Origin of the sequence: Paenibacillus sp. FSL P4-0081 (assembly GCF_000758565.1) — a bacterium.
Taxonomy (GTDB): Bacteria; Bacillota; Bacilli; order Paenibacillales; family Paenibacillaceae; genus Paenibacillus_AQ; species Paenibacillus_AQ phytohabitans.
The window spans coordinates 7924619-7982289 of record NZ_CP009280.1; the positions used below are offsets into that span (position 1 = coordinate 7924619).

A 57671-nucleotide genomic window follows, 5' to 3' on the forward strand; every position below is an offset into this window, starting at 1 on the left:
AATACGGTATCTCCGAAATGCAGTGAATACAGCGGGTCAAGCGGCTTCAAGGACACATAATCATGCACGGAACGTCCTGCCAGGGCGAACAGCTCCTCCAGCAGATGCGGCATCATCAAAAAGGTAGCCCCCCGGTCAAAACGGTAGCTGCCCAGCTTGAGCTCTCCCGATCTTCCGCCAACTGTATCCTGCTTCTCATAGAGATCCACTGCGTAGCCTTCGGCGGCCAGCAGCATAGCTGCGGCCAGTCCGCCTGGTCCAGCGCCTATAATTGCAACTTTCGCGGTACGTTTGGGTCCAGTCAAGCGCCTTCCTCCTTATAGCTGTCTGTCTTGAGGCAGATAACTCTTTTCAAACATTATACAAAAACTATACAAGTATGATACAAATATCATACATACTTTGCCGCGCCATGTAAATATCAGCAATCCGACTTCCAATAATTAGAGTTCCCAGCCTGTAAAAGCAAAAAAGAACCGGCCGGCCCTCAAGGGGTACCGATCGGTTCTAAAAGCTACATTCTATGCTTCATTCGGGCAAACTCCCGGTCAAACCAGGCTTGCCACTGCTCCGGAGGCTCATCCAGCTTATAGGTCGCCCTGGTGGCCTCAGGACCGGCCGTTTCATATCCTTTGCCGCCGACAATAAATTGCAGGTCCGGATGCATGCTGCCGAGCCGTCCAAGCAAATCTTCACAGTACGGTACAAGCTCTTCATCCGTAACGGACAGACAGACTGCCCCGATCCGGCCTTGCTTCTCCAGCATATCCATAACACCTTCCTCCGGCGTATTGGCCCCCAGGTAAATGACCTCAACCCCGTTCTTACGCAGGAAAAGCGAGAACAGCAGCAGCCCTATCTGATGATGCTCTCCCGCCGGACAAAAGGCGAGCACCTTCGGCAAATGCGCATAAACGGGAAACACATGAAAAAACTGGGACAGCCGGTTAGAGATCATATGCGTCATATAATGCTCCTGGGCTACCGTTGCCGTCCCTTCTTCCCAGGCATCGCCAACCTTGACCAGCACCGGCACAAGCACCTGATATACCATAGCCTCATAGCCGTACAATGAGAACCCGAAATCAATTAATGCATCCGCCCGTTCGCCCTGGATTTCGTGCAGGGCTGTATAGATCTGCTGCTTCATTTTGTCAATGGCATCTCTGGGGTCGCCGCCCGCCGCGTTCAGACGTTCATCCAGATGTTTCTGCTTACGCATCTTCAGCATCCGCACGGCATGGGAAATACTGATGCCCTGCTTGTCCGTCTGTTCCTTCAACCAGCGAAGGTCCTCGATATTCTCCTGGCTGTACAGCCTGTAGCCCGATTCGGTACGTTCCGGAATAACAGCCTGGTACCTGTTCTCCCATGCCCGCAGAGTGACCGAAGGAATATCGAGCATTTCGACGACCTGTTTGATGGAATACACGATGTATCTCACACTCTTTTCCTATTTACACTGAATACTTCTGAAGATTCAAACCTTATACAAATTATTTACACTCATTATACATTTGCTTCTGCTGTATGTCATTAGAACTGTATAACCCTGCTTTACAGGAATGATACGGTATAAATCCGGTGATTTTAGCAAAAATAGATCTTTCAGATGATTTTGCAGTCAACTGCTTCACTTCTCCTCAGCGGGCGTTAATAGGTAGTTACAATGCCGGCGCCAAGACCTACGGACTCTGGCTCCGCAGCACCCAGGAGGATCATCCCATGAATCAAGGCAGCCGCTCCATTACGCCCGAACAGTCGCAGCTAATTATAGCTTCCGGTGCGGTTACGTCACCCCGCAAGCGGAAACCGCAGTTTATTCTGCACCGCCGCTCCAAGATACTGATTGCCGTCATCCTTCTTTTGGTATGGCTAGCCGGGGTAATGATCTACCAGACCCATAAACCGCTGCCTCCCGGGCTTTCCGTGGAGAGTCCTGCGTATAAGGTGGAGAATGTAGCCTTCTGGCACGACTTGACCTATCAGGACAGCAGCGGGGCCGAATCAAGAGAAGAACAGATTCTCCCGAGAATTCTGCAGATTATTGGAGAAGCCAGAGAATTCCTTGTAATCGACCTGTTCCTGTTCAATGACTATACCCACACCGACCAGCAGTTCCCTGCAGTCAGCCAGGAGCTTACTGATAAGCTTATCGCACAGAAAGCAGCCTATCCCGGGATGGAGATCGCCTTCATTACTGATGAGGTGAATACGAATTACAGCTCTGCGCCCAATCATCTGCTGGAAGAGATGAAAGCCGCCGGAATCAAGGTTATTATGACGGATGTGGATACACTGCGTGACTCGACCCCGGCCTACTCCGCTGTATGGCGGACCTTCATTCAGTGGTTCGGACAATCCGGCAAGGGCTGGATTCCCAATCTTATGGCCAGCGGAGGGCCTGATATCACTGCGCGTTCGTATCTGAAGCTGCTCAATGTCAAAGCCAATCACCGCAAAGTGGTGCTCAGTGAGAACACCGCGCTGATCTCTTCGGGGAATGTGCATGACGCCAGCGCCTATCACTCTAACATTGCCCTGGAGGTGCAGGGTCCGATTCTGGCTGACATTCTGCAGAGTGAGCAGGCTGCCGCGAACCTCTCGGAAGCGGGCCCTTTGCTGAGCAGGACACCGGACTTCAAGCAGCAAGCCCTCCCCGCCGGGGAGCCGCAGCTCGAGGTCCGCTATTTAACCGAAGGCAAGGTGTACAAGTACGCTCTGGATGATATCAAGGCAACAGGGCAGGGGGATGTCATCTGGATGGGTATGTTCTATCTGGCGGACGACGGAATTATTGATGCCCTGCTGGCGGCTGACGCTCGCGGCGCTGAAGTAAGGCTCCTGCTGGATCCCAATCAGAATGCCTTCGGACGGGACAAAATCGGTATCCCGAACCGCCCGGTTGCGATGGAGTTGAACCGGAAGTCTAAGGGGAATATCGCAATCCGCTGGTACAATACGGGCAAGGAGCAGTATCACAGCAAGCTGTTGTTCATCGCCAAGGCAGCCGGCAACTCCATCGTTCTGGGCGGATCAACGAATTTCACGGCCCGTAATCTGGACGACTACAATCTGGAGAATAACCTTTGGGTATCCGTGCCGCAGGGGCAGCCGCTATATGCTGAAATGGAGAGCTACTTCAACCGTTTGTGGAATAACGAGGGAGCCGAGTACAGCCTGCCGCTGAAGGAATATCAGAGTGAAATTACATGGATTAAGTATCTCCTCTACCGGATGCAGACCCGCCTCGGGCTCACTACCTTCTGAATATGCCCAAGCAGAAACCTGTAAATTCTTCTATTGGGACAAATAAATATCACCCTAATGGTGAATCAGCTGGAGCTTATGCGGTGTGCGCGGCCTGTGCAGCTAATGTAGATTTAAGGCCAACTCTTATTGCTCTATTCGGGCGACTTCTGGGGTAGCCCCTGTAAATTCAGGTGCACTAATGCTCCTCATTTGCTCCTTTGGGCCGCATCTGCGGGAATTAGAGGGATTTTTCCCTTTGATTTTCCTAAATCGCCCTCTTTTGGTGGAATTAGAAGGATTTTTCCCTTTAATTTACCCATATCGCCCACTTTCGGCAGAATTAGAGGGATTTTTCCCTTTAATTTACCCATATCGCCCACTTTCGGCAGAATTAGAGGGATTTTTCCCTTTAATTTACCCATATCGCCCACTTTCGGCGGATTCAGAGTGATTACTGGAATATCATAAGTCCCTAAATAAGAACAAAAGACCGCCGGAGAGCAGCAGCTCCATCCGGTGGTCTTTTTTAGATTCCCTTACTACAGCAGCGGAGACATCAGGCGGGCTGCCGATTCCAGCAGCCGCTCCAGCAGCCTTTTATCCATGAAGGTCTCATGGACAATCTGCCGCGTGGACAGCAGGTCACGCTCGAAGTCTGCGACAATACGCGAGACACTCTCGGTCTGCAGCAGCAGCGCATTCACCTCGAAGTTCAGGTGGAAGCTGCGCATATCCATGTTGGCTGTGCCGATGGTAGCAATCTCCCCATCCGCAATCAGCAGCTTCGAGTGGATGAAGCCCTTCTCATATTCATAGATCTTCACCCCGGATTCCAGCAGTGCCGGGAAGTAGGAATGCGAAGCCAGGAACGGAATCCACTTATCCGGCTTGGCCGGGAACAGCAGACGGACATCCAGACCCGACATCGCCGCCACACGCAGCGCGGTCAGGATATCCTCATCGGGGATGAAGTAGGGGCTGGCGATCCAGACTGACTTTTCCGCCGAGGCAATCATGGAGAAAAAGATATTCTTGAGTGCACGCCGCTCGTTATCCGGTCCGCTGGCAATAATCTGGACCGCTCCGTCGCCGGTCGTGAAGCGCAGCTGCGGGGAGAGGTAATCCTGCTCTAATATTTTCTCACCGGTGGTGTGCATCCAGTCCTGCAGGAAGATAATCTGCATCGTCCGCACCGCTTCACCTCTCAGCAGCATATGCGTATCCCGCCAGAAGCCGTAAGTCTTACTCCGGCTCAAATATTCATCGCCAACATTAAGTCCGCCCATGAATCCCACATCGCCGTCGATGACAACAATTTTGCGGTGATTCCGGTAATTCACCCGGCTGGAGAAAAAGGAGGTTGAGTTGCCATAGGCAGCCACCTGAACGCCGGCATCACTGAGCTCCTTAAGGAAGGCCTTGGACAGCTGAATACTTCCGACCGCATCATACATAAACCGGACAGCTACGCCCGCCCGGGCTTTCTCGATCAGAATCTGCTGTATGCGTGTCCCAATATGATCCGCCCGGAAAATATAGTATTCCATATGGATATGATGCTGGGCCTGACGCAGCTCGAGCAGCAGGGTCCCGAAGGTTTCTTCACCGTTGGTCAGGATACGCGTCTCTGAATTGAAGGAAATCGGCGTACGTCCCAGTCTCTGCGACAATCCCAGCAGCTTTTGGCGCCCGGGACTGAACACTGACCAATCCTGGTGCATGCGCAGCGCGTCATTCTCAATCCGTTCATAGGCCATCAGGTCGCGCTGGGCCTTCTTATCGTATTTGCGCCGTTTGAACACATTCTGTCCGAACAGAAAATAGAAAACGAGTCCCAGCACCGGAATCAAGGCCAGCAGCAGAATCCAGGACATTGTGGTAGAAGGGTTACGGTTCTCCATGAAGATACCCAGCCCGATAGAGATAACCGTCAATGTGGAGAAAATACTGATGATCGTTCCGGCCGTACTGCCAAAAATACCAAATCCAAAGTAATAAAAAGCCAGCATAGCCCCTATGATGACTAAAGCCTGCAGTCCTCTTCTCATATGCAACCTACCTTCTCGTTCTACCGTTCATCACTAAACTGACACATTTATATATTACATGAAGACACCGTTTCTTCCTACTGGAATCCTATACGAAACTTGAATTGCAACAATACTGTAACCTCTTCGCAGGAAGCTGAACCTGCCGCAGCAACAAATAAGGCGCCCTTCCACTTCGGAAGGACGCCTTGATTATTCAGCTGTTTAGACCATTGCCGCCGCACTGCTCTCCAGCGAAGCCTTCCAGGCACGCAGCATATGCAGATCCTGCGGCAGGAATTCCTCCAGCATGTGGCTGAGTCCAAGATATAGCGGGCTGTCAGTCGCTGCGTTCAGCCGTTCACAGAACTGCGGTGTCCATTTCAGCAGATGCTCTTCGAGGAAGTTCTCCTGGATCTCCAGAAGCTCCATTGCACTGCGGATGGAGAAGCTGTTGTACAGCATCCGTTCATGCAGGACTGCCATGAATTCCAGTTCAATGGCGATATGGTCGTCAGCTTCCCCGCTGCATTTCTTGAACACAATGCCTGCCGAAGCATACACATCGGAAAGTACGTTACAGAATTCTTCTTCACGGCCGAGCTGGGCTGCTTCCCGGGCCACAAAAGTACTGGCAGCACGCTCATTCATCAGCCGCTTATATTCGAGCTTCTCTTTCTCACAGATGGCCGGCAGCATTGCTGGCTCCTGGCTGCACAGGTAACGCTTCAGTTCACGTCCGCCTTCGGTCATTTCTGCAGCAATACTCATCTCACGGTTGCGGCTCCACTGGGCGACCAGTGAGAGCGATGGTTTTCTTCCGTAGAAATCAACCAGAAGCTGATATATTAATCCCCGACTCTCCAGCCAGCGGCTACAAACCTCCGGCACGACAAGTGATGGAACTGTAGGTATAGTCATTTTGCAAATCCTCCCTATTGGTTTGCCGGACGCCGGGGCTTCCTTAAGGTCGCCGCCTGAACTTTCCGGTATCATAGCTGTGTTCTTCGCAAAAGTGAAAGGTTATAAAGTTTGAATCTTCCGCACCTAAATTATATCGAAATTGTTAAGCGCTTTCGGTGAGCATTCTATGACCATTCCCTGAAATTGTCGTACTTTTGTCAAAATTAGGCTGCGTCTTTCATCTTTCGTCACATATTATTTAGGTTGTCCGTTTCTTATGCTGTATGCATTCCCTCCTCTTCCATAATTGCGGATTGGGCCAGCTGAAGCCGTACACATTGACGCAGAGGAATGAAGTCTTTAAAATTTAAAATAAAACTCAACAGGTGAAGGAGTAGTGCCATGGAGCCGCTGACCGATCCTTTTGGACGGATACATGATTACATTCGCATTTCGGTTACAGACCGCTGCAACCTGCGCTGTATTTATTGTATGCCTGCGGAAGGAATGCAATTCCAGCCGCAGGACGAGATTATGAGTTATGAGGAAATTACCGCTGTAGTGGAAGCACTTGCGCCGCTGGGTCTGCGGAAGGTCCGGCTGACCGGCGGAGAACCGCTGGTCCGTAAGGATCTGGAGAAGCTGGTATCCATGATCTCCGCTATACCCGGTATTGAAGATATATCGTTAACTACGAATGGTCTGATGCTTCCGGCCAAAGCCGCAGCCCTGAAGCAGGCGGGCTTGTCACGGGTGAACATCAGCCTGGACTCCCTTCGGCAGGAACGGTTCTCCATGATCACCCGCGGCGGCGATGTCGCCAAAGTGCTGAAGGGGATTGAAGCCGCCGAAGCGGCCGGCCTGTCGCCGATCAAGCTGAATGTCGTGCTGATGAAGGGTATTAATGATGATGAGATCAAGGACTTCATCGCCCTGACGCTGAACAGCCCGCTGAATGTACGTTTCATCGAATATATGCCCATCGGCAGCGCAAGCGATGCCTGGCGGCAGACCTATCTCCCGCTAGAAACGGTAGTGGAAGCCTGCAATGAAGCAGGCTGGACTACCGAGGAAGCCGATATGCCTTCCGGGAATGGCCCCTCCCAGAACCGGCGTGTCACCGGGGCAAAAGGAACCTTCGGACTGATCCATCCGGTAAGCGAGCACTTCTGCGATAACTGCAACCGGCTGCGCCTCACCGCCGACGGCAACATCAAAGCCTGCCTTTACTGGGAGGATGAATATAATGTGCGGCCACTGATAAGTGATCCTGCTGCGGTGCAGGCTCTTTTCCGCCAGGCGCTCGGCAACAAGCCGCATAATCATGAAATGGCGCTGGCCCTGGAGCGTAAAGCGCAGAGCCATACGCCTACCGCCCGCCGCATGTCACAGATCGGCGGCTAACCGCAGGGCGGCATTACCGGTTGAACAAATAAACGGCTGAGATTCCCCGGAGGGGTTCTCAGCCGTTTTGCATGAATATTCAAAGGGAATGCTTTTCCTCAATCCTCAGCCGAGTTTAGTGATATCCGAAATCGATATCTCAAAATCCACGGATAAGGTTCCCCGGATCACATTACGCTCACAGTCTATTTTGGCGGATAGGTCCACACCCTGCATGGTCACGTCATCGCCTTTATAACGTCTGCGGGCCAGATAATAGGTTGCCAGCTCGCGGCGGAACTGGGCATGGCTATCTTTCAGCATCAATATATTGCGTTCACCAAAGACGCTGGAATATTTGCGGTAAGGGATATAATTGGCGAATCTCAGCAGAATATGATCGACATCCCACTTATAACGATTGGCCGATTCAATAATTTTGAATAGTGCCGTAAAGATCTCATTTTCCCGGGTAGAAATGTACTCTACGTACTCATCCAGCACTTCGATTTGTCCGTCCAACAAGCGATAGAGATAAGTATTGGCCGTTCCCCATTCCTTAAATTGAGCCGAGATCCGTCTCGCTTCTTCAGTATCTTCCCGAATCCAGCTATGATCCATATACAGGGGTACCATATCCAATGCAGTTTTATAGTTCCCACACTCCTCTTGAGCACAGGATTGAAGAAGTTGAGCGTATAAAATATAAGTGTATAAAGGTCTCTTGTATGCCTGTTCATAAGTACGTCCTGATTCTCTATGAAGCTCATATAGATTAGTAGCAATCCTCACCATTTCATCCGCTAATTCCATTACCTTTTGCCATTCATGTAATGAGAAATACGTATTAGCCAACTGATGTAAAGCATCTAATTGATTGACCTCGTCCAGTCTGCCCACATAACCTTCACATAAAGTAGCTGCAATTAAATTTTTGTGTTGATCATCGCTGAGACCTATTAAGAACAACCGATATTGGCAGAGCGCCAGACGCTCGGAATGCTGGTATTTCTCGCTGGCTCCCACATTTTCATAGATTAATGCTGCCGCCTGCCAGCTCTTTTGCTCAAATAATTCCTCGGCGACCTCAAACAGCAGCGGTACATAGAGAAGATTATCCAGCAAATTCTGTACAATCCGCTCAATACAGTCCAGACGTGACAGCGCCGCACATTGCAGCAGGAACGGCCTCAGCCGCCGCCAGGTTGGTGCCGAATCATACAGACATTCATCCACATACTTACTGTAAAAGTAGTCCTCGGGAAGTCCCATCCCGCGTGTAACACGGATCAGATGATTCATCGCCAAGGCCTGCTGACCCTTCATCACCCGGCTGAGTGTACCGGAATGTATGCCGCTGATGATAGCAAATTGATTAATGGACAGGTTATGCCTGAAGAGATACGCTGCTATTTCGTCCCGGATTTTGACTGTATGCTCCACAGTATTTATCACCCTTTTCACACGCTTATCCATAGAATATTAGATCTAACTACTCTGTTGTTTCACTTCATCTGTTCAGTTACTGCTAAGCAGGCGGCCTTTTCTTCATCCGGTAGGTATTATCATAAGAATTAAGCAGTTCATCCAGCACTACGGATTGCCGTATTACCTTAGGATGACCAAAACCGCCATATTGGACTTGCAACTTATGTAGCTTGCTTCTAGCTCTCTCAATACGAATTCTGACACTTGCCGGACTATACATGGAAATCCCGCCTCCTTATGCAATATTATAGATATTTATGTAAAATAATAAAATGTTAGTCTGAACGCATTACCTGTTAACGTGGTTATATGGGTGATTATATTTAATCCTTCCACAGTTATCCAAAAAAAGACGATCCTATATGGCAGGACCGTCTTTGGGGAATATTCAATTATCGGTGGAATGCATTCTTTATTCCGGAAATACAACTTTCGTTATTCAACCTCCACCGCCACCATGTCCCATGGGCTGAACCATTTGTTGTATCGGTTTGTCTACAATGCTTTCTACAGGCACGATAATCAATAAGGCCAAACTACACGAGGCTAGCAATATTAAAATTTTTCTTTTCATTCGCATCCTGCACCTCTCTAATTATAAGTTTGTATTGTTTCTGTTCTTCTTCTTCCGCTATATGACGGTATTGCTCAAATAGATCAACGCATTTGAAGACAATACTTTCACTATTTATTTTAGAAGATGATTCCAAGCTTTTTAATATATACCCAATTCCTTCGTTTCGCTTATTCTGCAAGTAGTATACTCCAAGCTCTGCAAGAAATCTGGCGTGTTGATCCGCTATAACCTGCTGATTGTACTCTCCAAACTCTGTCGGATGTATTCTAAAAGGCGTATAATCAGAAAATTGTTCTAATATATGGTCTACATTCCAATTATACTTATTTGCAGATTTAATGATATTATATAACGCTGTAAAAATCTCACCTTCCCGAGCAGAAACATATTCCACATAGTCATCCAACACTTCTGCTTGTCCACCCAATAAGCGATATAGATAAGTATTGGCCTTACCCCACTCCTGAAATTGGGCTACGGTTCGTTTCGAATCTTCACTCTCATCCTGAATCCATTCTATGTCTGTGTATAACGGTACAAGATCAAGAGCAGCTTTGTAGTCTCCGCGTTCCTCACATACAATTGAGCGCATTAAATGAGCATATAATATATAAAAGCACAGCGGCCTTTCTCCAGTCTTCACCATATGTTTATGTTTCGAACGGCAATAAAGATCATAACGAATCGTCGCAAGCCGAAGCAGTTCTAGCGCAAGTTCATTCACTTTATTCCATTGTTGCAATGAATAATAGACATTCATCAATTCTTTGAGCGCATCCAGCTGGTCCGCCTCATCCAAACGCGGGATGTAGTTCTCAAACAGAGTAGCAGCGCGCAGGTTCGTGCTCTGATCATCACCAAGTGCGATCTGGAACAGGCGGTATTGGCACATAGCCAGCCGTTCGGAGTACTGGTATTTCTCGCTGGCGCTTACATTCTCGTAGAGCAGTGCTGCCCCCGGCCAATACCCCTGCTGAAACAATCCTTCGGCTACTTCGAATAACATGGGAACATAGGTCAGATTATCAAGCAGATTATGTACCAGAAGCTCGATACAGTCCATGCGCCCAAGCTCTGCACACTTTACAATAAAAGGCCGAAGCCGCCGCCAGGTCGGTGCCGAATGATAGAAGCATTCATCTACATATAAACTGTAAAAATAGTCCTCGCGTACCCCCATCCCTGCAGTAATTAACTCCAGATGGCTCATGGCAATCGGCTGATGACCATTAATAATCCGGCTTAATGTCCCGGAATTAATGCCGGATCTTATGGCAAACTGATTGATAGACAGCTCATGCTTTGATAAATAGTCCACTAGCTGATCTCGAATCGTGGCTGCAGGCTCCAAGGAAACACCACCCTTCCGAATTCCATAATTTAGAATTTTGTGTTTATATCTGTATAGTAGGCGATTATATTCCAATGGTCAATAGACTAGATTCAGATAAAGTATGAATGTGTGAAGTTTTCGAAACAGTTTGGCAACGCGGTTGCCGAATCCGGTTCTGCATGGCTAAATTCACGCTAAAAGCTCCGCCACAGCCGTATTCCCATGTAGACGGCAACCGCCCAGATCAATAGTGCTGAAGCGGTATTCAGCCTCTTAATCACCTTACCGGAGGCATCCATCCTGCCGAGCAGGCGGCCCGCAGCGGCAAGACCCAGGAACCAGATCCAGGAGACGGCCACCGCAGCCGCCGCGAAAGCCCAGCGAACCATACCGTCATATTGCAGCGAGCTCGTACCGATGACGCCCACCGTATCCAGCAGCGCATGCGGATTCAGGAGGGAAACGGACAGTGCATACAGCATCTGTCCCTTCGGAGAGAGGCGCCCCGCCTCTTCCTGCGCCGGAGAAGAGCGCCAGATTCTCCAGCCCATGAAGCAGAGAAACAGGATTCCCGCACTGTATATAAGGGGCGTGACCCAGTCCAGCGATAGAATGACCAGAGAAATACCGCCTACTGCTGCAGTTATAAGCAGCGTATCGCATACCGCTGCCGTCAGAACTACAGGCAGCACACTGCGGAATCTCGCGTGCTGTGCCCCTTGATTGAATACGAATATATTCTGCACGCCCAGCGGCAGAATAAGCCCGAAGGCCAGAATGATCCCATGTACAATGGCTTCCGTCATAACTTCTTCCTCCTTCATATAAGCTGTGATGCTGCCGGATAGACAAGCTTCCACAGCGTTTTCCCGGTTAATGCATTCTGATCGTACTCTGGTGCAGAGGCTGCCGTAACCATCCAAGTTGTCCGTCTCATACCCAGCCAAGCTTAATAGACGACTATGAATCATGGTACACTCAAGGAAAGAAACCACAAAAGAGGAGCCGGTCCCTTGACACATCAGCATCCGCCAGATCATCCAGACTTAAGCCCTGCCGGTCCTTCCGGTCATCCTGAAGCTCCCGCACCTGCCGCTCTTGAAAAGGAGCCGGACGGCTCACTCCCTGTCCTGCAAGGCACATGGAAGCCGGACCCGGCTTCCCCGTTGCCGCTTCATAGTCAGATATCCTCCTACTTCCTAGCCAAGATCAGCAGCGGGGCCTGGCCTCCCGGGATGCGGCTGGCTCCGCAGCGTGAGCTCTGCCGCATGCTCGGTGTTAACCGCAGCACGGTGGTCACGGCGCTGGACCAGCTTACAGCGCTGGGCCTGATTGAGGGCAGACGCGGCGGCGGGACCGTAGTTGTAGCGGATACACGTTCCGCCATCCGGCCCGCCGGCGGTTCAGATACGGTCACGGCTCCGGCAGCAATGGAGCGGACGGGCAACTGGAATGATTATGTGGAGGAAGGGATTCACTATCCCAACCTGCCTACCGTACAGGATATCAACCGGCTCGAATATGAGCCGGGTCTGATCCGACTCGGCACCGGTGAGCCTGCGCCGGAGCTGCTGCCCGGGGCGGCGATGAACCAGGTGCTGGCCGGGCTCGCGCAGCGCATTCTTCCACCGCTCTCTTATGAGGAACCGCTCGGCAATCCGGCGCTGCGGGCTGCGGTAAGCCGGATGCTGGCCCGAAGCGGCATTGCAGCCGACCCCGCCTCCATTCTTATCACCTCCGGGGCACTTCAGGGACTCCAGCTTATTGCTCTGGGCCTTCTGCCGCGCGGCTCATCGATCCTGCTGGAGAAGCCGTCCTATCTGTATTCGATTCATGCCTTTCAGTCTGCGGGGGTGAAATTCAGCGGGCTGCCCATGGACGGACGCGGGCTGATCCCGGAGCATCTTACAGCTGAGGCTGTCCGCAGCAAGGCGGCGATGCTCTACAGTATCCCTTCCTTTCACAATCCCACCGGAATTCTGATGGATGCCGGGCGGCGCCGGGAGCTCATGCAGGTCACAGGCAGCCTGGGGCTGCCTATTCTGGAGGATGGTGCCTATCAGGAGCTGTGGCTGGATGCACCGCCTCCGCTGCCGCTGAAGGCGCTGGACCGCGAGGGCAGAGTGCTGCATCTGGGCACCCTGTCCAAGGCAGCCAGCCCCGGCCTGCGCATAGGCTGGATTGTCGGCCCGGAGCCGGTGGTCCGGCGGCTGGCCGATATCAAAATGCAGAGTGATTACGGCGCAAGCTCCCTGTCACAGCTGGCTGCCGCCAGTTGGCTTGAGGACGGCTATCATGAGGAGCATCTGCAGGTGCTGCGCGGCAGACTCCGGGAGCGCCGTGATCTTGTGCTGGAGCTGCTGCAGCTTCATTGTGCCGGACTGGCAACCTGGAATGTACCGGCAGGCGGATTCTACATCTGGCTGTCCCTCCTGCATCCTGTGCCTCCGCGCAAGCTGTTCACTGCAGCCCTGCGCGCCGGATTGCTGCTGAATACAGGCGATCTGTACGACCGCAGTGACCGCGGGCACCTCAGACTGTCCTACGCTTATGCTTCTCCGGCAGAACTGGAGCGCGGAATTGCCCTGCTGGCAAATGTAATCAGGGAAGCTCCATGATTAACACGAATAGCCGGATAACATATAGCACATAACAAATGACAAAAATAATTATTTGTCATTTGTTATGTGCTATGTTATGCTCATGCACAGGAAGGGGAAATACCCGTGAATAAAACAGGCTCTTTTTTGAGCAAGACAGAAATCCTTAATGCCGCTGAACAAACCCTGCGCAAATACGGGCCGGACAAGGCTTCAGTCACTGATGTAGCGAAGCTGCTGGGCGTAAGTCATGGAACCCTGTACCGGCATTTCCCCAGCAAAGCTGCGTTGCGGGAGGCGGTGACGGAACGGTGGCTGGAGGAGATGATTGTAGCTCCGCTAACTGAAATTGCCGCGATACCCACAACCAATGCCTTGGGGCAGCTTAGAGATTATATCGCTAAGCTCGTAGAGCTTAAGCAGCATCATGCTTCACAGGACAGCGAGATGTTCAAAATGTATGCAGCCGTCACTGAAGAATCGGCAGCGCTTGTTGAAGTCCATATCCGGAAGCTTCTCGATCACATTGACCTTCTCATTGCCCAGGGCATGGAACAAGGTCTTATATCACGGAGTATCCCGGCGGCGGTACAGGCACGTTCAGTCCTCTATGGCACCGCACGCTTTCACCATCCGGCGCACGCCTATGAGTGGCGCAGCCCGGGCATCATGCAGGAATTCGCCCAGCTCTGGACACTGCTGGAAAGAGGATTATCCGTACAGTGAACTACCCCCACCTATAGAGGTGGCGGCTTCTTGGAAACAACCCGGACTTGCTCAAAACGGCGTACATCCGTGAGCAGCGGTCAGATTTATTGCGCGCTTAAGCAAATGGAGGGAGCGGCTTCTCCTCTCCCTTCGCATCTGCTCAGCGCCTTACCCAAGCGATCCCCGCAGTCCCTGCGGTTCGGGGTCCAGTTAACGCACTCCTGTGCCTTGCAGCAGGCGAAGCCCTTCGGTTCGAATGTTCAAGCTCGCATTGACGTCACGGTCATGGTGGACACCGCAGCTGGGGCAGCTCCATTCCCGGATGTGGAGCGCCTTCTTCCCGCCTGGATGCCCACAAGCCGAGCACAGCTGGCTCGAAGGAAACCAGCGGTCCACCTGTACGACTTGTTTGCCGTACCACGCCGCTTTATAGGTCAGTTTGGATAGAAAGCTTGACCACGAGACGTCATGAAGCGACCGGGCAAGTCTGCGATTCCGAACCAACCCTTTGACATTCAGCGACTCCACACTGATCACATCGTGGTTGTTGACGAGATCCGTGCTGAGTTTGTTCAGAAAGTCATTTCGTTGGTTGGCCACTTTTTCATGCAGCTTGGCGACCAGAATTCGCTGCTTCTGGTAGTTGCGGCTCTCGCTGAGCAGATGTCCGTCCTTCTTCGCCTGCTGCGCCCGGCGCGATAGTTTGCGCTGCGCTTTCGCTAGGGTAGCGGCGGTTTGGGCGAGAACTCTCGGATTCGGTACCTTTGTTCCATCCGAGAAAATTGCAAAATGCGCAAGACCGAGATCAATCCCGATCACCGAACCCGTTTGGGGTTTGGGCGGAATGTCCGTTTCGCACAGCAGGGAGACAAAGTACTTGCCGGATGCGGTGCGGGAGATCGTCGCTGACTTGATCACCCCTTCCGGTTGTCGATGTAGTTTGATACGTACCGGCTTCATTTTGGGCAGCTTCAGATAGCGACCCGCCTGAATTGCAATCGTTCCTTTTTGATTATTCGTGGTGTAGGATTGAACGGGATTTTTGCGGGATTTCCACTTGGGGAAACCAGAGGCGGGCTGCTGGAAAAAGTGGCGGTAGGCGGTATTCAGGTGGAGTTGCGCATTAGCCAGAGCCAAACTATCGACTTCTTTAAGAAAGGGAAATTCATTTTTGTATTGCGCGGGTGCCTTGAACTTGATTTTCTCACCAGTTTCTTGATGCTTTTGGTACGATTCGATGCGGTCATGGAGCATGAGATTGTAGACTTTGCGTACGCAGCCGAAGGTTTTGGCGAATAGTTCCGCCTGCTGTGTTGTGGGTTCCAGGCGATATTTGAATGTTTTGAGCACAAGAAGGCCTCCTATGTACGTGGTGCGCCTTCGATTTGCTGTTCAACCCGAAGGCGAGTCCGCAAAATAGAACAAAGTTCCGGCTGGCCAAATCAACCATGGACGCAATCCACGAACAAATCGGACAAGACCATTACAGGAACATACATTCGCTTTCCCTAGCATAACCGAAATCCCTTTAAAATCCAAGTCCAAACCGTTGTCATTCATCCAGCCACTTTAGAAGTGGGGGAATTCTGACAACTTTTTGTTAAATTCAAGGAGGAACTACTAATGACACAACCATTGCAAGGCAAGGTGGCTATTGTTACCGGATCATCAAGAGGAATCGGGCGGAGTGTAGCTGAGCGGTTGGCGGAGCAGGGGGCTTCCGTTATCATCAACTATTCGAGCAGTCCCGCCCAGGCAGATGACGTAGTAACGGCCATTCGGGCGGGCGGCGGAACAGCCGCTGCCCTGCAGGCAGACATCAGCAAGCCTGCCCAGATTGAACAGCTGTTCAAGGAGACCAAGGCGCTCTATGGAAAGATCGATATCGTGGTCAACAATGCGGGGATTATGATGAATTCCCTGATCGGAGAAGCTACCGAAGAGCAATTCGACAAGCAGTTCGCCATCAACGTCAAGGGCACCTACTTCTCCTGCCAGCAGGCCTTCTATCACCTCGAACAGGGCGGACGGATTATTAATTTCTCCACTTCCGTCAACGGGCAGATGTTCCCGGCCTATAGTATTTATGCCGGCACCAAAGGTGCGGTTGAGCAATTCACCCGCCAGCTTGCCAAGGAATTCGGCAGCAAAGGCATCACCATCAATGCGGTGGCACCAGGACCAGTAGCCACAGAATTGTTCCTGGAGGGCAAATCAGAGGCCGTACTGGAAGGGCTGAAGAAGGGCAATGCCTTCGGACGTCTGGGCCAGCCGGAGGATATTGCCGGCGTGGTCAGCTTCCTGGCCGGAGAAGACTCCGGGTGGATTACCGGCCAGACCCTCCGCGTCAACGGCGGATTCATCTGACTTGCAGAGGTATACGTACGACTGAAGCCGTCCCCTCACCGGGACGGCTTGTTATCTGTATGCTGCCTTCGTGAAGTTCAACGATTTTCTTCACCAGCGGCAGTCCCAGGCCGCTTCCGCCGCCCCCGCTGACGCTTCTGGATTTGTCCACTTTATAGAAGCGTTCGAAGATCCGCGGCAGCTCCTCTTCGGCAATGCCGATTCCGCTGTCCTTCACCTCCACTTCAATCTGCTCCTCTGAGATGCGCAAGGAGACGGTAATCCGTCCGCCCTGCGGGGTGAACTTGATGCTGTTATGCAGCAGGTTGGTCCACACCTGGCTGAGCAGGTCTTTTACCGCAACCACTGTGGTTTCTGCAAGATCTGCCTCTACCTCAATATCCTTGCCCAGCCACTGCGGCTCTGAGGCCAGGATCATCTCCTGCAGCTGCTTATCCAGCCTGTAGGGCTTCCGCTCGAACGGGAAGCTCTCTGCCTCCAGTGCCGACAGCTTCAGCAGATTGTCGCTCAGGCCGGACAGGCGGCGGCTCTCCGCTTCAATGATGTCCAGGTAATGCTTCCTGCTCTCAGTACTGAGGCTGTCATCCTGCAGGGCTGCGGCGAACCCGCGGATGGAGGTCAGCGGCGACTGGATCTCATGCGATACGTTAGAGATGAAGTCCTGGCGCATCGTCTCCATCCGGCTCAGCTCAGTGGCCATCTCGTTAATCCCCTCCACAATACCGCCAAACTGCCGGTACTGGCCGCTGTTCTCCAGTTCGATTTTGAAATCACCTTTGGAAATCTGCCGCATCGCCGTCAGGATCGGCACATAGAATCTCTGGTCCTGCCCGCGGGTAGCGAAAGCGATGGCGCCAGCCACGCAGAAGAAGATAATCACCTGCATGCCCATAATAAACAGATGATAGCCGTATTCGGAGAAGGACCAGCCGAAATGCCGGACCAGCAGCCTTGAGCCGAAATAGCTTCCGTTCCAGGAGATAAAGAGCATCGTCAATATGCCGGCTATAGGCGCAATCACATTGATTTTCTTCCATACTTTTCTGATTCTGTCCAGCATGCTTATCCCTCCAGCCGGTAGCCAAGGCCCCGGATCGTGCGGATGGCGAACCCGAATTTATCCCGGGGAAACCGCTCGCGCAGACGGCCCACATGCACATCCAGCGTCCGCTCATTACCTTCAAAATCATAACCCCAGATCTCTTCAATCAGCCGGTCGCGTGTCAGCGTCTGACCCGGATAGCTGGCGAGCTTGAACAGCAGCTCAAATTCCTTAAGCGGCAGCGTAATATCGCCATGCTCGGATACAACCTCATATGTTCTGCGGTTCATCCGCAGGCTCCCTACGGTAACGCTCTGGGCGGCAGAAATTTGGTACCGCTTCAGCAGCGCCTTCACTCTGGCGATCAGTACGGGCGGCTCGAACGGCTTGACCAGATAGTCGTCAGTACCAAGCTCGAAGCCTTTGACAATCTGTGAGGTTTCACCTTTGGCTGTCAGCATCAGGATCGGGAAGTCATATTGCTTGCGCAGCTCCCGGCACAGCTCCCAGCCGTCCATATTCGGCATCATGACATCAATAATCGCCAGATCGGCCGGGGTCTCTTCGAGCAGCCGCAGCGCCTCCAGCCCATCGGAGGCACTCAGCACTTCTTCCATGCCTTCAGCTCTCAGAAAGACTCCCACCAATTCGCGGATGTGCGGATCGTCGTCCACTACCAGTATTTTGGCCATTTCCTGTAGAACCCTCCTCTATCACTCTGCCCTGAAGCTCCGGGGTATTCATCTGCAGCTGCTGCTCGGCAAATTCACGGTACAGCTCATGATCCCGCAGCAGCTCTTCATGTGTTCCCTTGCCGGTTATCCGGCCCTTCTCCATAAATATAATCTGGTCCGCATTGACGACTGTAGCCAGTCTGTGGGCAATGACAATCGTGGTCCTGCCCTGCATCAGATTGCCCAATGCCTTCTGTACAACGGCTTCCGACTGGCTGTCCAGACTGGACGTTGCCTCATCGAGCATGAGAATCTTCGGATCGCGCAGCAGCGCTCTGGCAATGGCGATCCGCTGCCGCTGTCCGCCGGACAGCTTCACTCCGCGTTCGCCGACGTCCGTATTGTACCCGTCCGGAAGCTCTGCAATGAAGCCGTCAGCATATGCCATGGCCGCAGCACGCTGCAGCTCCTCCTTACTGATCTCGCGGTCCAGTCCATATCCCAGATTCTCGGCAATCGTTCCGGCCAGCAGCGGACTTTCCTGCGAGACATAACCGATCCGCTTACGCCAGGATTTCAGGGAGAACATCGATACCGGCTTGCCGCCCATCCGGATAACACCGCTCTGCGGCTCATAGAATCGTTCCAGCAGCGAGAACAGCGTCGTTTTACCGCCGCCGCTTGGACCGACAATCGCTGTCACCTGGCCCGGCAGCATCGTGAAGCTTATCTTGTTCAGCACTTTGTCTCCCGTTTTGTATCCGAAGCTGAGGTCTTCCACATCGATTGGGCCTTCCTCGCTGCCAGCCTCTTCTACACCTTCATACACTTCTTCCTCTGCCGCAAGCGTCTCGATAATCCGCTCCGAGGCACCTTTGGCCTTCTGAAGCTGCGTGAAGAATTGAGTCAGCTGGGTCAGCGGCATAATAATCTGGATCAGATACAGAATGAAGGCCACCAGCTCACCGGCGGTCAGAACCCCCGAGGACACCTGCATTCCGCCATAGCCGATAATCACCACAAGCAGCATCATGAAGACGAAGGAGACCAGCGGGCTGATCATCGCGCTGATTTTGCCCTCACGGATGCCGAAGGACAGCAGGTTCATAATTCCGCTGCGTCCGGCTTCATATTCCTTCTGCTCGGCTCCCGAGGATTTAACCAGCCGGATTTCAGACAATACACCGCTAAGTGTGGCGGTGAAGGAGGCTGTCTCATCTTGTGTGCCTTTTGATATTTTGTACATCTGCCGGCCCAGCGGTACCAGAATCAGCGCGGACAGCGGGAGGACGGTGAACAGTACCAGCGTCATTTTCCAGTTCAGGAAGAGCAGGACAGAGATTGAACCGACAATGGAGATCACGCCGGTAAAGAGGCTGGCCAGATGCTCCGAGATCAGTGTCTTGAGAATTCCCGTATCATTGGTCATCCGGCTGACGCTTTCACCTGTCCGGTTCTCATTGTAATAGGACACAGGCAGCACAAGGAATTTGCGCCACAGCCGGTCCCTAAGTCCGGCGACAATCTTCTGCCCGACCGCATTCAGCAGATATATCGAGACGCCGCCGGCAAGGGTCTGTGCGATGAAAGCTCCGGCAATTCCGGCAATCTGCAGCTTGCTGACGGAAGCCAGCGAGAAGCCGTCGACCAGGTTCTTCGTGAACATTGGAATAACAAGACCCACTAGGGTCGAAATCATACTAAGGCCAAGAGCCAGAGCCAGCAGCATGTAGGAGGGTTTAGTTTCGTGCAGCAGCTTCAGGAACGGCTTCATCGCGGCTCCCTGCTTTTGCGGTGCTTGAGTGTTCTTCATGGTTAATCCCCTTTTCCGGCGGATAGATGTCAGGAACAGCTGATGTTCCGCTTCCGCCTTCCAACCTAGAATAACTGTGCTTTGTAAACTGAAATTAAACTGTTAATTTACCATTGATTTGTAATTCCCTATATAAGTTGGTTTGTATCCCTTTTCAACAAATGTTACAGTGATAGAAGCGGCAACTTCTGCCGTTCTATGGATTCAAGGCATCTGGCGGGAAAGGAGTGCAAAGTTTGCGGGAGAACCTCGATAAGCAGCTGTCTTTCACCTCTCTTAAATGGTTCAACTTCTTCGTATATGGAACGGTCGTCCTGTTCACCAGCTTCTTTCCGCTATATCTTCAGATCATGGGAATGAATAAGCTGGAGATCGGGAGCCTGATGTCGGTAGGTGCGCTCGTCTCTATTATTGCCAATCCCTTCTGGGGTATCTGGAGTGACCGTTATCAGAATATCCGGCGGATTGTCCTGGTCATGCTGACCGGCACGCTGGTCTTGTCCCAGCTAGTCTTTCAGGCGAATACATACGAGATGATATATATTTCTATTCTGTTCTTCTACTTCTTCCAGGGGCCGCTGTTCGCCCAGAGCAATACCATGATCCTCAGCTATATCGACGGTACCAGCCAGCGGTTCAGCTCATACCGGCTCTGGGGATCGTTAGGCTGGGCGTTTACTGCCATACTGGCCGGACCCGTGATTGAATGGGCCGGTGTTTCCGTGCTGTCTTATCTCTTTGCAGCACTGCTGTGCGCAGCGATGATTGCTCTGATCGCTATGCCGAAGCTTGATCATTCGATCGGAATCGCCCCCTTGCCATTCAGGGGACTGCGTCAGATCTTCTATAACCCGTTCTTCCTCTGCTTCATCCTCTTCGGCATTCTGGTCTCTATCCCGAATACGATGAATAATACCTTTGTGTCACTGTACATCACAGAGCTGGGGGGAAGCAAGACCATGATTGGGCTGGCCGTGTTCCTCTCTTCCATTCTGGAGATGGGAGTGCTGCTCTTGTGCAATTATATTCTTAAACGTAAAATCTCTGTACTGCTGGCCTCTCTCACGTTCGTCAGCGCCCTGTTCTTCCTGCGCTGGTGGATGATGGCCGATGCGACCACTCCACTACAGGTTGCCCTCATTCAGGTGCTGCACTGCATTACCTTCGGCGGATTCTTCTATGTCGGCACCCAGCTTACTATGCTGCTTGTTCCAAGGGCTTACCGGTCCTCGGGACAAGCACTCTACACGCTTACGTGGAGCGGAATATCCGGCATCCTCGGCGGCGTGCTCGGCGGCTGGATGTATCAGAATCTCGGCGTGCAGACGATGTATCAGTCCGGTGCGCTCCTCGCCCTGTTCGGCACCATCGGCTTCGGCCTGATGTGGCTCTTCTTCATCCGCGGCGGCTACCGGCCTCCGGCTGATCCCGAAGACGGAGCGGCAGAGGAGTAGCGATGGGACCAGAGGTGGGCGGGACCGTTCGATTCACAGCACACAGCAAACAGGCTTGGCTTCCCGGACGGGAGGCCAAGCCTGTATTCATTCATGGAGAGTCTAGCCTTGCTTGGGCTGGAAAGAGCTCTTCAGGGAAACCACCAGATTGAATACCAGATGCTCCGGTGATGAATATTTGCTGTCTACATTAAAGTAACCATGGCGGAAGAATTGGAACTTGTCCTGCGGCACGCTGTCCTTCAGGCCCGGTTCGACGAAGCCCTGGATGATCTCGATCGATTTCGGGTTAAGCTGATCCAGGAACGTAGGCTCCGGCTTGCTCTCAGCAACTTCCAGTCCTTCGATTTCGGCTTCGGTCTCAGCCTCTTCGGCGGAGATCAGCGGCTCATAGAGGCGGAATTCTGCCGGTACCGCCTGGCTCGCATCGACCCAATGCAGCGTTCCCTTGACCTTGCGTCCGGTGAATCCGCTGCCGCTCTTCGTTTCAGGATCATAGGTGCAGTGCAGCTCAATAACTTCTCCGTTCTCATCCTTGATGAACTCGTTGCACTTGATGAAGTAAGCATTCTTGAGCCGCACCTCGTTGCCGGGGAACAGGCGGAAATACTTATTCGGCGGAACTTCCATGAAGTCATCGCGTTCAATATAGATTTCCCGGGAGAACGGAATCTGGCGGTTACCCATTTCCGGGTTCTCCACATTGTTCTCAATCTCGAAATACTCGGTTTCGCCTTCAGGATAATTCGTAATAACTACCTTCAGCGGCCGCAGCACAGCCATGGTCCGGGGTACCGTCAGCTTGAGGTCTTCACGGATGAAATGCTCCAGCATCTGCAGATCTACGAGGCCCTGGCTCTTGGAAATGCCTGTCTCATGCACGAAGCTGCGGATTGCTTCCGGGGTATACCCGCGGCGGCGCAGTCCTGATATCGTCGGCATGCGGGGATCATCCCAGCCGTCGACATGGCCTTCATCCACCAGCAGCTTCAGCTTGCGCTTACTGGTAACGGTCTGGGCCAGATTAAGGCGCCCGAATTCATATTGATGCGGCGCAGCCGGCATCTCGCATTCTGCTACAACCCAGTCATAGAACGGGCGCTGATCCTCGAACTCCAGCGAACAGAGAGAGTGGGTAACATGCTCGATCGCATCTTCGAGCGGATGCGCGAAGGTATACATCGGATAGATGCACCATTCATCGCCTGTATTGTGGTGATGAGAGTGAGAAATTCGGTAAATGACCGGATCACGCAAATTGATATTCGGAGAGGACATATCGATTTTGGCGCGCAGCACCTTCTCGCCGTCCTTGAATTCGCCTGCCCGCATGCGGTGGAACAAGTCCAGGTTCTCATCGATACCGCGTTCACGGTAAGGACTGTTCTGTCCCGGCTCCGTCAGCGTTCCCCGGAATTCACGGATCTGCTCTGCCGTGAGATCATCGACATAAGCTTTGCCCTTCTTGATCAGCAGTTCGGCCCGCTCATACATCTCCCCGAAATAATCCGAGGCGAAACGCAGCTCTTCCCATTCGTATCCGAGCCACTTCACATCTTCCTGAATGGAGTTCACATACTCCGTGTCTTCCTTGACCGGATTGGTGTCATCGAATCTCAGATGGGTCTTGCCGCCGAATTCATCAGCCAGTGTAAAGTTAATCCAGATCGCCTTGGCATGTCCGATATGTAAATAACCGTTCGGCTCCGGCGGAAAGCGGGTGACCACTTCCTTAACCTTGCCCGAGCGGAGATCTTCGGTAATGACGTTCTTAATGAAATTGGAGGGTGTACCCTGGTTCTCCACAATGATCAACCTTTCGTTCTGTATTATTACTACTTCCTTGTATAAACATGTTTCCTATTAATATACCCGTTAGGCAGGGAATGTTCAATAAAAGTTAAACAGAAACGGCATTCCTGTCCCTGATGTACAACGTATCTGTCCCGGTGAAACTAAGGCGCCAATAAGATCCCGCAGCGATAAAACTGCATCTTTGACTTCTCTCCCGGCGATAGAGTAGCATGGATCATATAGGATTACCGAGAAGAGGAGGGTACCCATGAAACCGATCAAACTGCCCAAAGAGCAGCGGGAATTGATCACCGAGAATATCCGCGCATACTTCGAAGCCGAACGCGGGGAAACGATTGGCCATCTGGCAGCAGATAGTCTGCTGGAGTTCTTCCTGAACGAGCTTGGGCCGGCTGTCTACAACGGGGCACTGAGTGACTGCCGGACACTGGCCTCACAGCGCATGCAGGCGCTGGAGGAAGATATCTACGCTCTGGAGTGGAAAAAGCGTTAGGGCAGAAGCTTATACCTTACGCCGCAGAGGGGGAAGCCACATGTTTAATTATGTCATTGATGAAGAGCTGAAGCTGAAGCTGCTTATGCCGGAGCATGCCCGCCATATGTACGCCCTGGTCGAGCGCTCGCGCCACCGGCTCAGGCAGTGGCTGCCTTGGGTGGACGGCGTAGCCGAGCAGGCCCACCTGACTACTTTCATCAAGAATGCCGTGAAGCAGGGCAGTGACAATGGCGGCTTCACGGCCGGACTGTGGGTCCGGGAGGAATTAGCCGGGATCATCGGGTATCACGAGATTGACTGGCATAACCGGTCTGTCGGTATCGGCTACTGGCTGGGTGAAGGCTATGAAGGCAACGGCTACATGACCAGCGCCTGCCGGGTATTCGTGGATTATGCCCTGCTGGAGCTGGAGCTCAACCGTGTAGAGATCCGCTGCGCTACGGGTAACACGGCAAGCAGGGCTATTCCCGAGCGGCTCGGATTCATCTTCGAAGGCGTGATCCGCGAGGCGGAGAAGCTGCCCGCAGGTTATGTGAACCACGCAGTCTACGGTCTGCTGCGCAGCGAATGGAAGCTGCTGGGCTGACAGCAAGGCAGCATCAGGCATTTGGCAGCATATTATTATGCACATTTATACACAGCATAAGCCAGAACCCCCGGAGGCATAACATAAGCCCCGGGGGTTCTGGCGTACCGTCTTTCCATGGTATTGCTCCGGTCTAGTTCTCCGCTGCCGCAAGCCAGCCCCGGAATTTGTCCCGGATGCCGGCCGTGAGGCTGTCCAGCCCGGCTAGCTCGGCTAGTCCGGTCTTATCCTTGCGCCCGTGCTCCATCGAGTACAGCACCTGCTTCACAGGGAAATGGCCCGCTCCGCTCTCCCGCTTAATAATCCGGTCACCGGATGCAATCCTGCCTTCACGCAGCACGCGGAAATAGAACCCGCTGTAACCTGTGGACAGCACCCGCGCAGGCATATCCGCCGGTCCATGCTTCTGCGAGAGCTTGAAGCAGGGGAAGCGCGGCTGGCTTACCTGCAGCAGTGCCGTACCAATCTCAAAGACATCCCCGATGCACACCTCGGTCTCCAGAAGTCCGCTCACTGTGATATTCTCACCGAATGCGGAGTAGTCCAGCTTCCGGCCAAGCAGCTCTTCCCAGTAGGCATAATGCTCAACCGGATAGACGCAGACGGCCTTGTCGGGGCCCCCGTGGTTTACCAGATCCGCTTGCCCGTCCCCGTCGAAGCCTTCAGCATGAAGCTCCAGCGGGCCGTGGACCGGCAGCTTGTAGATTCCCGTTTCCAGCGGTTTGCCGCGGTAATCTACGGTCTTCGGCTTGCCTACATTAAGTGAGACGACTTCCATCTTGATTCCTCCTAGTCCAGCATGCAGCTCATGAATACCTCATCTACATATCTTCCGCCCAGATAGAACTCCTCCCGCAGCCGTCCCTCCTCCTCGAATCCGCATTTGCGGTAGAACGAGAGTGCCGGTGTATTGCAGGAGAGCACACGCAGGCGCAGCTTACGGATTCCATTCTCTGCGGCATGGCGCTTGATCTCTGCGATCAGCCGGCTGCCTACACCCAGGCGCTGGAAGCGCGGATGTACGGCAATATTAACCTCGCATACATGGCGGTTGCTCTCCATTCCGCTGGGACAGCCGAAGCCGACATACCCGCATAGCTCCCCGTCCTGCAAGGCTACAAGCTGGGAGCCGGGCGGTGCATGCAGCAGATAATCCTCCCGGGAGCGCCACATCAGCGGACCGGGTGTTGTCTCCTCTGTCCAGATCATATTATCGAGAATGATCAGCTCACGGGCATCCCTGATTTCAGAGGGACGGATGGTGAAAGCCGAATCCCTGTTTAGTTGTTGCATAGCTTCTACACCCCTTGCCTTGCTAAGCAGATAATAAAAGGATTAGTTACAGCGCAGCCGTTTATGCAGCATTACCCCGGAGCTTCACGCTCCCGCGGTTAACGTAGGCATGGACCGCGAAGAATCCCACGGACAGAACCGCCATCCCGCAGGCCAGCCAGCCTGTCGGCGCAAGGCCGCCTCTGTCGAATTGAATCCCCATCAGATACGGGCCGATAACCCGGCCGACCGCGCCGATACCGCCGCTAAGCCCGAGATAGAAGGGCGCACTGCGCTGGGCATGCTCCGAGATGAAGGATGGCATGGCCGGAGAGATCAGCATCTCACCCAGTGTAGCCAGCACCATCGCCAGCAGCATGCCCGGGTAGCTCGGCATGAACAGTATAACCGCATACCCGCCCAGATAGAATACGGCGCTTGCTGTCATCTGCGCAGTAGAAGTCCCTGCGAACCAGCGTTTGATCAGACTGACCAGCGGCTGCGCGGCAAAGATAAGTACGCCGTTCAGCGTCCAGAGGAAGCCGTATAACTGCTTCGACCAGCCTTCTGAAATAATAAACGGCGATACTCCGGTATTCCAGATCGAATTGCCGATCAGCAGAAACATCGAACCAATAGCCATGTACAGATAAATCCGCGTATGCCCCAGCAGCTTCCAGCCTGACGCTTCGCCCTGCGGGTGTTTCTTCTGTATTGTCTCATGGGATGGCGACGGTGCTGTCCCCACCCTGCGCAGATAGACAAAGAAGAATCCGGCAAACACTGCCGAAGTCACACCGTTCAGCACAAAGCTCAGCATATAATTGCCCAGGAATCCGCTCAGTGCGGTTCCCAGTGCTACCCCGATATTGTTCGAGACATAGATGATATTGAACAGCTCTCCGCGCTGCTCCGCGAACCGGAAGCCGATAAAAGCCTGGATAGCCGGTAGAGACAGAGAGTTGAACAACCCCATCAGGCCCATAACTATAATGAATATACTCCAGCTGCCGCTTGCCCAAGGAAGAGCAAACAGGGTCAGCGCGTTCATAGCCAGTGCTCCGACAATCAGGCGGTTTACCCCTACCTTGTGATACAAAGATCCGCCCAGCAATTGCCCGGCAATCCCCCCGAGGGATTGAACCAGCAGAACAATTCCCGCATCTTTCATACTGCGTCCCAGCTCATCAAATACATACATCGTAACCAGCGGCCACATCAGCGCACTGCCGGTTGCATTAATGAGACTGGCAATCAAGAACACTTTGACTTCCTTCGGATAGGCCTGCAAAAATCTCATAACTTGTCTTTCATCCCCTGTAACATAGGTGTCATTAATCCATCCAGTATCATCTGAAAACAGGATGACGGGCAAGTTCTCGCGTTAACGCTTTATCGCATAGCATCATTGAATTCACTGCTGCGAAATTCCCAATCACTTCCCGCCTGCCGTGCTATTTATATTCTATAACTGCAGCTTCTGCACGTAAAGAAAATAGGTGGAAATGACCTGATTCGTTCCCCGCAGGCCAGGGTAATAGTGCATATGAAACACTCCCTATTTATTCGCCGTGAATCCGATTTCGTTCCCCCGAGTCGGATATGCACGGCGAATTTTGTTTTGCCCTGAAGTTATTCCAGGCAGAGCCGGGCTAACAAAAAACACTCCCTTTCTCTCTGCGATTCCCAAAAACAGGGTGCCGAGAAGCCAGGAAGTGCTGGGGCCAAACTATTGAACATGCCGGTCATCACCGGCGGATTTTGAATTAAGCGTGTTTCTTCACACCTGCAGCGGAGATTCCTTCAACAGCCGTTACAGCTGCCGGCTCCTTACGCAGGTAAGCCATCCAGTAAGCCGCTGCGACGAAGATCGCGCCGCCCGTAAGATTGCCCAGCCATACCGGGGCAAAGTTGGCGAAATACTGCGCCCACGTGAAATGTCCTTCGAAGATGGCAGCAGGGATAAGGAACATGTTAGCTACAACGTGCTGGAAGCCGATGGCTACAAACGCCATTGTCGGGAACCAGATACCGAGGATTTTGCCGCTGAAATTATCTGCTCCATAGGAGAGCCACACTGCCAGCGCCACGAGCCAGTTACAGCCGATCCCGGAGATAAAGGCCTGCAGGAAGGTCGCATCAATCTTGTGCTCAGCCATACTCACCAGCTTCTCCAGATACACCCCGTCCGATGTAAGGCCAACGACATGACCGAAGAAATAAGCAACGAACAAGGCTCCTGCCAGGTTGCTGAGTGTAATCAGCACCAGGTTCTTAATCACTTCCCAGAACGAAATCTTCTTCGCAATAAAAGCAAGCGGCACCGCCATCATGTTGCCTGTCAGCAGCTCGCCTCCGGCAAGCAGCACCAGTATCAGCCCTACCGGGAATACCGCAGCTCCGATGAAGTTAGCGATGGACCCCCACTCGGCAGGCGCACCGGCAATGACACGAATATCCAGCAAAAATCCGAGCGCGATAAACGCTCCTCCCAGGAAACCAAGAATAAGTACAGTGCTGAGCGGATTGTGCGCTTTCTTGACTCCGTTCTCTACCGTTACTTCGGCGATCCCCTGCGGTTTGTTATAAGCCATGATTCCTATCCCCTTCTAATTACTTAAAATTTGTTCCTTTATGCCATTGTAACGTGATCACAATCACATTAACGTGATAAAAATCACTCTCAGAAAACCTAAGTGAAAGTTTTCACTGACATGTCAAATTTACCATAAAAGGTTAGGCGGCGGAATATTTTTCTCATTCGGACCCGGAATTAATAGTTAAAACCATAAAAAAAAGGAGCCCTTAACGGGCCCCGGCGAAATCAGGCGGGATTAGACGTGTACTGGTTCTTTAACGGCAACTGTCTTGGGCAGTGCCTGAAGTCCTGCAGTGTTCAGGAAGTTCCAAGGCTTGTTGTAGTGCGGCTGGAAGAAGAAATCAATGAAGGCCAGCTGGTCCACGGTCATTTTATTCTGAATACAAACCGATACGGTATTGATCGACTGCGTCAGATCCATCTTGGACATAATCTGTGCCCCAAGAATGCGGCGGGTCGCACGTTCGAATACGACTTTTACCTGAACCTGCTCGAATGTCGGCATAAACTCCGGACGGTAGTTGTCAATCAGCATAACACTTTCAGCATCCATACCTTCGGCTTTGGCGGCATCCTCGGTAAGTCCGGTTCCGGCAATATTGTCTTCATAAATCTTGATGCCTGATGTTCCCTGCGTACCCATATAAGGAATCGTATTCGAGACCAGATTGCGGGCTACCAGTGTCCCCATGCGTACAGCGTTCGTGGCGAGCGGAATATAGGCATGTTTACCGGTCGGGTTGTAATGAATCGCACAGCTGTCACCAGCGGCATATACATCCGGCAGGCTGGTCTGCATGTAATCGTTGACCATAATCGCACCGTTCGGAAGCATATCGACTTGACCCTTGAGCAGCTCTGTATTCGGACGGAAGCCGATGCAGAGAATGACCAGATCGGTTTCATGCTCTCCCTTGCTTGTAATGACCTTGGTCACTTTGCCGTTTTCTCCGGCGAATGCTGCGACTTTCTCACCAAGCGCAAGCTTGATGCCATGCTCTTCAAGTGATTGTTGAATCGGAGCCGTGAATTCTTCATCGAGATATTTACTCAGAATGCGGTCTTCCCCGTCGATCAGGGTAACTTCCTTGCCGTTCATCTGAAAAGCTTCAACCAGCTCAACGCCGATATATCCGGCTCCGACTACTGTAATTCTTTTCACCTTCTGCGCTTGTTCAATAATGGTGTTGGAGTGATTATAATTCTTCGAGAGCAGAATCCCCTCCAGCTCTATACCTTCCAGCTTAGGCACAATCGGCCATGAGCCTGTTGTCATAATCAGCTTGTCGTACGTATCTTCAAATTCTTCACCTGTAGCGAGGTTGCGGGCCTTCAATGTTTTGCGGGCGGTATCCACATTCGTCACTTCATGGCGCATCTTCGTTTGCACACCCAGTGCTGCAAGCTGTTCCGGGGAAGAATAGAACAATCCCTGCGGGTCCTTGACGACTCCCCCTACGTAAAGCGCAATGCCGCAAGACAAGAACGATATGTTATCGTTGCGCTCGTAAACCGTAATCTGGGCATCCGGGTACAGCTGTGCGGTATTAACAATTGCGGCGGTTCCGGCGTGTGTACATCCAATGACTGCTACTTTCATGATTTCTTCCTCCTCCAATTTACAAGCCTGTTTCTCTGTAGTTGTGATTAATTTCACTTTATACACTGATTATATTGTGATATTTATCACATTACAAGCACTTTTGTGAATTTTCTCACATTGTTCACAATTTCAATTTTTAATTATCTGCACGAATTTCTTTTCTTCTTGCATTAGTTTTCCCCGCCAGTAGGACATTATGTCTGTCAGCAGCAGGAAGCAGCAGGAAGCAGCGTTAGGGTGTGAAACTGTATAAATTCTAATCTTTGCAGCAAAAAAAGCCCCACTACACCGCAAACCTTCTGCGGAACAAGTGAGGCTCTATCTAATGGATGGCTGCCGCCTGTATGCGGCCAAAAAACCGTTTATTCCAAACCGGAGATCACACCATCTTCATCGACCAGCAGCCCTTCTGCGGCCGGTTTGGCGGGTAGGCCCGGCATTGTGACAATGTTCCCTGTGATGACCACTGCAAATCCTGCGCCAAGGGACAATGTAATGTCCCGTACACCCATGGTGAAGCCTTCCGGTGCTCCAAGCAGCCTCGGCTGATCCGAGAAGGAATATGGCGTTTTGGCCATACAGACCTGAAGCTGGTGCAAGCCCAGCCTGTCAATAACAGCCAGACTGCGTTTGGCTGCCGGGGAGAAGGCCACTTCTGCGCCATGGTAGATTTCGGTGACGATTTTATTGATTTTGGACGGAATGTCCAGGTTGTCTTCATACAGCGGCGCGAACTTTACGGCCTCTTCCCGGTCCAGCAGCTTCTTCAGCTCCTGCGCCAGTTCCTGCCCGCCTGCGCTTCCTTCAGCCCATACCTTGGATACCGCAGCAGGCACACCCAGCCGGCGGCAGGCCTCCAGCACCTCGTTAATCTCCGCCGGGGCATCCCCTTCAAAGTGATTGAGGGCAACGAGTACAGGCACACCGAATTTACCGAGATTCTCAATATGGCGCTCCATATTGGACAATCCGGAGAGCAGCGCTGCCCGGTTGCCGGCATACAGTTCCTCCTTGCGGACACCTCCGTTATATTTCAGTGATTTCACTGTAACCACCAGCACTGCGGCAGAAGGGGTCAGGCCGGCCTGGCGGCATTTGATATCCATGAACTTCTCAGCACCAAGATCTGCGCCAAAGCCCGCTTCAGTCACTACCACGTCTCCGAGCTTCAGGGCGTAGCGGGTTCCGATTACACTGCTGCAGCCGTGGGCAATATTGGCAAAGGGTCCGCCATGCACAATCACGGGCGTGCCTTCAAGCGTCTGCACCAGATTAGGCTTGACCGCTTCCTTGAGCAGTGCAGTCATCGCCTCAACGGCTCCGATGTCCTTCGCGGTTATTGGCTGTCCCAATTGGTCATATCCAACCAGCATCCGGCTCAGCCGTTTCTTCAGATCCGCGAGGTCATTGCAGAGGCACAGCACAGCCATAATCTCAGACGCCGTCGTGATCTGGAAGCCGCTCTCCCGCACCGTCCCGTTGCCGTCGCCAAGACCGGTCACTATATTCCGCAGACTGCGGTCATTCATATCCATCACACGTTTCCATACTATCCGCTGCGGGTCCAGGTTCAAGGCGTTGCCCTGAAAAATATGATTATCGATCATCGCGGAGAGCAGGTTATGCGCGGAGGTCACCGCATGGATATCCCCGGTGAAATGCAGATTAATCTCGTCTGCCGGAACAATCTGCGCCTTGCCTCCGCCGGTTGCGCCGCCCTTCATGCCCAGGCAGGGTCCAAGCGAAGGTTCACGCAATGCCGCTACCGTCTTGATCCCCGCCGCATTCAGCGCCTGGGCTAATCCGATGGTTGTCAAGGTTTTGCCTTCACCCGCCGGTGTAGGGTTAACTGCCGTAACCAGGACCAGCTTGCCGTCCGGTTTGTGCTTCAGCTCCGCCCACAGAGACGGCGACAGTTTGCTTTTATATTTACCGTACAACTCCAGATGCTCTTCATTGATCCCTGCTGCCGATGCTACCTCTGTTATTAACCTCATGCCTTTATGAAACCCTCCTGCCGTTATTATCCTGCATCCCATAATTCTTTATGCAATCTCCGTAGATGAGTGAAACATTCCTCTTCAAAGGATACAGTGTCTCTGAAAAGATTCAAGGATAATTTTCATACTGGGGATACTTCCGTCTCTACAGTCAAGCAGAAACCGCTTGCTTAGATATCAAAAAAACTCCCGGACAGGGTGCGGGTGCACCCCAATCCGGGAGCGGACTATTTTGTGACAGCTATCCTTACTTACTTCAGCAGCGATTCAATAAGGTCCTTCATGCTCTCCGGTGATTCCTTCGGCTCCACACGCGCCACCACATTGCCGCTGCGGTCTACCAGAAACTTCGTGAAGTTCCACTGGATATCGCTGCTCTCCCCGTCACCCGGCTGCTGGCCCTTCAAATATTGGAACAGCAGGCTTGCCTCCGGCCCATTCACATCTACCTTGGCAAACACCGGGAAAGTAACGCCGTAATTGATCTGGCAGAAGGCTTCCGCTTCCTCACTTGTACCCGGCTCCTGGCCGGCAAACTGGTTGCAGGGGAATCCCAGCACAACAAGCCCTTGATCTCCGTATTGTTCGTACAGCTTCTGTAAATCTCCGTATTGCGGGGTAAGCCCGCACTTGCTGGCCGTATTGGCGATCAGCAGCACCTTGCCCTCATAGTCCTTAAACGGCACTTCTGTACCCGAAGGTGTGACTCCGGCAAAACTATAGATCGACATCCTGCTTCGCTTCCTTTCGGCTGTATATTCGTATTTACCCTGGCGGCTTATAGAGTCCATGCCCTTATGCAGCTTATGCATCACTGCGAGCATTCATCTTTATTTTATCCTATTGGCAGCGTGATACAAAATTTCAGGCTCCGAATGCGGTGCGGGTGGCAGCTGCAGGGATAATCGTTAAGTGAGCAGCCCATTTGGGGCTACATTGTACTCGGTTTTTCGCATACGTTGGGCTCGTTAGCCTCCGCTGTGACACATTGTACTCGGTTTTTCGCATACATTGGGCTCGTTTGCCCCCGCAGTGACACATTGTACTCGGTTTTTCGCATACGTTGGGCTCGTTAGCCTCCGCTGTGACACATTGTACTCGGTTTTTCGCATACAGTGGGCTCGTTAGCCTCCGCAGTGACACATTGTACTCGTTTTTTCGCATACAGTGGGCTCGTCTACCTTCTCAGTGACACATTATAATCGGTTTTTCGCATACAGTGGGCTCGTTTAGGTTCGCAGCCAGCCCACTTTGGGCGGATTCAGGTACTTTTATGCCCTTCATCTTCATTTCTCAACGGGCCCTGGAAAGCTACCCTCTTCGCGTCAGCCCGCAGGCTTCAGCAATAAGCCGGAGAGATGTCAGCTTATCCTCAAAGCTGTGAATATGTGATGAAATCATCAGCTCCCCGCATCGATATTCTTCCGCCAGCGCCTGCAATTGCTCTCTGACTTCAATCGGCGATCCTACGACCATCCGCTTACGGTTATCCTTAATGGAGAACCTGTCATAAGGTGTATATGTATAATTCATAGCAGTTTCTACAGAAGGAGTGGCGGTGGAGAGATGCTCTTTCTCCAGCAGCACCAGCGACAGATCCATGCTGGCGGCCAGGCGGTCCGCTTCCTCAGAGGTCCCGGCACAGACGGCAAAAACTGCCACCAGCGATTGTGGCGTTGCAGCAGCACGGGATGGGGCGAAGCTATCCGCATACTCCCGCACCGCTTCCGCTCCCCCGTTCCCGTTGATAAACCGCGCGAAGGCATACCCGGTCCCCAGCCGGGCCGAGAGCGCCGCACTGGCACTGCTTGAACCCAGCAGCCAGATTTCCGGCGCTGTACTCACGGCAGGTGTAGCCTGCAGTCCGGCATAGCGGTGCGGAGGTTCCGCAGCCCCAGTCTCATCATGCAGATAAGCAATAAGTTCCTTAAGCTGCTGCTCATAACGGTCTATATCCTCAGGATTCACACGGTTATCCTGCAGCGCCCTGGCGGACAGCGCACCGCCGCCTGCTGCTCTGCCCACACCCAGATCGATCCGCCCGGGATACAAGGCCTCCAGGACGCGGAAGTTCTCAGCGACCTTGTAAGCACTGTAATGCGGGAGCAGCACAGCTCCTGAGCCGATGCGGATCTCCGAAGTTACTGCAGCCAGATGAGCCATCAGCACCTCCGGACTGGAGCCGGCCAGTCCGGGCGCCGCGTGATGCTCTGCAACCCAGAAGCGGTGATACCCGAGTCGCTCAGCTTCGCGGGCCAGCAATACTGTCTGGGCCAGTGCCTCCGCAGGCGTGCTCCCTTCAGACACCGGCGATTGATCCAGAATGCTTAATTTCATATAGGAGCAGCTCCAATGGGTTTGAATTTTCAACTTCGGCGGGAACATCTATATTGGTCCAGTCCATTATATCACCGGGTATATCACCGGATATATCCCCGGAATCAGTCAATCTGAGCATCCGTCTGCATTGCCGACCATAGGCAGATACAAGGCAGAAGGAGGGGCAGCAGATGCAGAAACAACGGGCACTGGCCTCTTCAAGGCGGCACCCGTTGTCTGCTGCTTCTTAATGCTGTACCATCTTCACCAGCATATGCGCCAGCCGGTGGCGCTCTTCTTTGTTTCCGGCCTTCCACAGTTCCAGCAGCAGCTTCTCCTCACTGTTGCGGGGCTCTTCGTACGCCGCCAGATAATCGGCGATTTTCTCGGCAGCCACAGCCAGCTGCTCATCGCTGAGCCCGATTTTCTGCGCCAGTTGGATGCGCTTTCCCAAGTAGCTTTTGAAATCCTCGAAATTATTCAGGATCAATTCCTTCTGCCCCGGCTCAATCCGGTCCAGCGCATCGTTCACCCGGTGCATCGTCACACTTCCGTCCTTGCTCACCACATGATTATGTTCAGACATACAGAACACCTCCCATTTATTAGTGTGCGGTTTCCCACTAATTAACCAGAGGTCCCGCGGGTGAACCAAACGAAGCCCGCCGAAGGATAGAGGATGATTGATCTTCATTCCGTGGGCACAACCGCTTTCCTGCGCAGACAGAAACCTGTCAGCACTCTCATGGCCCGGGCTGTCAGTGACGCGGACTGAGAATCCCTTATTCGGGAAGAACGGCCGTATTTGCAGATCAAGCGGACTCACAATCCCTTATATGTCCGCAGATCCTCATTTCAGGCAAAAATACATAAGATAACGGAATCTCAGTCCGCTTCGGCGCCAATATGATGATTAACGGAGAAATAAGCGCTTCTCAGTCCGCTTACGTCAGGCTCAGCCATTCAACTATATAAACCGCAATTTAGCAACAACCCTACAAGAATAAACCGCACGCAATACAGTAACAACCCTACAAACTACCATTCAGCCGCTGTGTGGGACTGGATGAATACATCAATTCCATAAACTTGATTCGTTGCCGGCAGAATGGAGAATCTTAGGAAGCACTGTAGGTGTAAATGTTGTACGTTCTGCAACTTTGATTCCTTGATAGCAGGGTGTTCGAGAGGATTGTTGTAGAAAATACAAGAATAATTCTGCTAAGCCGCTTGAACACAGTGAAATTCTGCCTTTTATACAACATTTCTGGATTTGCGCCGATAGAATGAGGGAAATGTTGTATTTTGGGCAGGATTTTGTATAAAAGTTTGTATAAAGCTACTCTGTTTCTGCCACAAATAGCTGATGAATCGAGGAATTCCAACGATTACCACGGAAAATACTGCAAATACTGCAAATACTCAAATACGTAAATGTGGCAACTACGGCAACAGCAGACGCCCGGAGGTCCAACTATTCACAAAAGACCCCGTGAACCACGGGGCCGGCTGTACATCGATTTCACATTAATTCGACACCGGAACGGCATCATAATATTCTTCGAGGGTAATTCCTCTCTCCGATACGGACGCGGCGATCTCCTTGCCTACATACCGGACATGCCAAGGCTCATAAATATATCCGGTGATCGCCTGCTTGCCTTCGAGGAACCGGATAATATATCCGTACTCAGCGGCATGATCCGCAAGCCATTCTGCTTCCTTCGTACCGGCAAAGCAGCTTTCGGCCGCACATTTGCCGTCACTGCCGGACAGATCAATCGCCAGACCCGTCTGATGCTCGCTGTGTCCGGGCAACGCACTGTAGGTACGGGCTTTCTCTTCGCCGTCCCGGGCTACATAGTTATTGAACAGCCTTCTCTGGGTCGCTTCCGAACGGTAGCCGGATACACCAGCCAGATAAATACCGTCCTTCTTCGCTCCGGCAAACATCTCCTCCAGCGCCGTGGCAGCTTCACGCCGCAGCATCCGCTTCTCGATCTTCTCCGAGAATATAAAAGGCACATCAGGGTAGACCAGATCGGCCGGCTTATATTTATCAGGCAGTCTGTACTGCTTATTAACCATAACTGCGATGCTCTCCGGTTCGGCGGCAACCATCTCTGCATCACCATTACTGCCGGAATCCGTAGCTGCGGGCTTATCCGTAGGGGCAGGCTTGTCCGTTGGTTCCGGAGTCCCGGCCGCATTATTCTCCCCGCTCGTTGAATCCGCAGGCGCCTCTGTTACAGCCGGTGTAGGCTCAGTCCCCGTATTGTTGCCGGAGCCCTGCTCCTGGCCGTCCGGCTCTGCGCTTGGCAGTGCCGAAGTCTCCGGCGCCGTACCCGGCCCGGCCCCGAGATCGGTACCTGTATTTATATTTGTTCCGTCTTCCCGGGAAGCGGAAGGGCTAGTATACTTCCCGATTCCCCAGCCGACAGCAATGACAACGATGAACAAGATGACAATCTTGGTGGTTCTGGACATATGCGGTTTCGTTCCTCCTAGAAGTTCTGTATTCTTTCTAAAAGCTTAGTTACATTATTAGACAGGCTGAAGGGCCGAAATGTTTCAGTCCGGGATGATAAATGCACAGCAGCCCCTAACACAAATATTACCATAGAACAATTAGCCGATACGCTAACTGCCCTATGGTAACAAGTTTCACTTATGAATGTAAAGCGCCTTTATCTGGATGAGCCGCGTCCGCCGCGTGAACCGCCGCCGGAGCCGCCACTGCGTCCGCCGCGCGATGAGGTTCCGCCGCTGCTGCGTCCGCCCGAGCTGAAGCCGCCTTTGCCGCCCTTGGAGCCGCCGCCGGCGCTATAACCGCCGCGTGAGCCGCCGCCTTTGGTAGCGGGCGCGCCTGAGCCGCCGCCTTCATTGCTTCGGGCTACATGCGCCCGGAATTTCGGGCTCGACTTCGCGCCGCCCGGGTTGTACCCGGCACCGGAGCCGGCGCCCTTCGAAGCACCATAGCTGAATCCGCCGGCATCCGCGCCTCTGGACACATTGGTGCTGTAGCCGCTGCTCGGGCCGCCGCTTCTGGCGCCGCCGCCCTTATTGCCGCCGCGTCCGCCTGCGGCATTCGCTCCAGCCGCATAACCCGGAGCCGGGCTGCTGTCGCCGCCGCTGGCGAAGGCGCCATAGCCGCCGCCCGGTCTTGGCTTCGCCGCGCTCTTGCCGGCGGAGTCGCCGCCCCGCGGAGCCGCAGCCGCGCTGTACGCGCTGCGCTTGCCGCCACCGCCTGCCGCGTCCTTACGGCTGCGGCTTCCGCCTTCCGCAGGCGCACCCCAGCCGCCTGCTTCCTTGCCGCCGCGTCCGCGTCCGCCCGGACGCCCTGCGCCTGCGGCTTCCGCGCGCGGAGCACCGCCGCTGCGGCCCTGCCCGCGGCCGCCGCGTCCAGCACGCGCCGCTTCAGGCGCTGCGCTCTGCCGCCCGCCGCGCGGCGAGCCGCCGCCTTGCACAGAGGTGAATTCGCCAACGCCGAATTCATCCTTCTCGTACCGGCGGCGGTCCAGCCGCTGGGAGATGCCGTGCTCGATCAGTTCGAGCCCGGCGCGCTCACGCGGCGAAGAGAACGTGATCGCAAGGCCTTTGCCTCCGGCGCGGCCCGTGCGGCCGATCCGGTGAATATAGCTGTCCGCATCCAGCGGAAGATCGTAGTTGAAGATGTGGGTAATGCCCTCCACATCAAGCCCGCGGGCTGCCACATCCGTAGCAACCAGCAGCTGCAGCTTGGCATCGCGGAACCGCTTCATGACCGCTTCGCGTTTGCCCTGCGACAAGTCGCCGTGTAATTCATCGCAGTCATACCCGGCTGCCTGCAGCGCTTCGTTCAGCTTGATGGCCCGGCGTTTGGTCCGGCAGAAGATGATCGCCAGGTACGGGCGGTCCCGCTCGATCAGGGAGATCAGCGCTTCTTCCTTATTGCGGTCAGAGCATTCCACCACCTGCTGGCGGATATTGTCCAGCGGAATCGGGGAGCCGCTTTTGATAATGATATCAAGCGGTTCTTTCATATAATTCGCAGCCAGTCGTTTGATCGGGTCCGGCATTGTTGCAGAGAACAGCATCGTCTGGCGGCGGTAAGGCACAGCCGTAATGATCGTCTCTACATCTTCCAGGAAGCCCATGTGCAGCATCTGGTCCGCTTCATCCAGCACCAGCATCTTCACGCCGCCTAAGTCCAGCGTCTCCCGGCGCAGGTGATCCAGCAGCCGTCCCGGCGTTCCGATAATCAGATGTCTGCCGCCTTCCAGCTTGCGGAGCTGTTTCTCCACATCCTGTCCGCCATAGACTGCCAGAATCTTCACTCCCGTATGGCGCGCCAGCTTGCGCGCTTCTTCGGTAATCTGCAGCGCAAGTTCACGCGTCGGCGCGAGAATAAGCGCCTGCGGATAAGCCGCCTCTACCCGGATTTTGTCCATAATCGGCAGCAGGAAAGCCAGTGTCTTCCCTGTTCCCGTCTTGGCACGGGCGATAACATCGAGACCCTCTACCAGCGGCGGAATCGCCTCTTCCTGCACCGGCGTCGGCTTCACGATTCCCTGCCCCTTGAGCAGATCGTTTAGTACTTCTGAAACTCCTAATTCTTTAAAACCCGGCAATTGCTCCACCTCACTATTTTCCCTAAGTTTTCACTTCATAACTTATATTCATCCATTTATCGGAGTAATGTACGCATTCACAAGGCTTGGCCTGCGGCATAAGCCCGTTATCAGGCGGCAACGGCTGCACCGTCCTGCATAGTGTGCTGTGCCAGGACAGCCAGTCCAGATATCGCTCTCAGGTATCCGTATCAAACAAAAGCGGAAGAACCCCGTTGCCGGAGCCCTTCCGTTCCACTGGCCCGCAAGGCTGCAGTCGAAGTTCGGTTTCTGGGGCAGCAGCGATCCACCGGACATTCAGACGGCACTCCATTTGCGTTCCATTACACTTTAATTTTGGGCAAGTTATCTTTATATATTGTACTTGATTTCGCGCCGCTTGTGTGCATCTGCGGAAGAATAATTATTTCCCGGGACTTATCCCGCTAGAATCTTCCTGATTTGAATATCGAGAACAGCAGCCATATAATCATCAGCATAGCGATGACGGAGCCGATCTCCACGATGGGGAAATCCCAGAGCAGCGAAGGCTCACCGCGCAGAGAGGAAGCAACAATCAGACCGGCCATAATAATGCTGAAGGCCAGCAGTACGATACTGAAGGAGAGCCGGTTGCCGACCCGGCTGAACTTGTGCTCCAGATTCTGGAGCTCAGGTACCCCAATCTCCACCTTGAGCTTCCCCTTGCTGAGCAGTGCGGAGAGTTGCCGGGCCTGGGCAGGAAGCTCCACCAGACTCTCGGCAAGATCGGCTACTCCGCCGAGCAGCTTGCGCTGCAGCCGGCTTCCGCTGAAGCGCTGCTTCACCAGCTGCCTGCCGAACGGCTCGGCCATCTGCACTATGCTGAAGGCCGGGTCGAGGCTGGCGACCATGCCCTCCAGCGTCAGCATCGTCTTGCCCAGCATCGCGAGATCCGGCGGAATAACCAGCCGGTGCTTGCGGGCAATGCCGAACAGATCATTCAGCGCCTTGCCGATGCTGACCTGCTTGAACGGGATATCATAATACTGCTCCCGCAGCCGGTCCATATCATCATGCAGCGCCATCCGGTCGGCATCCTCCGGAATCACACCCAGCCGCAGAATGGCCCGTACCATCGAATCGGTGTTCTTGCGCATCAGTGCGATCACGAGTGCGGACAGCCCGTCCTTCATTTCCTCGCTCAGCCGACCGACCATCCCGAAATCAATCAGAGCCAGCTTGCCGTCCTCCAGCACCATGACATTGCCCGGATGCGGATCGGCATGAAAGAAGCCATGGATGAAAATCTGGTTCAGCATCATCTCTACAAGCTGCTGGGCAATAGTCTTGAGCTTGACGCCCTTGTTCAGCAGCTCATCCCTGCGGTTCAGCGTAATTCCGTCCACGTATTCCATCGTCAGCACCCGTGTCGAGCTGAAATCCCAATAGATGGCCGGTATATATACATTATCCTGGGCAGTCAGATGCCCGGCTATACGTTCGGCATTGCGCCCTTCCTGGGCATAATCAAGCTCGGCCATCAGGGCGCGGGAGAACTCCTCGACCATCCGGGTTAATCCGTATTGCTTGGCCCAGTCCATCTTCCGCTCAGCCAGGACGCTTAGATCCAGCAGAATCTCAAGATCCCGACTCATGGTCCGCATGACGCCGGGACGCTGAATCTTGACCGCTACACTCTGGCCGCCGTGCAGCACCGCCCGGTGCACCTGACCGATGGAAGCCGCAGCAAGCGGGTTGTTCTCGAAGTACTCAAAGACCGCGTCCATATGCTGATCGAGTTCCTGCTCGATAATATTGCGGGCCGTCTCGGCCGAGAACGGCGGCACATTGTCCTGCAGCTTAATAAGCTCCTGTATAATTGAATCCGGCAGCAGATCGGAACGTGTACTGGCGAGCTGGCCCAATTTGACAAACGTTGGCCCCAGATCCTCCAGCACCCGGCGGATCCGCTCCCCGAGTGTTACGCTTTCGTGAACCTCCTGCGTAATAATCCGGCGCGGAAGGGACAGGAGATGATAGAGGCCCAGTTCCTCCACCATATAGCCGAAGCCATGACGCATCAGCGCCATGGCTATTGCCCGGTAACGGCCGGCATGTCTTATGCGGACTGCCATTTATTCCGTATGCGTTTCCGGCACGACATCCTCCTGGGTGCGGGGAGCCGTATTGCCCTCCAGCTCGGCCACGCGGCGTTCAAGCACAGCAATGCGCGATTCCAGTCCGGCAATGTCTCCTTGAACAGGCACCTTGAGCTCCTTCAGCACCTTCTGAACCTGCTCATGTACAGCTGCTTTGAAGGTACCGCGTTCTTCTTCACCGCGCTCCACCAGCCGGTCAACCAGTGCCTTGGATTCCGATGGCGCAAGCTCGCCCCGCTTGACGAGTTCATCTACGACCTTTTCAACCTTTTCCTTGCTGACAATGGTGAGGCCCACTCCTAAAGAGATTGCTTTCTTGAACAAATCACTCATGGTACTTCCCTCCCAAAGATTCCAGTTATGGTTAGAGTATACCCCTTAGCGGGCCAATTCACAAAATAACCCCACAAAGTGGGGCCAAATCTTCGATGATTACTCAGGTACTTTGCGGGGACCCCAAAATATATACTGTCTTTCACAAAAGTCCGGGTTTATCTGGGAATCCGTGCCGCCCAAGTGGCTGCGCCCAGAATCAGCTGGCGGACTGCCGGATGACGGAACGACGGCTCATGATGGCCGGGCATCAGATAGACAACCCGTCCCTGACCGTAGCTGTGGCACCAGGCCGCAGGCAGCATTTCCCCGTCCGCTTCATATTCAAGCAGAATCTTCTTATCGGTGAAGGGGTCGAATTCGAAACGGTACGGCTCTTCATCGAGCTGGAAATCCTCAATGCCTTCGGTAATATCATGTTCCCGCACCTTGAAATTCAGCGGTGCATAGGGAGGATGTCCGGTGAATCTGCCGCCGATCAGATGTGCCAGCTCATACCGCTTCGCCAGCGAAACACCGGTATGCAGGACAATCAGGCCGCCGCCCCCGCTTACATAACTCAGCAAACCCGCCGTCTGCTGGGGAGATACGGTTTCGTTCCATAATTCGTTATATGCAATGCAGAGATCATATCCTGCCAAATGCTCGCTTAACAGCAGCTTTTTATTCTCCGAGCACTGTACGGTCAGAAGATCATTCAGAATCTCGCTGACCTGCTTGTCTACGCCTTGCAGCGGGTGAAACCGCGGGTGGGTATAATCGCCAAGTAACAGGCATTTTCTCTTATCCATGGGTCTCCTCCTCCTTATTTCTTTATCTTTGTGGTGGAACGTTGCCTATTATTCTAAGTAAAACAGCCCCGGATGTCCATCGAATCGGCTGCTTTTATAGTAAGAAAACGCTAATCCGGGTTGTCCAAAAAGAATTCCCGTCCTGTACCGGACGGGAATTCCTGCTATGGGTGCCTGTGCAGCCCGGCTGGTGCTACCGGTTACCGGGAAGCCGCGATATAGCGGCCCAGCTCTACGAACATGCTGCCCATCCGTTCATGCTCCGGCATAATGATCCGTTTCACGCCCTCTTCCTTGAGGGCTTCGGAGGTAAGCCGGCCGACAGATACAGCCAGCACTTTATCCTCCAAAGCCTGAACGAGTTCTTCCAGCCTGCCCTGCTCCCGCGCATACTGCGCCAGGAAACGGAATTGCGGAGCACTTGTGAAGGCTACCGCGTTCACCCGGCCTTCTGTAATATCCGCCAGCAGCAGAGCCAGCGCTCCCGGCTCCGGCTGCGTGTACCGGTACGGCTGCACCCAGCTGACCTCTGCTCCCGCCTGCTCCAGCCACTGGACCAGATGCGGGGCAGACTCTCCGTGCAGCTGCAGTCTGACCCGCTTGCCCTGCAAATCCCAATCCTGCAAACCGCGGATCAGCCCTTTGGTGCTGCCGTCATCGTCGCGCACCACGGGCTCCAGCCCCCGCTTCTTCAAGGCATTGACTGTCTTATAGCCGCGCGCAGCAATAGGTGAAGCGAAGAGAACTTCCAGGAAGCGGTCCGCAAGCTCCAGCTTCGCGGCCATCTCGAATAATGCGTCGAGTCCCATTCCGGTCGTCAGAACTGCCAGGTCCGGCGGCTGGTCTGTCCAGGCCGTCAGCCCGTCACGCAGTGCAGCATCATCCAGAAATGAAGTCCCCTGGGCCGGACGGTGCAGCGCTGTCCCACCCATATTCTGTATCAGCTTGGCCATTTCTTCCGCCTTGCGCGGACCCGCCAGGGCAATGGTAATGCCCTTCAATTGCTCTGCCATGAATGCTTCTCTCCTTCGTCACCCCATATTATTGCTTATCAGTATACTTGCAAAAGGAGGTAAAAGGGAAGACCGCCGCGCACTTTCTGCTTCAGGAATTCCGCTGGTCTCCGGAACTACCGCTACTCTGCCGGACGGTATCCGCTGCACCCGGAGCCTGATTTCCCGGATATAATTTGAATTTGCCGACCAGCCGCTGCAGTTCATCGGCAAGATGGCTCAGATCTGCCGAGGAAGAAGCGATCTCTTCCACCGATGCCAGCTGCTGCTGGGCAGCAGCAGAGATGGTTTCGGTATTGCCTGCCGCCTCCTGGGTGATCCCTCGGATCTCTCCGATGGCCTTCTCCATACTATCCGCTTCTGCCGTCAGCGTATGCACTGCCCCATTCATCGCTTCAATCTTCTCCGCCGCCCCTTTAACCGCCCTGCGGATCCGTGAGAAGGAGCGTCCGGTCGTATCGACCGCCATAATACCTTCGGATACCCGGTTCTTCGCATACTCCATGGTAGCTGTAGCCTGGATCATCTCCGCATTAATGGAAGTAATCTGTTCGGAGATCATTCTTGCCGACTTCTCTGATTCTTCAGCCAGCTTGCGCACCTCTGAGGCGACAACCGCGAAACCGCGGCCCTGCTCGCCTGCTCTGGCCGCTTCAATGGAAGCATTCAGCGCCAGCAGATTGGTCTGCCGCGAGATCCCGGTAATTACACCGACAATCCCCTGGATCTGTCCGGTCCGCTCATTAAGCTTATCAATGACCCCGCCCAGCTCCTCTACCGTTTCATGAATCCCGTTGATCTTATCGACTACGCTGATTACAGATTCATTCCCCTCTGAAGCGGAGAGCGAGGTCTTGTCCATCATCGCCGATACCTGCTCCATGAATCCGGAAATATGCTCTACCTCGCTTGTAGTGGCAGCCGTACTTATCATTCCTTTATTGACACTGTTAACCTGGCGCTCTGTTCCGGCAGCTACCTCCTGGATCGCTATCGTAACATGCTCTATCGCTTTGGTAGTCTGCTCAGCCCCCGCTGTCAGTTCCTCGGCGGATGAGGAGACATTGTCGGTCATCTCCTGTACACCGGTAATCATCTGCCGCAGATTGCCGACCATCAGGCGGAAATTCTCAGCCAGCAGGCCAATCTCATCTCTGCGGAAGTCCCCGATATCCTGTGACAGGTCGCCCCCGGCGATTAGCTCTGTCGCTCTGCGCAGCCGCATCAGCGGCTTCAGGATCGACGAGACATTGAAGTAGATAAGCACCAGCGCCAGCAATACAGAAACAGAGATTACAATTAATACCGTCTCCCGGATATCACTTGTCGCACGGGTAATCTCATTCTTGCTGATGGTCCCCCCGATTCTCCAGCCCGTCAGCTCATTCACCATGAAGGTCATCTTCTTGGAGGAATCCTTATAGTCATAATCGAAGCTGCCGCTCTCACTTTCGAACATTTGCTTCACGAAATCAAGTGAGGACTCCTCGCCAATAGCTTCGGTCGGGTGAACCAGGAATTTCTTGCTGCTGTCGATAATCAGAATATAACCTTCCTCGCCTACCTTGATATCTGTCAGATCGGCCAGCGAAGACAGGTTCAGATCCAGACCCACTACCCCGTTCCCGCCTTCCAGCACTGCTGAAATGGCAATAGCCGACTCATTATTTACCGTCTGGAATACCGGTGAGATCACAATCCCGCTGCCATGCTTAAGCGCATTGATATAAGCGTTCTCCTTGCGCGGGTCATAGCCGTCCGGCAGCTGGATATCAGCCGCACGGATGCCCTTGCCTTTACTGGTTCCGGCATAAATATCAAGCACATCGGAATGCAGTTTGGCATACTCCTTAAGTCTGGCCTCCAGTGCAGGCGCCCCCGCCCCCGCCGCTTCATTGTTAATAGAATCCGCCGTGAGCTGCGCAGCGAAGTAGTTAATATCATCAATTTTGGATTGAATGTTTGCATCGATAATTTCGTTAACCGCCACTACACTTTCCGTGGCATTTTGGGTGAGCTGCTCCCCAACTTTACTGCTGGCCGATTGATAGGTCTGCCAGCCTATAATGATGCTGGGTACAAGCAAAACAAGCAAATATGTAAGAATTAGCTTCGTGCGGATGGTCAGACGCGCCTTTTTATTCATATGATGGGCTCACTCTCTCTTTCTTTATGGGTCTTAAGCACGATAAATCTGCAGCCTCAATATATAATTAAATATCGCCCCTGGAAATCCTCTTTTCTCCGGGAATTCATTATAATTCTCCTATGTTGCTTAATAATTTTCATATATACACAGCAAAAAACCGTTTTTATGAAAACGGTCTTTTGTTATATTTATTCTTTTTTCTAGTGCGAATTCTTATTCCGGCAGGCTGGACATACGCCTCCAAATACAACATGTGTATGGGTAATGGAATAACCCGTATCCTCCGCTACCGTATCAATCCACGCCTGCGGAACCTGACTCATCACTTCATCCACTGCGCCGCAGATTTCACAGATAATATGCTGATGGTCGTCCAGACGGGCATCATATCTGCTGGCCGCCTCTCCGAGCTTCAGTTCACGGATCATTTGTTTATCCGAAAGATACCGCAGCGAATTATAGACAGTCCCATAGGCCAGGTTATGCCCCTGCTCTACAAGACGGTTCATTACTTCTGCAGCAGTAGGATGGTCATGGGAATTACGGACGATATCATACACGGCCTGACGTTGAGAGGTTAAGTTCAGCGTTCTCATCTTTATCATCCTCTAACTTGTTTTTAGATCAAGTATAAGTCCTAGTGCCGGAAGCGTCAATCCGGGCAGGACTCTATTTGATCATTCCCGAGTATTTCACATCCACATCCGTCTTAACCTGAAATTTCAGCCGGGGATAGAGCCTCTCCCATACCGCCATTTCTGTGTCATTATTCCAGTGCCGGGCCCCGTAATGCAGCCCCCAGCCCATAGGGTCCATCCCGCTGTCCCGGATTCTGATCAGCAATGCTGTAACTGCCTTGCTGAGTTCCGCTGCTCCTGACTCCCCGATCTCCTTCAGCATGTGGTGAGTTACCATATCCTCAGTACTATTTTCCTCCAGAATTGCCCGGATCTTAATGTTGTACCGGATGTACGGGTTATCCTCCTGCTGCGTCACGATCCGGTAGCTGGAGGAGCTGCTCTCTGTATAGTACTGGTACATCCCGCCGCCTATGTGAGCCGGAAAGTTCGTCCGCAGATTGGACCGGGACAGCAGATTGAACAGTCTGGTCTCGTCAGGCGTGAGAACAAGCTTAATTTTATTCTTATCCAGCAAGGCAATCTTATCGATTAGGAACTGCTCTTCCCCCTGCGCTTCAATAATAGGCAGAATTGGATCGATACCATTCTCATAAATACTCCGCATCAGCTGATAGGAGAACACTCTGGAGATAAAGGGCGACTCTGTGCCTTGTCCGTTCATCGCCAGAATCAGCGAGTTGGACGGGATTCGCTCGGACGGCGGCTTCACCTGCAGTACTTCCAGCGCCCCCGGCCTTCCGATGGCAAAATTCAGGATCAGCTGGATATCTCTGCGCCGCACCGCCCAGTCCATCACATGCCTGATGTCTTTGGCAGCGATTTGTTCACCCAGGATCAGCGACTTGCAGTGGACATAGTCCAGCTCCTTCTCCACTTTGGACTTCATTCTGCGCAGTGCCTCGGAGATACTCTCCGATTCTTCGGTAAGGATCTGCATCTTCTCATCGATCTTGGTAACATCCCCTTGCGGGATTGCCAGCTTCAGGCTCACCTTGAATGTTCCTTCCACCTTGCCGGGATCGATCCCGATGGCGACCACAAATATTCTCCGGTCGATATCTTTGAAATTGCAGCCTGTCACTGTCATGCACATCAGCAACAGCAGAAGGCAGACTGCACTCCTTTTTGTTCTCATCCCCTCCGCCTCCTTACAATCCAGTAGCACCAGAACAGCAGGAGAATCAGCAGCAGCTCCCCGTACCAGCGGATATGCAGCAGGAATACCCCAAGCAAATTAAGGTCGTATTGATCCATACGCATAAGGGCGAAGGCTCCGGCAGCAAACAGGACCAGGATAACGATCTCCTGACGCAGTTTTTTCTTAGGCTTCTTAGCCGTGGAGGGCAACAGACTGAGCAGCAGCTCTTTGCTGACATGCCACTGGATAATGGCGCTGACCAGAGATAATGTAATGTAGGCGAAATAGAAGATATACAGCATGCGTTCGATCAAGAAGGCTTCGATGCGGATGCTGTCTGCCGTTGTAAACCACGTATACACATGCCGATCAACGCCAACGGTCCCGTGATATCCGATCGGCACAAAAAAGCATATGGCAAGCACCAGAAAACCTTCCAGACTTAGAATCCATATATGCCTCAGCTTCAGTCCATGAAATACCCGGTTGAATACCGCCAGATTGATATAACCGCTGAAGGTAAATGTTGCGGCCGCAATACTGTTCATATCCGGGGCATGCAGAGAGTGAGTCATCACCTGTAGCACGGCATCCCAGCTGAAATCCGGGTTAATAATCGCCTTGACTGTTGTATACAGAATTAAAGGCAGGGTAATCCCCAGCGTAAGCTCCAGTCCGTAGAGCAATGACAGCGAGTCTATCCGGGAACACAGGCAGACAACGGCCAGGAAGCCGAGTAATATTGCATACGGCCCTGTATCCGGGCTGATAAAACGCAGCGTAATGTCCACAAAGGACAGCAGGATCAGCGCCCCGGCCATATACCAGAGAACCGCATATACAAAAATCAGCGGAGCAGCCAGCTGCTTCGGCAAGGCCGACCCGAAGATTTCCGGCAGTCCCTGTCCGGGGAATTTATTGATGACTTTGGTGAACAGGTAGATAAACAGGGTGCCCGTAACCACCGCAACCAGAATGGAGGACTGCGCCCCGTCAAAGCGGGCATCGATCAGCTCCCGGGGGGCGAAATTAATGATGTTGATCAGGGTATTCATGAGAAAAAGACAATAGAAATAGCGGCTCTTAGCCATCACTCCCCACCGCTTTTCTTCCTCAGGGCCGTTCCCAGCGTATCGAGGAAAAACATCTTGAAATACGGCTGGCCGAAGCTGCGCTGGCTGCATAAATACATGGTGAAGCCCACCAGGCAGATGACAACACCGACAAGACCGAGCACTGCCGCAGCTATGACGAAGAAATATTTCAGCACACGGATGGAGAAGCTCATCATATTCAGCGGAATCAGGAAATTGGATATCGCCACAACGGAAACCAGAATAATCATAATGTTGCCGATCAGTCCTGCCGCAGTAGCGGCTTGGCCCAGAATCAGACCGCCAACCGTAGTGGCCGTCGGACCAATAGCCCGGGGCAGCCGCAAGCTCGCTTCGGTCAGAAATTCCATCATGATCATCATAAGAATGACCTCGACAAAAGAAGGATAAGGCACCGTAGCACGGCTTCCCCCAATCAGCAGGGCAATCTGCACGCGCACAATCTCCGGATTATAGGAGGTGAAAGCAATGTACAGGGCAGGCAGCCACAGTGTCATGGCCACACCGAGAATGCGCAGCAGCTTTAAGAAACGTCCAACAAAGGGAAGATGGATTTTATCATCCATAGCTGTGAAGAAATCATTGAAAATAGACGGGAGCACAATCGCGTATCCGGTAGTGTCCAGCATTACAGCGACCTTGCCTTCAGCCAAATTGAACACCACCCGGTCCGGGCGCTCCGTAACAATCGTTTTGGGGAAAATGCGCAGCTTGTCGCTGCTGATATATTTCTCCAGCTCACCGGCAGCCTGCAGAACATCCAGCTTAAGAGAGTCCAGCTTCTCTTTTAATTCGGCCAGGACATTGTGATTCACTCTGCTCTCGTCATAGAGTATAGCCACCTTGGTCTTGGACACGTTGCCGATGATGGTGAACTCCATCTTCAGTGACGAGGATTGATAACGCCGCCGGATCAGGTTCAGATTAACCGCCAGACTCTCGCCCAGCGCATCTGACGGGCCTTGGCTGATACTCTCGGTTATCGTTTCTTTAACACCGCTAACCTCAGCCTTGAGCGCATCGAAGAAGCAGAACCGGCCAGCCTGGCCTATACAGGCATAACCGCTAAGCAGAAGGTCCAGCGCGCGCTTCCCCTCTGTAACCTCCTCACTTCCGGGGTAATCCGCAATGTAGCTGTAGTAAGCTGCCGGATCGCCCATCTCGTAGAACGGCGCAACCACATTCCGGCTGATGGTCTGTCCATCCGTAACACTCTTGATATACAGCAGGCTGACCTCTCCAGAGGGAACGGCCATGATCTTGTCCTCAAGGTCACCGAAGCCGCTCAGCTGTTCCCTGATCCATTCGAGGGTCACTCCCTGCTTATGCATTTGTCCTGACATGGATCTTTCTCCCTCCAGGCCCGAATTTCCGGGGACTTCCCCTTATTTTGGCACTGTCGCCCTCTTTTCATGCACCTTCAGCCGGGCTAAGGCGTTTCTTTTACCGGAAGTGTGGTAATAAATGAAATGAATAATGACTAATGGAGGGATCAACTCATGAATTCACAGGATCACCGCTCGCAAGGTCTTCCGCAATTTCCGGAATCATTATGGAGGGGCAGCACGGAGCTGCCCTCTTTTCCGGAGCTTGCGGAAGATCATGTCACAGATGTAGCTATTGTCGGAGCAGGCATTACCGGCATTACGACAGCTTATTTACTGTCCAAGGCCGGGTATAAGGTCTCTCTGCTCGAAGCCGGAGAGATCCTCGGCGGCACCACCGGCTTCACCAGCGCCAAGATCACCGCCCAGCACGGAATGATCTACAGTGATCTGCTGAAGCACTTTGGGGAAGAACAGGCCCGGCTCTATTTCCAGTCAAACAGTGAAGCGCTGGAATGGATGATCGCTACGGCTGAAGAACTGGGGCTGTCCTGCGGGTTGACGCGGGAAGCTGCTTATCTGTATGCCGATATGGGAGATGAGAAGACGCTCAAGCAGCTGGCTGCTGAATTCGAGGCCTACCGCAAGCTTGGACTGCCCGGAGAATGGCTGGACCAGGTTTCGCTGCCACTGAGAGCCGGCGGTGCGATCAGGCTGCCCGGACAAGCCCGTTTTCATCCGCTGGAGTACCTGAAAGGGCTGCTGCAGGTCGTGCTGGACAACGGCGGCACGGTATACGAGCATACGATGATCGGCGAAAAGGTCGATACGGACGGGCATCTCACTCTCTATACCGAAGGGGAGAAGTTCAAAATTAAATGCCGCCATGCCGTGTCCGCCTCCCATTTTCCATTCTATGATGGAGGCTCCCTCTATTTCTCGCGGCTGCACGCGGAGCGGTCCTATTGTCTGGCTATTGAGCCGGAAGCAGATTATGAGGGCGGCATGTACCTGAGTGCCAGTGAACCTACCCGCTCGCTGCGCGCGGTGGAATGGGACGGGCGGAAACTGGTTATCGTCGGCGGTAATAACCACAAGACCGGACAGGGCATCTGCACCTTCGGCCACTATGAGAATCTGGAGAAGTTTGCGGGAGAATTGCTCGGCATCCGCAGCATTCCCTTCCGCTGGTCGGCGCAGGATCTGATTACCCTGGACCGGGTCCCCTACATCGGCAAGCGGGCGGAGGATGAAGAAGTCTATATTGCCACAGGCTTCGCCAAGTGGGGCATGACCAGCGGAACGCTGGCTGCACGCATGATTGCAGATGGAATTATGGGAAGCAGCAACCCTTATAAGGAGCTGTACGTTCCGACACGCTTCAAGGCTAATCCGGGCATCAAAAATTTCATCGTGCAGAACTTCTCGGTCGCCAAAGAGCTTGTAGCCGGAAAAGTGGAGATTATCCATAAAAAAACAGACGAGCTTGCGCCGGACGAAGGGGCCGTTGTTTTCCATGACGGCAAACGGGTTGGCGGCTACCGCGACCCTGAGGGCAAGCTGCATCTCGTGGACAGAACCTGCACACATATGGGCTGTGAATGCGAGTGGAATGACGGGGAACGCTCCTGGGATTGCCCGTGCCACGGCTCCCGCTTCTCTTATGAGGGCGATGTGCTCGAAGGACCGGCCACAGTGCCGCTTAAGAACCTCACAGCCAAGCAGTGAGCCTGCTTCCTATACAGCAGTGTACAGAGACATTCAATTAGAATGAACTGTCTTGTCCCTCTCCGCCTGTCCCGGCGTGATTGTCTCTGTCCGCTCAGGTATAATAGCCTTATGTTCATCCAATATATAGAATTTCCTATCTTAAGGAGCGTGACGACAGGTTATGGATTTAAGAGGAACCAGTATTGTAATTACAGGTGCAGGTAAAGGCATCGGCAAAGCACTCGCGATGGCACTCGCTAAAGAAGGCGCCAACCTGGGGCTTATCTCCAGAACTTCAGCAGATCTGGAGGCACTGAAATCGGCATTGACTGAGGTATATGACATCAAGGTCAGCATTGCTGTAGCTGATATCGCGGTGCGTGAAGAAGCAGAGCGGGCTGTTGTCGCCCTGCAGAATGACCTTGGCCCGTTCGACGCGCTTATCAACAATGCCGGGATTGCCCAGTTTGGCACTTTCCTGGAGATGGACCCCGCTGACTGGGAGCGCCATATGCAGATCAATCTGTTCGGCACTTATTATGTAACCCGTGCGGCACTGCCTGCTATGATTGAGCGTTCCAGCGGCAACATCATTAATATCTCTTCTACAGCAGGAGAACGCGGCTTCGCTACAGGCTCAGCCTATTGTGCTTCCAAGTTTGCTCTGATGGGTATGACGGAAGCGCTGGCGATGGAGGTCCGCAAGCATAATATCCGTGTCGTGGCACTGACCCCCAGCACCGTCAACACAGGTCTGGCCACCGGTGCCGGCTTGAAGATCGGCGATGAAGACCGGATGATGCAGCCCGAGGATGTGGCCGAGCTGACGCTCGCTGCCCTGAAGCTTCCAGACCGCGTCTTCCTGAAGACCGCTGGCATCTGGACGACCAATCCGCAATAACTAAGGCAGATTTCACCCACACCCTATGAGGAGGACTTGGCATGCTGGTAGTCACCAACACGATTAAGATCAAAGAAGGACATGGGGAAGCACTCGCCTCGCGTTTCGGCGCAGACAATGGAGTGCAGAGCATGCCCGGATTTATCCGCATGGAGGTCTGGCAGGGCGCGCCCAAAGAAGGCGTGGAGGAACTGAAGATCTGTACTGTCTGGGAGAGCGAGGAAGCGCTGAGCGGCTGGACGTCCAGTCCCGCCTTCCGCGATTCGCACCGCGGGGCCGGCCGGAATGAAGCCATTATCGGCGCCTCACTCGACAAGTATGAGCTGGTACTCAGCCGAACTTCCGGTAACTGAATCTAGCCGTTATACGCATATACACAACAGGGATGCCCCGCAGCCTTTAAGGCTTGACGGGGCATCCCTGTTGTTGCTTCTGTAGTTCACAACCCGGTTATTCGCGGCCTGCTGCCGGAGACTCGCTCATGTCCTGATGCTTGCCCGGCCAGAAGGCCCGGCGGCCCAGAAGCACGGTGATGGCCGGAACCAGGAACGGCCGGACCACGAAGGTATCGAGCAGCACACCAATCGCGGTGATGATGCCGAATTGCACCAGCACCTGAATCGGCAGACTCGCCAATACGGCGAAGGTACCAGCCAGAATGAGTCCGGCGGAGGTGATTACCGATCCGGTTTCGTTCACACCTTCGGCGATGGCCTGCTTCAGCGGCATAGTTTTACGCTTTTTCCAGATATTCGAGATCATGAAGATGTTATAATCCTCGCCCAGCGCTACCAGGAAGACGAAGGAATAGAGCGGAATTGCGCCTTGAATCGCATCTGCACCGAGCAGATAATGAATAATAATCCAGCCCAGGCCGAGTGCCGAGAAGAAGGAGAGAATTACTGTAGCCACCAGATAAATGGTCGCCACTACAGATCGGAGATAGATCAGCAGCAGCACTGTAATCATCCCGATAACCACCGGTATAATCAGATCGGTATCCCGTTCACCGAGCTCCTTGGTATCATGCTGGGTAGCGGTCTGTCCGCTAATCCATACCTTATCCTGCGCGTTCTCTATTCCCGACTCCGCCAGAGCCTGCTCTACAGTAGCCTGAAGTGCCGGAATGTGATTCATCGCCTCGATGGAATACGGATTAGCCTTGAATTCAATATCATATGCAGTGATGTTCTTATTGACGGCCCCCTGCTGCGGATCAGACACTACGTCCACATAGGACAGGCCTCCCAGGATGACCTTCAGATCCTCTCCGCCGATCAGGCCCTCTGTATCCACCATCAGCTTAGCCGGCGCCAGCTCTCCGGGAGAGAACTGCTTGCCGATCAGGTCGAACCCTTCACGCGATTCCATATCTTTCGGGAAGGAGGATAGGATATCATAGGTGAATTTAATTCCGCTGGAGAACGAAGCCAGAATGCCCAATACCACCACGGTTACTCCTACGATCGCCCATGGCCGGGAAATGACAAGATGCCCGATTCCTTTTTGGGACGAACGCTTCGGCTCCGGTACCGGCTTCCCCTTGGCCTTGGCCCGCTCAATCTCCATTTGCGGAGTGCGCGGAACAAACGGGAAGAACGAGGTTCGCCCGAAGATAGCCAATAGTGCCGGAACCAGCGTCAGACTGGCAATCCCCATAATCAGAATGGAGACACTGAACGGAACCGCAAAGCGGTGGTACGCCCCGTATTTGGCCAGCAGCAGCGCGAAGAGCGCAAGGACAACTGTGAATCCGCTCATGGCGATCGCTCCGGAGGAATGGGTGATTGCACTCAGCAGTGCACGTCCCTTGTTCTCCTCAACCTTCAGCATCTGGCGGAACCGGGAAATCATAAACAGGCAGTAGTCTGTCCCCGCCCCGAAGAGCAGCACCGTCATAATAGATACGGCCTGCGAATCCACCGTAATCCAGCCTTCCTCTGCCATCTTGCCAAGCAGCGGACTAGTCACGCCATAAGCAAAGCCGACGCCAATGAGCGGTATCAATGCCAGAATCGGCGATCGGTAGATCAGGAGCAGGAAGACCAGCACCAGAATTACCGTTGCAATCAGCAGTGAAACGTCGGCATTCTTGAACAGGCCTGTGGCATCTACCGATATCCCGACAGGGCCGGTAACCCGCAGGCTTAAGTCGCCGCTGTCTTGCTTCACTACAGAAGGGTCTGTGCCTGTTTCAGTACTCACCAGCTTCTTCATCTCAGTCAGCGATTCCCCGAGCTGGTCACTGTCTGCCTTCTTGTCAAACAGCACCGGTGTGACGAGTGTGCTTCTATCCTCCGACAGTGAAGCCTGCAGCGCCTGCGGCGGCAGCTGACCAAGCGGCGGAACGAAGTTCTGATGCGCGAGCGGCTGCTGTTCAAGCTTGGAGTATACAGCAGTTATATGTAAGAGATCATCCTCTGATAAGCCGCCTTCACGATGCCATACCAGCAAGGCCGGTACGCCGCTTCCGGCAGGGAATTCTGCCTCTGCAAGGGCTGCTGCGCGGACAGATTGCGAATCCTCCGGCAGGTTGGGCGCGTTATTGACAACCTGCGAGTTCACTGAAGGCCAGATCATAGTCAAGGCCCCTACAACTGCAATCCACACCAGAAGGGTAATCCATTTTGTTTTGCCTCCTGCTACCCATTTACCGTAGCCTGACATTCCTTTCATCCTCTCTCCCATCCGCAAGCCTAAAATGAGCCGCGGGTCATTTTTACTATCCTTATCATATATACCCTAAAAATTTTAAGCAAACCTTTTTTCTAAAATAATAGATAGTTAGAGTTACAGTGGCCGACATTGCCTCAAGAACCCCCTGATTCATAGTGTCTATGACGGGTGAACTCCGTTGTCTCTATTTCTATTATTATCTGGAAACTAGTATATGATACCAAAGGAAAATAGATGGCTCTACTTAAGCCGCGCGGCATGATTCTGCCCGAAATGTTGCACAGAGTACAACTTTGCTCCTTAGATAAATGCGTACACAGGTGAATTATTGTATGATATACAACAATTACCACGTTATGTTACTTCAAAGACGGGAAATGTTGCCTTTTGTACAACAATTTTGATTTTAGGCTGATTTACCGGGGGGATTGTTGTATTTTATGCAGGATTTTTAAGCGAATAGTCCTTTACCGCCACCTAATTCCAGCTCAACTGACCGTATATAGTAAAAGCCCCGGCGTTCACGCAGACTGCCTGCAGTGAACGCCGGGGCTATGAGCTAAGCTGAGGGATACAGCCGATTGTTAAAATACATCTTCACAGTACATTTTAGAGCAGATGTTTGGAGTAAATCTCTACAGTTTACCCGCGGTCATATACCGTTTAGCCCACGTCCGGCAGATCATCCCCGGAGAACTGGCTGTTGTAGAGGTCGGCGTAGAAGCCGCCTGCTTCAAGCAGCTCCAGATGGGTGCCCTTCTCAATCACGCTGCCCTGATTCATAACCAGAATCAGATCCGCATCACGGATGGTGGACAGGCGGTGAGCGATAACGAAGCTGGTTCTGCCGTTCATCAGCGTATTCATAGCCTTCTGGATCTGCACCTCCGTGCGGGTATCGACGCTGCTGGTGGCTTCATCCAGAATCAGGATTGAAGGATCGGCCAGGATTGCCCGGGCAATAGTAAGCAGCTGCTTTTGCCCTTGGGAGATGTTCGAGGCTTCCTCGTTCAGGATCGTGTTATAGCCCAGCGGCAGCGTACGGATGAAGTGGTCGGCATGAGCAGCCTTGGCTGCCCGGACCACATCAGCCTCCGTAGCACCTTCCCGGCCGTAAGCGATATTGTCACGGATGGTGCCGTTGAACAGCCAGGTATCCTGGAGCACCATACCGAATTTGCTGCGCAGCTCGCTGCGCTTCATATTGGTGATGTTGACACCATCGATCACAATCTCCCCGCCGCTGATCTCATAGAAGCGCATCAGCAGGTTGATCAGGGTCGTTTTGCCGGCTCCGGTCGGACCTACAATGGCAATAGTCTGTCCCGGGCTGACCTCGATATTCATGTCTTCAATGAGGATAGCATCCTCTTTATAGCCGAACTTCACGTGGCGGAATTCCACGGAGCCCTCTTCTGCATCCGCTGGACGCTTCGCAAGTGAAGTCCCCACCTCAGGAACTTCCTCTTCTTCATCCAGCAGTTCAAATACACGTTCCGCCGAAGCGATGGTGGACTGGATGATGTTGGCGATATTGGCTGTCTGCGTAATCGGCATAGTGAATTGGCGCGAATACTGGATGAAGGCCTGGATATCCCCGACATCAATCGCTTTTTTGGTTACGAAGATCCCGCCGACCACACAGACGAGCACATAACCAAGGTTCCCGATAAACATCATCAGCGGCATAATAATCCCGGAGATAAACTGGGATCTCCAGCCGGAATTGTACAGGTCATCATTAATTTTGTTGAAGTCCTTCAAAGAGTTCTTCTCGCGTCCGAACGCTTTGATAATACGGTGTCCGGTATACATTTCCTCAACATGGCCGTTCAGCTGTCCCAGCGACTTCTGCTGGCCGATGAAATAGGTCTGTGAGCGTTTGGTGATCAGCATAATGACCACGAAGCTCAGCGGCAGCGTTACTATGGTAATCAACGTCAGCCACGGGCTGATGGTAAGCATCATTACGATGACACCAATAATCGTCACAATGGACGTAATAAGCTGGGTCAAGCTCTGCTGCAGGGTAGTACTGATATTGTCTACATCATTGGTCGCCCGGCTTAATATTTCCCCGTGCGTCCGGGAATCGAAATACTTCAGCGGCAGCCGTTCAAGCTTGCTGTTGATCTGCTCACGCATATCATATACGACCTTTTGCGCCACACCGGCCATTACATACTGCTGTATATAACTGAACAGTGAGCTTAACAGATACAGTCCGGCCAGGAGAATCAGAATATCATTAATATAGCCAAAATCAATCTTCGCTCCAGGTACACCCATCAGCTTGCCATAGGCGCCTTCAAACAATTTGGTGGTAGCTCTACCCATTACTTTAGGGCTGAAAATGCTGAATATGGTACTGGCAATCGCCATCACAAACACAATAATCAGCTGAACCTGGCGCGGGCGCAAATACCGGGTCAGGCGCCGCAGCGTTCCCTTGAAGTCCTTGGCTTTCTCAGCCGGCATCCTCATGCCCGGACCGCCGGGTCCTCCGCCCGGTCCGAAGCCGCCACCTGAACGCCGGGGCGGTTTCATGTCTCTATTCTGCTCACTCATGCTATTTCCTCCTCTGACAACTGCGAGGATACGATCTCGCGGTACACCTCATTGTTATCCAGCAGCTCACGGTGTGTGCCCATTCCGACAATTTCACCGTCATCCAGTACGATAATCCGGTCTGCATCCATAACCGTACTGACACGCTGTGCGACAATAAGGACTGTAGATTCTGTAGTCTCCCCCTTCAGGGCAGCACGCAGCTTGGCATCGGTCTTGAAGTCAAGCGCCGAGAAGCTGTCATCAAACAGATACACTTCCGGTTTCCGT

At 53.1% G+C, this 57671-nt stretch carries 48 protein-coding genes (2 of these 48 running past the window's edge); 11 read left to right on the top strand and 37 right to left on the bottom strand.

The window, feature by feature from the left end; all coding sequences use genetic code 11:
- Together P40081_RS33815 and P40081_RS33820 are read right to left on the bottom strand one after the other, a co-directional pair.
- Positions 1–305, bottom strand: partial view of a phytoene desaturase family protein gene (locus tag P40081_RS33815; protein WP_081970321.1) — the 5' end (the start) only. The gene continues 1252 nt to the left of window position 1, outside the view; the window shows 305 of its 1557 coding nt (coding positions 1–305); the start codon lies at positions 303–305; its stop codon lies beyond the left edge, outside the window.
- Positions 306–514: 209 nt separating this feature from the next.
- Positions 515–1444, bottom strand: a complete 930-nt coding sequence (locus tag P40081_RS33820; protein ID WP_231575245.1) for a MerR family transcriptional regulator — start codon at positions 1442–1444, stop codon at positions 515–517.
- Positions 1445–1725: 281 nt separating this feature from the next.
- Between P40081_RS33820 and P40081_RS33825 the strand changes: the two genes are divergently transcribed.
- Positions 1726–3270, top strand: coding sequence for a phospholipase D family protein (locus P40081_RS33825; protein WP_081970323.1), 1545 nt, complete (start codon positions 1726–1728; stop codon positions 3268–3270).
- A gap of 188 nt (positions 3271–3458) precedes the next feature.
- Here P40081_RS33825 and P40081_RS33830 read toward each other — a convergent pair whose 3' ends face one another.
- From P40081_RS33830 to P40081_RS33840, 3 genes are all read right to left on the bottom strand, one after another.
- Positions 3459–3674 (bottom strand): hypothetical protein, encoded by a 216-nt coding sequence (locus P40081_RS33830; protein ID WP_042140270.1) that lies wholly within the window; start codon positions 3672–3674, stop codon positions 3459–3461.
- 117 nt (positions 3675–3791) lie between these two features.
- Positions 3792–5300, bottom strand: a complete 1509-nt coding sequence (gene cls, locus P40081_RS33835) for a cardiolipin synthase (protein ID WP_042140271.1) — start codon at positions 5298–5300, stop codon at positions 3792–3794.
- Between the two features lie 204 nt (positions 5301–5504).
- Positions 5505–6200: a TorD/DmsD family molecular chaperone gene (locus P40081_RS33840; RefSeq protein WP_039309109.1), complete on the bottom strand. Its 696-nt coding sequence runs from the start codon at positions 6198–6200 to the stop codon at positions 5505–5507.
- Positions 6201–6584: 384 nt separating this feature from the next.
- Here P40081_RS33840 and moaA point away from each other — a divergent pair, with 384 nt between their 5' ends.
- A complete protein-coding gene (gene moaA, locus P40081_RS33845; RefSeq protein WP_039309112.1) occupies positions 6585–7586 on the top strand; it encodes a GTP 3',8-cyclase MoaA in 1002 nt (333 codons plus the stop codon).
- Between the two features lie 105 nt (positions 7587–7691).
- On the opposite strand, the gene P40081_RS33850 is transcribed toward moaA, so the two are convergent.
- The 4 genes from P40081_RS33850 to P40081_RS33865 all read right to left on the bottom strand — a co-directional run bounded on the left by P40081_RS33850 (position 7692) and on the right by P40081_RS33865 (position 11769).
- On the bottom strand, positions 7692–9008 hold the full coding sequence (locus P40081_RS33850) for a helix-turn-helix domain-containing protein (RefSeq protein WP_052422139.1): 1317 nt from the start codon (positions 9006–9008) through the stop codon (positions 7692–7694).
- A gap of 85 nt (positions 9009–9093) precedes the next feature.
- Positions 9094–9273: an aspartyl-phosphate phosphatase Spo0E family protein gene (locus P40081_RS33855; RefSeq protein WP_042140272.1), complete on the bottom strand. Its 180-nt coding sequence runs from the start codon at positions 9271–9273 to the stop codon at positions 9094–9096.
- 316 nt (positions 9274–9589) lie between these two features.
- A complete protein-coding gene (locus P40081_RS33860; protein ID WP_197074311.1) occupies positions 9590–10981 on the bottom strand; it encodes a helix-turn-helix domain-containing protein in 1392 nt (463 codons plus the stop codon).
- A 176-nt stretch (positions 10982–11157) separates the two neighbouring features.
- Complete coding sequence (locus tag P40081_RS33865; protein ID WP_042140273.1) at positions 11158–11769, bottom strand: LysE/ArgO family amino acid transporter; 612 nt, start codon at positions 11767–11769, stop codon at positions 11158–11160.
- 324 nt (positions 11770–12093) lie between these two features.
- On the opposite strand from P40081_RS33865, the gene P40081_RS33870 reads away from it, so the two are divergent.
- Together P40081_RS33870 and P40081_RS33875 are read left to right on the top strand one after the other, a co-directional pair.
- Positions 12094–13581 carry an aminotransferase-like domain-containing protein gene (locus P40081_RS33870; protein ID WP_042141765.1) on the top strand — a complete coding sequence of 496 codons (1488 nt, stop codon included), beginning with the start codon at positions 12094–12096 and terminating at the stop codon, positions 13579–13581.
- Between the two features lie 108 nt (positions 13582–13689).
- Positions 13690–14289: a TetR/AcrR family transcriptional regulator gene (locus tag P40081_RS33875; RefSeq protein WP_042140274.1), complete on the top strand. Its 600-nt coding sequence runs from the start codon at positions 13690–13692 to the stop codon at positions 14287–14289.
- 192 nt (positions 14290–14481) lie between these two features.
- Here P40081_RS33875 and tnpB read toward each other — a convergent pair whose 3' ends face one another.
- Positions 14482–15621, bottom strand: coding sequence for an IS200/IS605 family element RNA-guided endonuclease TnpB (tnpB, locus tag P40081_RS33880; RefSeq protein ID WP_042140275.1), 1140 nt, complete (start codon positions 15619–15621; stop codon positions 14482–14484).
- Between the two features lie 273 nt (positions 15622–15894).
- Here tnpB and P40081_RS33885 point away from each other — a divergent pair, with 273 nt between their 5' ends.
- Entirely contained in the window at positions 15895–16638 is a 744-nt protein-coding gene (locus P40081_RS33885; RefSeq protein ID WP_042140276.1) for an SDR family oxidoreductase, read from the top strand.
- On the opposite strand, the gene P40081_RS33890 is transcribed toward P40081_RS33885, so the two are convergent.
- The 3 genes from P40081_RS33890 to P40081_RS33900 are packed head-to-tail and all read right to left on the bottom strand — an operon-like array spanning position 16631 to position 20167.
- Positions 16631–17698, bottom strand: a complete 1068-nt coding sequence (locus tag P40081_RS33890; RefSeq protein ID WP_042140277.1) for a sensor histidine kinase — start codon at positions 17696–17698, stop codon at positions 16631–16633. The two genes, P40081_RS33885 and P40081_RS33890, sit on opposite strands and share 8 nt — an antisense overlap.
- Positions 17699–17700: 2 nt before the next feature.
- Positions 17701–18372: a response regulator transcription factor gene (locus P40081_RS33895; protein WP_042140278.1), complete on the bottom strand. Its 672-nt coding sequence runs from the start codon at positions 18370–18372 to the stop codon at positions 17701–17703.
- On the bottom strand, positions 18302–20167 hold the full coding sequence (locus tag P40081_RS33900; RefSeq protein WP_042140279.1) for an ABC transporter ATP-binding protein: 1866 nt from the start codon (positions 20165–20167) through the stop codon (positions 18302–18304). The genes P40081_RS33895 and P40081_RS33900 overlap by 71 nt, the downstream gene beginning before the upstream one ends.
- A gap of 236 nt (positions 20168–20403) precedes the next feature.
- Here P40081_RS33900 and P40081_RS33905 point away from each other — a divergent pair, with 236 nt between their 5' ends.
- Positions 20404–21621, top strand: coding sequence for an MFS transporter (locus tag P40081_RS33905; RefSeq protein WP_042140280.1), 1218 nt, complete (start codon positions 20404–20406; stop codon positions 21619–21621).
- Between the two features lie 102 nt (positions 21622–21723).
- Here P40081_RS33905 and P40081_RS33910 read toward each other — a convergent pair whose 3' ends face one another.
- On the bottom strand, positions 21724–23436 hold the full coding sequence (locus tag P40081_RS33910; RefSeq protein WP_076247591.1) for a glutamine--tRNA ligase/YqeY domain fusion protein: 1713 nt from the start codon (positions 23434–23436) through the stop codon (positions 21724–21726).
- Between the two features lie 247 nt (positions 23437–23683).
- Between P40081_RS33910 and P40081_RS33915 the strand changes: the two genes are divergently transcribed.
- Complete coding sequence (locus P40081_RS33915; protein WP_039309139.1) at positions 23684–23929, top strand: DUF2164 domain-containing protein; 246 nt, start codon at positions 23684–23686, stop codon at positions 23927–23929.
- Positions 23930–23969: 40 nt separating this feature from the next.
- Complete coding sequence (locus P40081_RS33920; protein WP_039309141.1) at positions 23970–24518, top strand: GNAT family N-acetyltransferase; 549 nt, start codon at positions 23970–23972, stop codon at positions 24516–24518.
- A gap of 133 nt (positions 24519–24651) precedes the next feature.
- Here the strand turns inward: P40081_RS33920 and P40081_RS33925 are convergent, their stop codons facing one another.
- The 20 genes from P40081_RS33925 to P40081_RS34020 all read right to left on the bottom strand — a co-directional run bounded on the left by P40081_RS33925 (position 24652) and on the right by P40081_RS34020 (position 49564).
- A complete protein-coding gene (locus P40081_RS33925) occupies positions 24652–25296 on the bottom strand; it encodes an MOSC domain-containing protein (protein WP_042140281.1) in 645 nt (214 codons plus the stop codon).
- A gap of 11 nt (positions 25297–25307) precedes the next feature.
- Entirely contained in the window at positions 25308–25811 is a 504-nt protein-coding gene (locus P40081_RS33930) for a GNAT family N-acetyltransferase (RefSeq protein WP_039309145.1), read from the bottom strand.
- 61 nt (positions 25812–25872) lie between these two features.
- Complete coding sequence (locus P40081_RS33935) at positions 25873–27090, bottom strand: MFS transporter (protein WP_042140282.1); 1218 nt, start codon at positions 27088–27090, stop codon at positions 25873–25875.
- 466 nt (positions 27091–27556) lie between these two features.
- Positions 27557–28384 carry a formate/nitrite transporter family protein gene (locus tag P40081_RS33940; RefSeq protein ID WP_039309150.1) on the bottom strand — a complete coding sequence of 276 codons (828 nt, stop codon included), beginning with the start codon at positions 28382–28384 and terminating at the stop codon, positions 27557–27559.
- Between the two features lie 240 nt (positions 28385–28624).
- Entirely contained in the window at positions 28625–29989 is a 1365-nt protein-coding gene (locus P40081_RS33945) for an FAD-dependent oxidoreductase (RefSeq protein WP_042140284.1), read from the bottom strand.
- Between the two features lie 365 nt (positions 29990–30354).
- Complete coding sequence (locus P40081_RS33950) at positions 30355–31989, bottom strand: formate--tetrahydrofolate ligase (RefSeq protein ID WP_042140285.1); 1635 nt, start codon at positions 31987–31989, stop codon at positions 30355–30357.
- Positions 31990–32243: 254 nt separating this feature from the next.
- Positions 32244–32723: a glutathione peroxidase gene (locus tag P40081_RS33955; protein WP_039309160.1), complete on the bottom strand. Its 480-nt coding sequence runs from the start codon at positions 32721–32723 to the stop codon at positions 32244–32246.
- A 580-nt stretch (positions 32724–33303) separates the two neighbouring features.
- Positions 33304–34329: an LLM class flavin-dependent oxidoreductase gene (locus tag P40081_RS33960; protein ID WP_042140286.1), complete on the bottom strand. Its 1026-nt coding sequence runs from the start codon at positions 34327–34329 to the stop codon at positions 33304–33306.
- A 229-nt stretch (positions 34330–34558) separates the two neighbouring features.
- On the bottom strand, positions 34559–34897 hold the full coding sequence (locus tag P40081_RS33965; RefSeq protein WP_042140287.1) for a DUF3243 domain-containing protein: 339 nt from the start codon (positions 34895–34897) through the stop codon (positions 34559–34561).
- A gap of 941 nt (positions 34898–35838) precedes the next feature.
- A complete protein-coding gene (locus tag P40081_RS33970; RefSeq protein WP_042140288.1) occupies positions 35839–36798 on the bottom strand; it encodes a M15 family metallopeptidase in 960 nt (319 codons plus the stop codon).
- Positions 36799–36998: 200 nt separating this feature from the next.
- A complete protein-coding gene (locus P40081_RS38075; protein ID WP_081970327.1) occupies positions 36999–38921 on the bottom strand; it encodes a DEAD/DEAH box helicase in 1923 nt (640 codons plus the stop codon).
- 425 nt (positions 38922–39346) lie between these two features.
- Positions 39347–41017, bottom strand: a complete 1671-nt coding sequence (locus tag P40081_RS33980; RefSeq protein WP_042140289.1) for an ABC1 kinase family protein — start codon at positions 41015–41017, stop codon at positions 39347–39349.
- Positions 41018–41374, bottom strand: coding sequence for a phasin family protein (locus P40081_RS33985; protein ID WP_039305489.1), 357 nt, complete (start codon positions 41372–41374; stop codon positions 41018–41020). It lies immediately after the preceding gene.
- A gap of 158 nt (positions 41375–41532) precedes the next feature.
- The gene (locus P40081_RS33990) at positions 41533–42165 is read right to left on the bottom strand and encodes a ThuA domain-containing protein (protein WP_042140290.1); all 633 of its coding nucleotides are present in this window, start codon (positions 42163–42165) and stop codon (positions 41533–41535) included.
- A 200-nt stretch (positions 42166–42365) separates the two neighbouring features.
- Complete coding sequence (locus tag P40081_RS33995; protein ID WP_042140291.1) at positions 42366–43178, bottom strand: uroporphyrinogen-III synthase; 813 nt, start codon at positions 43176–43178, stop codon at positions 42366–42368.
- A 91-nt stretch (positions 43179–43269) separates the two neighbouring features.
- The gene (locus tag P40081_RS34000) at positions 43270–45324 is read right to left on the bottom strand and encodes a methyl-accepting chemotaxis protein (protein WP_052422141.1); all 2055 of its coding nucleotides are present in this window, start codon (positions 45322–45324) and stop codon (positions 43270–43272) included.
- Between the two features lie 203 nt (positions 45325–45527).
- Entirely contained in the window at positions 45528–45923 is a 396-nt protein-coding gene (locus tag P40081_RS34005; protein ID WP_039305505.1) for a Fur family transcriptional regulator, read from the bottom strand.
- A gap of 73 nt (positions 45924–45996) precedes the next feature.
- Entirely contained in the window at positions 45997–47103 is a 1107-nt protein-coding gene (locus tag P40081_RS34010; RefSeq protein WP_042140292.1) for a Ger(x)C family spore germination protein, read from the bottom strand.
- On the bottom strand, positions 47100–48197 hold the full coding sequence (locus tag P40081_RS34015; protein ID WP_042140293.1) for a GerAB/ArcD/ProY family transporter: 1098 nt from the start codon (positions 48195–48197) through the stop codon (positions 47100–47102). The genes P40081_RS34010 and P40081_RS34015 overlap by 4 nt, the downstream gene beginning before the upstream one ends.
- Entirely contained in the window at positions 48197–49564 is a 1368-nt protein-coding gene (locus tag P40081_RS34020; protein ID WP_052422142.1) for a spore germination protein, read from the bottom strand. The genes P40081_RS34015 and P40081_RS34020 overlap by 1 nt, the downstream gene beginning before the upstream one ends.
- Positions 49565–49720: 156 nt before the next feature.
- Here P40081_RS34020 and P40081_RS34025 point away from each other — a divergent pair, with 156 nt between their 5' ends.
- The 3 genes from P40081_RS34025 to P40081_RS34035 all read left to right on the top strand — a co-directional run bounded on the left by P40081_RS34025 (position 49721) and on the right by P40081_RS34035 (position 52510).
- The gene (locus P40081_RS34025) at positions 49721–51274 is read left to right on the top strand and encodes an FAD-dependent oxidoreductase (RefSeq protein ID WP_042140294.1); all 1554 of its coding nucleotides are present in this window, start codon (positions 49721–49723) and stop codon (positions 51272–51274) included.
- A 163-nt stretch (positions 51275–51437) separates the two neighbouring features.
- Positions 51438–52157, top strand: a complete 720-nt coding sequence (locus P40081_RS34030; protein WP_039305517.1) for a 3-ketoacyl-ACP reductase — start codon at positions 51438–51440, stop codon at positions 52155–52157.
- A 41-nt stretch (positions 52158–52198) separates the two neighbouring features.
- On the top strand, positions 52199–52510 hold the full coding sequence (locus P40081_RS34035) for an antibiotic biosynthesis monooxygenase (protein WP_042140295.1): 312 nt from the start codon (positions 52199–52201) through the stop codon (positions 52508–52510).
- A gap of 97 nt (positions 52511–52607) precedes the next feature.
- Here P40081_RS34035 and P40081_RS34040 read toward each other — a convergent pair whose 3' ends face one another.
- From P40081_RS34040 to P40081_RS34050, 3 genes are all read right to left on the bottom strand, one after another.
- Positions 52608–54833: an MMPL family transporter gene (locus P40081_RS34040; protein WP_042140296.1), complete on the bottom strand. Its 2226-nt coding sequence runs from the start codon at positions 54831–54833 to the stop codon at positions 52608–52610.
- 663 nt (positions 54834–55496) lie between these two features.
- Positions 55497–57401, bottom strand: a complete 1905-nt coding sequence (locus P40081_RS34045; RefSeq protein ID WP_042140297.1) for an ABC transporter ATP-binding protein — start codon at positions 57399–57401, stop codon at positions 55497–55499.
- Positions 57398–57671, bottom strand: partial view of an ABC transporter ATP-binding protein gene (locus P40081_RS34050; RefSeq protein WP_042140298.1) — the 3' portion only. 1487 nt of this gene lie beyond the right edge of the window; only the last 274 of its 1761 coding nucleotides appear in the window; the start codon falls outside the window, past its right edge — the gene reads right to left on this strand; the stop codon is at positions 57398–57400. The genes P40081_RS34045 and P40081_RS34050 overlap by 4 nt, the downstream gene beginning before the upstream one ends.

Coding starts and splice junctions, on each gene's coding strand:
- P40081_RS33920 (WP_039309141.1), top strand. CDS start 23,970: ATGTTTAATTATGTCATTGATGAAGAGCTGAAGCTGAAGCTGCTTATG.
- P40081_RS33885 (WP_042140276.1), top strand. CDS start 15,895: ATGACACAACCATTGCAAGGCAAGGTGGCTATTGTTACCGGATCATCA.
- P40081_RS33985 (WP_039305489.1), bottom strand. CDS start 41,374: ATGAGTGATTTGTTCAAGAAAGCAATCTCTTTAGGAGTGGGCCTCACC.
- P40081_RS33990 (WP_042140290.1), bottom strand. CDS start 42,165: ATGGATAAGAGAAAATGCCTGTTACTTGGCGATTATACCCACCCGCGG.
- P40081_RS34000 (WP_052422141.1), bottom strand. CDS start 45,324: ATGAATAAAAAGGCGCGTCTGACCATCCGCACGAAGCTAATTCTTACA.
- P40081_RS33965 (WP_042140287.1), bottom strand. CDS start 34,897: ATGTCTGAACATAATCATGTGGTGAGCAAGGACGGAAGTGTGACGATG.
- P40081_RS33855 (WP_042140272.1), bottom strand. CDS start 9,273: ATGTATAGTCCGGCAAGTGTCAGAATTCGTATTGAGAGAGCTAGAAGC.
- P40081_RS33945 (WP_042140284.1), bottom strand. CDS start 29,989: ATGAAAGTAGCAGTCATTGGATGTACACACGCCGGAACCGCCGCAATT.
- P40081_RS33940 (WP_039309150.1), bottom strand. CDS start 28,384: ATGGCTTATAACAAACCGCAGGGGATCGCCGAAGTAACGGTAGAGAAC.
- P40081_RS33830 (WP_042140270.1), bottom strand. CDS start 3,674: ATGGGTAAATTAAAGGGAAAAATCCCTCTAATTCTGCCGAAAGTGGGC.
- P40081_RS34045 (WP_042140297.1), bottom strand. CDS start 57,401: ATGAGTGAGCAGAATAGAGACATGAAACCGCCCCGGCGTTCAGGTGGC.
- P40081_RS33900 (WP_042140279.1), bottom strand. CDS start 20,167: ATGAAGAACACTCAAGCACCGCAAAAGCAGGGAGCCGCGATGAAGCCG.
- cls (WP_042140271.1), bottom strand. CDS start 5,300: ATGAGAAGAGGACTGCAGGCTTTAGTCATCATAGGGGCTATGCTGGCT.
- P40081_RS33890 (WP_042140277.1), bottom strand. CDS start 17,698: ATGCTGGACAGAATCAGAAAAGTATGGAAGAAAATCAATGTGATTGCG.
- P40081_RS33930 (WP_039309145.1), bottom strand. CDS start 25,811: ATGCAACAACTAAACAGGGATTCGGCTTTCACCATCCGTCCCTCTGAA.
- P40081_RS33955 (WP_039309160.1), bottom strand. CDS start 32,723: ATGTCGATCTATAGTTTTGCCGGAGTCACACCTTCGGGTACAGAAGTG.
- P40081_RS33925 (WP_042140281.1), bottom strand. CDS start 25,296: ATGGAAGTCGTCTCACTTAATGTAGGCAAGCCGAAGACCGTAGATTAC.
- P40081_RS33980 (WP_042140289.1), bottom strand. CDS start 41,017: ATGGCAGTCCGCATAAGACATGCCGGCCGTTACCGGGCAATAGCCATG.
- P40081_RS33935 (WP_042140282.1), bottom strand. CDS start 27,090: ATGAGATTTTTGCAGGCCTATCCGAAGGAAGTCAAAGTGTTCTTGATT.
- P40081_RS33865 (WP_042140273.1), bottom strand. CDS start 11,769: ATGACGGAAGCCATTGTACATGGGATCATTCTGGCCTTCGGGCTTATT.
- P40081_RS34040 (WP_042140296.1), bottom strand. CDS start 54,833: ATGAAAGGAATGTCAGGCTACGGTAAATGGGTAGCAGGAGGCAAAACA.
- P40081_RS33970 (WP_042140288.1), bottom strand. CDS start 36,798: ATGTCCAGAACCACCAAGATTGTCATCTTGTTCATCGTTGTCATTGCT.
- P40081_RS34035 (WP_042140295.1), top strand. CDS start 52,199: ATGCTGGTAGTCACCAACACGATTAAGATCAAAGAAGGACATGGGGAA.
- P40081_RS34025 (WP_042140294.1), top strand. CDS start 49,721: ATGAATTCACAGGATCACCGCTCGCAAGGTCTTCCGCAATTTCCGGAA.
- P40081_RS34020 (WP_052422142.1), bottom strand. CDS start 49,564: ATGTCAGGACAAATGCATAAGCAGGGAGTGACCCTCGAATGGATCAGG.
- P40081_RS33995 (WP_042140291.1), bottom strand. CDS start 43,178: ATGGCAGAGCAATTGAAGGGCATTACCATTGCCCTGGCGGGTCCGCGC.
- P40081_RS33825 (WP_081970323.1), top strand. CDS start 1,726: ATGAATCAAGGCAGCCGCTCCATTACGCCCGAACAGTCGCAGCTAATT.
- P40081_RS34015 (WP_042140293.1), bottom strand. CDS start 48,197: ATGGCTAAGAGCCGCTATTTCTATTGTCTTTTTCTCATGAATACCCTG.
- P40081_RS33950 (WP_042140285.1), bottom strand. CDS start 31,989: ATGAGGTTAATAACAGAGGTAGCATCGGCAGCAGGGATCAATGAAGAG.
- moaA (WP_039309112.1), top strand. CDS start 6,585: ATGGAGCCGCTGACCGATCCTTTTGGACGGATACATGATTACATTCGC.
- P40081_RS33960 (WP_042140286.1), bottom strand. CDS start 34,329: ATGAAATTAAGCATTCTGGATCAATCGCCGGTGTCTGAAGGGAGCACG.
- P40081_RS34005 (WP_039305505.1), bottom strand. CDS start 45,923: ATGAGAACGCTGAACTTAACCTCTCAACGTCAGGCCGTGTATGATATC.
- P40081_RS34010 (WP_042140292.1), bottom strand. CDS start 47,103: ATGAGAACAAAAAGGAGTGCAGTCTGCCTTCTGCTGTTGCTGATGTGC.
- P40081_RS33840 (WP_039309109.1), bottom strand. CDS start 6,200: ATGACTATACCTACAGTTCCATCACTTGTCGTGCCGGAGGTTTGTAGC.
- P40081_RS34030 (WP_039305517.1), top strand. CDS start 51,438: ATGGATTTAAGAGGAACCAGTATTGTAATTACAGGTGCAGGTAAAGGC.
- P40081_RS33895 (WP_042140278.1), bottom strand. CDS start 18,372: ATGGCCAAAATACTGGTAGTGGACGACGATCCGCACATCCGCGAATTG.
- P40081_RS33915 (WP_039309139.1), top strand. CDS start 23,684: ATGAAACCGATCAAACTGCCCAAAGAGCAGCGGGAATTGATCACCGAG.